The organism is Rhizobium grahamii CCGE 502, from assembly GCF_000298315.2.
In the GTDB taxonomy this organism is placed as follows: Bacteria; Pseudomonadota; Alphaproteobacteria; order Rhizobiales; family Rhizobiaceae; genus Rhizobium; species Rhizobium grahamii.
Map to the genome: position 1 here is coordinate 167,398 of NZ_AEYE02000004.1, position 55,809 is coordinate 223,206.

Below are 55,809 nucleotides of genomic sequence, written 5' to 3' on the forward strand. Positions count from 1 at the left end.
GCCTTCACATTGTCGCTGGATGACCTTGTCATCGCGAGCTTCACCTCCGGCCCCGGAGCGACGACGCTGCCGATGAAGATCTACAGCCAGGTCCGCCTCGGGGTAACGCCCGAGATCAATGCGGTCTGCACCATTCTGATCGGCATCGTGGCGATTGGCGTCATCTGTGCATCGACGATCACGAAGCGTCGCGAACTGCAGCGCGAGCGGGACGAGCGTGCGGCGGCAAACGCGCCGTGACTACTTGGTCGACCCCTGCTGCGTGACCGGGGCAGGGGAGATAACCGGCTCCGGCCACGCACCGCCAACGAAGAACGGCAGAGGCGGCAAGCTCGGCGATACCGTTGGGTCGGTCGCCTCGATCGTTCCCGACAAGGCCAATCCATTCGACCGGTAGGGAATGACGCCGGAGAGGATCAGCGTCTGCTGCGGTCCCTCGATGCGTGCCCCGTGGATTGTCGCCGCGCCATCCGCGAGGTCCGCGGTGATGTCGAAATTGTCGAAAGCGAAGGCGCGATGGGATACCGAATTCAAGGGAAAGAAGTCGGCCCGTGCTGCCTCTTCGCGCACCGCTTCCGCATCAAATCCTGGAAGTGAGCCTGACCGCGCGCGGAAGGCGATTCTTCCCGTCACGTCGCTGGCGCCGGCCTTCCAGAGCGGCATCAATGTCTTCACCGACATGTCCAGAGAACCCGTTGCAAGCGGCAGCGGTCCTTGGAGCTGAAGCCGCTCGATCAGGCCGGCAAAGTCGGCGCCCCGGATCGACAGTTGCAATCTGCCGCCGCCGTCGAAATCCCCACGCATCGCCTCCAAGTGAGCGGATAGTTCGCCGCCCTCGAATTGGCTGTCGCCGATGTCGAACTTCGCCTCGTTGCTGGAAACGATGATGCTGGCCCCGACGTCCGATAGCGTGAAAGGCTCCACCAGCGCCTGCTTGGCGGAAAGCCGCAGGTCGAGGTCCAGCTTTTGCAGAAGTCCGCCATCGGGCGGTCCATCCGCCTCGCCGGCGGCCAAGCGTAGGATAAACGCATCGAACAGCGACCTGAAATTCATTTGGTCGAAAGCGAGCGTGCCACCAAGCTTGGCTCGCTTGCCCGGTGGAAAGGCCACGTCCATCGCACCGCGCGCATTCGATCCATTCATGCTCATGTTGACATTGTCGAAGCGGAAGCCGTTCGGAACCGACGCGACATCCGTCTCGAGCGAGAAGGTCCGAAGGGTCGCGATACCCGGCAGCGATCGGTCGACCCATGTCAGCAGTGCCGGCATGTCGGGGATGCTGAGCGCCATGTTGCCGGAGAGGTCGAAGAGATGCGAGATATTTGCCACCCCTTGGAACCGCGCTGTAAGTAGGCCGGAAGTCAGCGATGCCGTCATCTCCGCGCTCTTGCCACCGAAGATGAGCAACGGGCTGCGGGAGGAAAAATCGAGCTTCAAATCCTGTCCGCTCGTCCGTGCGATCAGCACGGCGGTGATTGGGCTCGAAAGTTTGCGCCAGCTGACATCGGCGGTCACGCCCTCGAAACGGAAAGTCCTGCCGCTGGCGACGTCGGCGACATTCACGGTCCCATCCTCAACGGTGATGGCCCCGATGGCGGCATCCAGCTTTTTGTCGAGGACTTCTTTTCCGCCCTCTTCGCGCGCATTGGCGATCGCTTTTGCCAGAAGCCCCTCGTTGGTCCAGTCGATCACGCCGCTGCTTTCGCGGGTCAGCAGCAGGTTGGGGCGCAGAAGATGGAACTCGTGGAAGCTTGCACGGCCTCTGATCGCGTCAATCACGCTGAATTCGGCGGAAAGGCTTTCGACGGTTCCAAGCAGCTTGGCTCGGTCATCTTTCTGGCGAACGGAGATCTTGCTGAGGATAATCCGAGGCGTCGGCCAGAATTCGATGACCGGCTTGCCGGCGATCTCTGCACGATAGCCTGCCCATTTCGAAAGCGCATCCTCAATCCCGGATCGAACAAGGCCGGTGGAGATCAGATAGGGGGCGGCCACCCGAAGCGCAACGAAGATAGACAAGACAACGAGCAGCGTGACCGTTGCCAGCCTCGCAAAGCTTGGCAGCCAGCGGGTCACAGGCCTGATTTTCTTCCACCATCGCGGCTGTCGTGACGTCCCCATATAATCCGCCAGTCTCTTCGGGTAATTGCCCTTAATGCTCTGAAATGCCGGATATATCAAATGCCGTTTGCTTGCAAATACATGCCGCTGGCCGTGCTCGTCACTGCCTTTATAAGCTGATATTGCATTGTATATAGACGAGCGAACAGAAGGAGTGTCGAATGCGCGACGATAAGCCACTTTGGGTGCCATCTCAGGCATCGATTGAGGCAAGTCCGATGTATGCCTTCATGGAGAAGTGCAACCGCGACTTTGGGCTCTCACTGGCAGGCTATGGCGACCTGCACGCATTTTCCGTCGCTGATCGGGAGCGGTTCTGGACATCCGTCTGGGACTTCTGCGGTGTCAAAGGCGAGCGCGGAATCCCGGCGCTTATCAATGGCGATGTCATGTTGGATGCGCGTTTCTTCCCTGATGCCACCCTGAATTTTGCCGAGAATCTGCTTTGCCAAGAGGGCGCCGACGATGCCCTGATTTTTCGCGGCGAGGACAAGGTCGCCGACCGCTGGAGCTGGGACCGGCTGCGCGCTTTGGTTTCCAGGCTGCAGCAGGCGTTCAAGGCGATGGGCATCGGCTCCGGCGATCGCATTGCGGCGATGATGCCGAACATGCCGGAAACGGTGGCCTGCATGCTGGCCGCCGCCTCGATCGGCGCGATCTGGTCGTCCTGTTCGCCAGACTTCGGGGAGCAGGGCGTGCTCGATCGGTTTGGCCAGATCGAGCCGAAGCTCTTTATCGCCTGCGACGCCTATTGGTATGGCGGCAAGTTGCAGGACGTGAAGACCAAGGTGGAGACCGTGACAAGGCAGCTGGGCGTGCCCTGCCTCGTCGTCCATTATGCCGGCGATGCAGCCGCTGTTGTCAACGAGACACCGGGTAGCAAGACGCTGGAAGACTTCATCTCGTCCTTTGAACCACGTCCGGTCGAGTTCACGCGCCTGCCGTTTTCCCATCCACTCTATATTCTCTTCTCGTCGGGAACGACCGGTGTTCCGAAGTGTATCGTGCACTCCGCCGGCGGCACATTGTTGCAACATCTCAAGGAACACCGGCTGCATTGCGGCATTCAACCCGGCGAAAAGCTCTTCTATTTCACCACCTGCGGCTGGATGATGTGGAACTGGCTGGTGAGCGGACTGGCGGTCGGGGCCACGGTCTGCCTCTTCGATGGCTCGCCGTTCGCGCCCGACGGGAATGTGCTGTTCGACTTTGCCGCAGCCGAGAAGTTCGCCGTGTTTGGAACGTCGGCGAAGTATATCGACGCGGTCCGCAAGAGCGGGCTGACACCAGCAACAAGCCACGACCTTTCCAGTCTGCGGCTGATGACGTCGACCGGGTCACCGCTTTCACCCGAGGGCTTCACCTTCGTCTATGAAGGCATCAAGGAAGACGTCCAGCTCGCTTCCATTTCCGGTGGGACGGACATTGTCTCCTGTTTCGTCCTCGGTAATCCTTTGCAGTCGGTCTGGCGTGGCGAGATCCAAGGCCCCGGCCTTGGTCTCGCGATGGATGTCTGGGATGACGACGGCAAGCCGGTTCGGCAGGAAAAGGGCGAGCTCGTCTGCACCAAGGCCTTCCCGTCGATGCCCGTGATGTTCTGGAACGACCCGGATGGCGCAAAGTACAAGGCAGCCTATTTCGAGCGTTTCGACAACGTCTGGTGCCACGGCGACTTTGCCGAGTGGACAGAGCATAACGGCATCGTCATCCATGGACGATCCGACGCCACGCTCAACCCCGGCGGCGTCCGCATCGGAACGGCCGAGATCTACAACCAGGTGGAGCAGATGGCCGAAGTCGCGGAAGCGCTCTGCATCGGCCAGGAATGGGATGACGATGTCCGCGTCGTTCTTTTCGTTCGCCTCGCGCCCGGTGCAGCCCTCACCGAGGAATTGACTAAGGCGATCAAGAGCCGCATTCGTGCCGGCGCCTCGCCGCGCCACGTACCTGCGAAGATCGTTGCCGTCACTGATATTCCGCGCACCAAGTCGGGCAAGATCGTCGAGCTTGCCGTGCGCGAAATCGTCCACGGCCGGCCGGTCAAGAACAAGGAGGCGCTCGCCAATCCAGAGGCACTGGAGCTGTTTGCGGGGCTCGAGGAATTGCGTATCTGACCGAGAGAAATCACCAGCCGGTTACAAGCTTTCACCTTTGAGAGATTGAGGGCCGCGGCAACCTTTCGTTAAGAAACGTTGGTCAGAAGTAAATTCAACTTGGGGCTGCGCATGAACGAGGCAGCCGGAGCCCTTGGCTCCTAAAACATGATGTTGGACTGACTAAGCCCTTGTTGAACAGCACCCAAACTCTGAGGCAGCCTTTTGGCTGCCCTTTTTTGTTCAGCCTGCAAGGACCCGCTGCGACGGGAAGGCGATCTCGACCAAAGTGCCTTCATTGGGTGCGGAGCTGATCGCGAAAATCGCCCGGTTGGCATCGACCATCGCCTTGGTGAGCGGCAGGCCGAGCCCCGTACCGTCACCGCGGTGTCGCGACTGTGCGGAAACCTGGCGGAATGGCTTCATCGCCTGCTCGAGTTCGCTCCGCGTCATGCCGACACCGGTATCACGCACGCGCAAGACGACGCTGCCGTTTGCCTCGTAGGAGGTTGATACGACGATCTGCCCCCCGGCCGGCGTGAACCGGATCGAGTTGGAGAGGACGTTGAGCGCGATCTGCTTGATCGAGCGAAGATCCGCAACGACATCGGGCACAGCCTGGGAGAGGGCGGTGCGGATGATCACGCGTTGGCTGTTTGCCTGCGGTTGGAGCAACGAAACCGCCTCCGAAATGGCATTGTTCAGGTCGATGGCGCCGAAGTCCAGTTCCATTTCCCCGGCCTCGATCTTCGAGATGTCCAGCAGGTCGTTGACGATGTCGAGGACATGGCGGCCGGAACGACCGATGTCATTGGCGTATTCGACATAGCGCGGATGCCCGATGGGACCGAAGCGCTCGGTTGCCATCATGTCGGAAAAGCCGATGATTGCATTCAGCGGCGTGCGAATCTCGTGGCTGACACGCGCCAAGAAATCCGTCTTGTGTTCGTTGGCGGTCTCCGCAGCGCTCTTGGCGTTTCGAAGTTCGTCTTCCGTGCGTTTCCATTGGGTAATGTCGCGAATGACTGCGCAATAGCCGCTGGAGGAGGTGAGCCGTCCCATCGTCATGAAGAGCGGCACAAACCCGCCGCCGGCCTCGCGTCCGATCACTTCGCGGCCATCGTTGAGCACGCTTGCGACGCCGTGGCCCGACAGGCCGCCGAGGTAGTCGAGCACGGCCTTCTGGCTCTCATGCGCAAACAGCATGACGAACGGCTTCCCGCGGGTCTCGTCCTCGTCGTAGTTGAAAAGCGCGCTGGCGGAGCGATTCATCGAACGGATGTCACCCTCCGCGCCGATCACCACGACCCCGTCTGTTGCCGTTTCGAGGATCGACCGTAGCTCCTCGACCTCTACCTGCAGCTTTGCGACCTTCTCCAGCATCCTTTCGAAGGAGCGGGGCTCCGCAGGCGGCACAGGTCGCACTGGAACCACCGCATCACTTGCTGCCGGCATCAGGGCGAGCATCAAGGCGCTGCTTTCTTCCCAGCGAATGGACTGCAGCCGTGCCGTGACCGGAATGAGGCTATCATCGACCGTTACCAGCATCATCGAGCCGGAGCGGCCGGCACTTTCTTGAAGGTCTGAACGCTGCAGCAGCGCATCGATGCCGCCGACCCCGCTTAATTCCTCAAGCGTCTTGTAGCCGGTCAGTCGCATGAACTCCGGGTTCGCGTGGATCAATTCGTCGCCGGCATGCACGAGGACGGCGACGGGGAGCTGGTCGACGGTCGCGGCGGACAGTCCCCCGATCATTTTGGCGCGCGGCGGAATGAAGCTTGCCAGCATATCCATTTGGCTGACGGTTTCTTCCAGCCCTTCGGTCACATCGTCTTCGCCAGACTCGCTGGTATCGACCGTCTCGCCTTCACCGGCCTCAGCCTTGGCGATGTCTTGATCTTCAAACGAGGCGTCAGTGGCCGCTTCATCAACATGCCCGGTGATTGCCTGCGTTACCGCTGCGGGCGCGTCATGCTCTTCAGTCTCGCTTACCGCAGGCTCTTCGTCGCGCACTTCCGGCTCTCGGACGCCGAAGGCTTCGAGGCGCTTGGCGATCTCGCGGAAATTTGCCTGCTCGGCGGAGGTCAGCCGCGGGCCGACGCCATGCAGTTGGACGATCTTGTCCGTCAGGCGACGGCTTGGGGTTTCGACAATCCGCAAGGCGGGCGGCTCGGCGGCTGGCGACGGATTGACTGTCGGCTCGGTCCTCACTTCGTCGTCAGCGTCGGCGGTAGCAGGTTCGTCTGCGGGCGCTTCGGATGGGAGCGTCGCTGTCTCGTCGCTGGCCGCCACTTCTTCGGCGCGCGCCGGCGCCGCATCATCCTCGGAGGCCTCCGGCTGGTCGGGTATTGCGGCGTCATCGGTCAAGCCGTTCGGACCAAGCGTCAGTCCAAGCGCCAGAGGGTCTTCGGCCGCATCGGACAGGCGCACGACCCCAAATCCTCGAAAGCCGTCGAATTCGCGGCTGCGTGTATAGGTGGGCAGGGCTGCGAGATCGACCGGTACGGCCAGGCTCGTTCCCTCGATTGGCCAATGGATCGTCTTGCCGGACCAGGTGTCGCGGCGCGCCAGAGCTTCGCTGATCTTGCCTTCAGGATCGAGATTGAAGAGCGCCGCAATGTCGCTGAACGGCGTGCCGATGATATCAGCCGCATGCGGTCCCACCGCTTCGGCAAACTCATTTGACACCTCGCTGAACCGCCCTGCCGCGTCGATTTTCCAGACGAAGCGGGTGGCGCGGCTGTTCGGGTAGAAAACGAAGGCGTCAGCCTTGGCAGCCGGCTCAGGTTCCGGCTGCTCTCTCTCGGCAGCGATTTCGACACCATGATCGGTTGCCCCCGGGCTTTCCACAACCCGTGCTTCTGCCGGGATCTCTTCGGCCGCTGTCGGTTCCTCGTTCGAGGCGATGGAAACCGGCTCGTTCCCGGCTCCGTCCGATATCATTTCCAGTGCCGGTACGTCCGCATAGGCTTCGACGGAGTGTTCTTCGACCGGCATGGGTAGCTTACCGGCGTTTTCCGGCACCGGCCTGTCCTCTTGGCTCATCACCTCAGGAGCCGGCTCGGCGTCCATCGCTTCTTCGGCGATTGCAGCAGGTTCCGAGTTCACCGCTTCCGCGGCATCGCCTTCATGGAGGCTCTCGTCGAGAGGCTCTTCCAGGTCTTCGATGCCGGCAATGGCATCGATCGCATCGACGAAGTTTGCTGTCTCTGGCGCCTCGTTATAGTTAACGGCGGCTGTGGATAAGTCGTCTTCAGCGGCCGTCGGGGTGTCGATCGGGTCGAGGTGGCCGATGACGGTTTCGACCGCAAAAAGCAGATTGAGCACCGGCTCGTCGCTGAGTCGTCCGACGGCCGCTGGAAGGTAGCCCTTGCCGGTCGCGACGGGCCGCTTCACCAATCGATCGGCATGATCGCCGGCCATCGTGGTCATGGCCTTGGCGGTCTGCTGTGTGACGCCGAGCGCTGCGAAACCAGGGGAGGCGGCGATGATTTCGCCGCCAGCGCCGATTACAGCCATATGCGTATCCGGGTCGTCGAGCCCTTTGAGCATCTGTTCCGCGGAGGCCTTGATCGACAGTGCACGAGTCGCGACCGGCAGCGACAGAAGAACGGCGCGCTCGCCCGAGGAAAGGCGGATCAGTTCTACCGTTGCCTGGACGGCAACGCGCTGGAAGCCCCTGGCAATCCGGATCAGGAAGTTGCGGCTGTCGCCGACATTGACAAGCTGCCGGGCTGTCACCTGCAACTGGCGAAAGGTGATGTCGGCGCCGTCGATGCCCTGGTCCAGCAGGTCGTAGACTGCCGATTGCCCGAAGAGTTCAGCGCCAGCGCCGTTTGCCCAGAGAGCCCGGCTGAGATCCGCCGAAAGCAGCACCATCGCTTCGCCGCGCGAAAAACGTTCCCGCACGCGTGGATGCACGGCGATGTCGATGAACGGATATTGGACTGCGGGCATGATCGAACCTTCAGCTTCGGTCACTCTGAAATTAATAGTCTATTAATAACGATAGGCCGGAATGGGGTCCAGAACAGCCCTCGGCTTTCGGCCGAAAAGGTTAACGTGTTGTGCGTCGCACAAAGATGTTGCAATGCACAAATACCTGCGCTATATAATGAACATCTAACCTACGAGGCGATATCCATGCCGAGGCAAAAGGAGCACAGACCAATGGCGAGCATAAAGATGGACGACGTTTTTTCAATGTCGTCGTTTGATCCTTCCAAGTTCACTGAATCCTTCCGGGATTTCGCGGAAAAGGGCGCGCAGCAGTCGCGCGAAGCCTACGCGAAGATGAAGACCGCTGGCGAGGATGCGAGCAAGACGCTCGAAGCAACGGTTCAGACGGCCCAGGCCGGCGCCGTTGAAATCGGCCACAAGGCAATCGACGCCCTGCGTACGAACGCCGAAAACTCGCTGACGCACATGGAAGCTCTGCTTGCCGTCAAGTCAGTCGCCGAACTCGTCGAACTGCAGACCACCTTCCTGCGCAAGCAGGTCGAGCTGACCATCGAGCAGGCCAAGTCGATGCAGGAAACCTCCAAGCAGGTTGCCGAAAAGCTTGCCAAGCCTTCCAAGGACGCAGCTGAAAAGGTCATGGCCTCCTTCAAGGCGGCCTGATTTTTCGAGACGACACACGAAGAGGCTGGACCATTTGTCCGGCCTTTTTGTATATTGGGGAGAGATAGGACTTGAATTAATTTCCAAGTCCTCGTATGTGACCCCCGTCGCGTCGGACGCGATTTGTGCGGTTGTAGCTCAGTTGGTTAGAGCGCAGGTTTGTGGCACCTGAGGTCGGAGGTTCGAGACCCCCCAACCGTACCATTCTCCCCCAAGAAAATTAGTTGCAGTACGCGGGTGGTGACTAAGCCATCCCTATACGTCGCTCCGACGAGCGATGTCGCTTTGCCCGCCTTTCCGCGGCAGGTCCTTCACTCCGCACTCTCATTTTTTGCCTTGCACCCGAGCGCGATAAGGCTAGGTTCGCTACGAGCAGCCGCCCGGCTGGTTTCTTGTAAGCATTCGTAGGAGATTCGTGATGGAGTATCGTCGTCTTGGCAAATCAGGCCTGAAAGTCAGCGAATTCTCCTTCGGATCTTGGGTCACCTTTGGCAAGCAGGTGGAGGGCGGCGATGCGGTCAGCCTGATGAAGCTCGCCTATGACAACGGTGTGAACTTCTTCGACAATGCCGAAGGGTACGAGAGTGGAAAATCCGAACTTGTCATGGGCGAAGCGCTCAAGACGCTTGGCTGGAGCCGCGACAGCTTCATCGTCTCCAGCAAGGTATTCTGGGGTGGTGAGAAGCCGACGCAACGCGGCCTGTCGCGCAAGCACGTGACCGATGCCGCCCACGCCGCACTCAAGCGGCTGCAGGTCGAGTACCTGGACCTTTATTTCTGCCACCGGCCGGATATCGATACGCCGATCGAAGAGACGGTTCGGGCGATGCACGATCTCGTGGCACAGGGGAAGATCCTCTACTGGGGAACCTCGGAATGGTCGGCGCAGCAGTTGACTGAAGCCTATGCCGTCGCGCGAGATCTTCGCATCACCCCGCCAACGATGGAGCAACCCCAATACAATATATTCGAGCGCCAGAAGGTGGAAGCAGACTATCGTCCGCTTTACGACCTCTTGGGTCTCGGAACCACGATCTGGTCGCCGCTTGCGTCGGGCGTCCTCACCGGCAAGTACAATAACGGTGTGCCGGCTGACAGCCGAATGAATCTTCCCGGATACGAGTGGCTCAAGGAGAAGCTGTCGAGCGACGCTGGCCGCGCCCAACTCGCGAAAGTCCGCGAGTTGGCGAAGCTTGCAGACGAGATCGGAATATCGATCACGCACTTGGCTCTATTGTGGTGCCTGGCGAACAAGAACGTCTCGACTGTTATTCTTGGCGCGTCGCGCACAAGTCAGTTGGAGGATAATCTTGCCGCCCTTTCGCATAGGGACAAATTGACGCCAGACGTGCTCGACCGCATCGACGCCATCGCCGGAAACAAGCCGGCAGCGCCCCAACGGTTCTAGCTGCGCTAGATCCGCAAGGCCGCACGCGACCCGACCTTCTTGCGGTTGGCCGGAGCGTTTGGCTGGACGCGTCACCACGTGGAGGTACTGTCTGGCGGGCGCAGTCCGCCAGCCACAAAACGGTCAATACTTCGGGGGAACGTAGAGCTCCTGCGGCAGCACCTTGCGCTCGTAGTCGGGATTGAAGACGCGGTCGGGCAGCGTGATTTCCTCGTGTGGAACATCGCCGTAGGGTATTTGCTGCAGCAGGTGGTCGATGCAGTTCAGTCGCGCCCGCTTCTTGTCGTTGCCTTCCACAATATGCCACGGCGCCTCGGGAATATTGGTGCGCGCGAAAGTCTCTTCCTTGGCCTTCGTATAGGCCTCCCAGCGGACGCGCGATTGCAGGTCCATGGGCGACAGCTTCCACTGCTTCAGGGGGTCGTGGATGCGAACGAGGAAGCGCATCTGCTGCTCTTCGTCGGTGATCGAGAACCAGTACTTGACGAGCCGGATGCCGGAACGGACGAGCATGCGCTCGAATTCCGGAACGTCGTTGAAGAATTGATCGACCTGATCCTCGGTCGCAAATCCCATGACGCGCTCAACGCCAGAACGATTGTACCAGGAGCGATCGAAGAGGACGATTTCACCGCCGGCCGGCAAGTGCGGCACGTAGCGCTGGAAGTACCACTGCGTCTTCTCGCGGTCGGAAGGGGCGGGCAAAGCGACGGTGCGGACGACACGCGGATTGAGGCGCTGCGTGATGCGTTTGATCACGCCGCCCTTTCCTGCGGAGTCGCGACCTTCGAAGATCACGACAACCTTCTCTTTGTTATAGACTACCCAATCCTGAAGCTTGATCAGCTCCGCCTGCAGCGACAACAGCGCACGGAAATAGTCGAGCCTCGGGATCGAGACCGGATGGGCATTTCGATAGATCTTGCGGATTGCGTCGGAGAGTGCCGGTTCCGAGAGTTCCAGCTCATAATCCTCATCGAGGGTATCGGCCAGTTCGGCCTCAAGCCAATCTGAATGTTCGTTGTCGGATTTGTTGTTCATGGACGTTCACCCTCAATGCGTTCGTGGCAAGGTTTGAAGTAAGGTTGCCGAGCCGGCGTCAGAACAATTGGCGCAAGACGACAAACAAAAGAAAGGCGATCATGATCGAGGCAGGAAGCGTCAAAATCCACGCCATCAGCATGTTCCTGACCGTCGCCCATTGCAGCCCCGAGCCGTTCGCGGCCACACCGGACGATAGTACATGTGTCGTGGAAACCGGCAATCCCAGGTGATCGGCTGCACCGATCGTTGCCATTGCCACGACTTCGGCAGCGGCACCTTGGCCATAGGTCAGGTGCGTCTTGGCGATTTTCTCGCCGACCGTGACGACGATGCGCTTCCAGCCGACCATTGTGCCGAGCCCGAGAGCGAGGGCAACGGCGATCTTCAGTAGGCAACATAACCAAGTCCTGTAAGGAGCAGGATCAAGAAGACTGGGAGGAACCATCTTCCTGCGCTGCGTCCCTCCAGTGGATGGCTCGCTCGATCGTGACGATGTTCTTCAGCCTGAACTATTGTCATCTTTCGGCTCCTCTTGGGACTGGTCCTTGGTCGGGTCTATTCCCATAGAATGAAGCTCCTGTGACATCAGGCGCCCGGCCTGTGCATTGAGTGCAAAGAATTTCTCATCTTATACGTGCGGCTTTCCTTGAATTAGGCAAAGATACATTGCGATATCTCTATATGGACGCGGTTCAGCCACCTTCTCGCCGCCCTTTGTTCATTCTTTACTAATAAATCCAAAGCTGGGGAACGGGGCACCAAAGAGGGATCACAGACTGTCGGAACGTTAATTCGCTCACTTGTAGATGCCGATTGATATCGGCGCCTGGTGCGATTTCCCGTGTCCTGACACTCAGACCTACCTGCGTTCCAACGCTGTGATCCAAAGAATGAAAGGTGCATAAGTATGGGATTTACTCTCCTTATTCAGACTCTCAGCCAAGATCCTGCAGTATCAATCAAGTCTGCATTGAGAATAGTGCATTTCATTGGGTTGGCACTCGGGCTTGGCGCCGCAACAGTGCTCGATCTTCTTGTGTTGCGGTTTTTGGTCAGAGGCAAGATCACCGAAGATCATTGGAAGGTCTTCAAGTTCGGCTCTAAAGTCGTCAACTGGGGCTTGATCCTGCTCTGGGCCACAGGACTTGGTTTTCTCACTTATTATGGTGCGTTCGATCCGGCGAAGCTGGGCAATGAGAAGATCTGGGCCAAGATGACCATCGTGCTCATCCTGACCGTCAACGGCGGCTTTATCCACTCCGTCATCCTTCCGCGCGTAAAGAAGCAAATCGGTCGTTCGATCATGGAAGGCCTGCCTTCGTCGCATCGTAGTGTGTTTATCGTCTCTGGTGCGATTTCGGCCGTCTCCTGGTACGTGCCGATGATGCTCGGCGCGCTGCCGCAACTCAACTTCGCAGTGCCGATGGGTACAATCCTGGTCGCCTACGCCGCCCTGCTGGGCTCGGCGATCTTGTTTGCCCACGCATTGCTGTTCGTCGTCCCAACCGGAAGCTCTGAGGAGGCTTCTGAAGACGTCGCTTTGTCCGCTAAGTTTGCGTGACAGCCACATCGAGGCGCGTGATCTTCGGGCCACCCGCTCCGTGATCCTTTGACCTAGCGGTATCGTTGGATCCTACCTATATCCGCTCAGCCTGGACTTGCTTCGGAAAATGCCTTGCCCCTTTTCGAAGCAAGTCCGGCGGTGCATCGGTCTTTGCCGAAGCGCCTAACCAAGAGCCTTGGCTCTTGTCTCATTTGCCCGATTTCGATCGCAATGATTCGCCCTCAGGCCGATGTGGGCGCCTAAAAATAGGTGACAAATCGCCGCGTGCCGCCCGCTTTTTTCTTCGATGGCTACATGGGTGAATGGAACGGGACGGTCAGTCAAATGTGCTTTGCTTACAAAGGGCAATAGGGTTTTAGGACCCGGTTCGGCTTCCCGCCGGCGGGCTCTCGCCGATCACGAATTAACCATACCGCATTGCAAATCGTGATCGGGAGTGCCATTTTCCCGCCGGGGGCTAATTCAGAGTGATTTCAGAAGGAGACTTAAATGTCCATTTCGCTCAGCAATCTGGATGCATCCAAGGCTACCGCCGTTTCGGCCGTGAATGTAGCCGGTGCTGTACGTGCCGCTCGTGAGGCGGTCGGCTATAGCGTCGACGACCTCGCAGTAACCTGCGGTCTGGTTGTTAATGAGATTGAGGAAATCGAGAGCGGTGAGGATGCTGATCCCGCCAAGCTCAAGCGGATCGCCTCTGCACTGCAGGTGCCGGTCTCATCGTTTGTTCCGATGTGAACATCATCTCAGGGCCGGGCGGCATCTGCCCGCCTGGCCTTGCCTGCCTTCGGGCACCTTAAACGACCTTCATCCTTCTTTAACTCTCCCCTCCGAACCGGCTGAACGCTTTTACCTGTAAAGGGTAGTTTTACCGTCGCTGATTGTGCGGTGCGTTAGCAACTTCATAGCAAATCTCCCTCGAACGAGCCGAGCGCCAGCGCTGCGGCGGTTTACTGCATCGGGGAGGTAGAATGAGCCGGGTACGTCGCATTGGCGCCACGCGGATTGACTTGAACGAAATCATCAAGCGCGGTGTGCTTGCCGTCTTTTCCATTCTCGCGGTCTTGCTACCGATCCTGAAGGTTAGTTCCCTGGGCGAATCCGACGATGTTGTTCTCGGCGACTTTCAGCTCCTGGGCGGCGCTGCCTATCTGTTACCGGTGACATTTCTCTGCGGCCTTGCCACCGTTGTCATCGATGGCATGCGCGCGCATGCGCGCTTCATCGACATGGCCGGACTGATCGTCGCGTTCGTCGCCGTTCTGCGCGGCGCCTATGCTCTCGGCTCAAGTTCTGCGCCGGGCGCGGCAGCTGGATCCGTGCCGAGGCTGGATCAACTGGCGCAGGTTTCCCTGTCATACGGCAGCATAGCCTTGTTGCTGGTGATGCTCGGTGCCGCCTGGCAATTGCGGAAATCCTGGCGCAGCTGAGCCCGTTGCGGTGGATGGAACCGTCCACACTCCTTCGACGTTCCGTCGAGAGGAGATAATGTGCATGTCGAAAACGCTTCTATATGGTGCCACCAAGGTGGACGAGGACAATAGCGCCTATTCCGCCCTCACAAGTCTCGAGCAGTTTCAATGGCGCAATCGCGTCTTGGTCATCTTCGCGGATAAGAAGAATGCACGGGCCGCGCGCCAGGAAAATCAACTGCTTGCCAACCGGGATTCCTTGCAGGAACGCGACATCGTCCTTCTCAAGATTGTCGGCGGCAGCGTCAGAGTGCTTTTCGGGGCAGGTGAAAATCTCGACGCTGCGGCGATCGCAAGCGAACTCGGCAATCCGACGGTTGGAGAATTTGTCGCCTTTCTCGTCGGCAAGGACGGGACGGTGAAGCTAAAGGTCGGCGAGCCGATCACCAGCGGCGAACTGTTCACGATTGTCGATGGCATGCCAGTGCGAGCAGCGGAGGTTGCTGCAGAGAAGCAGCAGATCAGCGGCGAGCCTGACAAGCGTGATTGACCATCATGCGCTGCGCCGATGTCACAGAAATATGTGGCGCTCGGCAGCGACGAGTTCCTGCAGGAAATCGGAAACCGTGCGTACCCGCACGAGTTCCCGCGCGCTCTCGTGAAACGTCGTCCAATAGGCCCGCCGGATCGAAATATCCGGCAGGATGCGTACGAGTGCCGAGTGCTGGCGCGCGATGTAATCATGCAGGATGCCGATGCCGGCGCCTGAGAGCACCGCTTCTGTCTGCCCCGTCGCCGATGAAATTTCGAAGCGGGCGTTCCAGTTGCGCATCACCTCTCCGGTGAAATTCAGCGACTGCGAGAAGATCAGATCCTCGACGTAGCCGATCCGCCGATGCTGCTTCAACTGCTCTGCATCGGCGGGCAGGCCACTGAGTTCGGCATAGCTCCTCGACGCATAAAGACCGAGCGTGTAGTCGGTCAGTTTGGCCGACACCAGACGGCCCTGCTCAGGCCGTTCAAGCGTGATGGCGATATCGGCCTCGCGCTGCGAGAGCGAGAACGACCGCGGCACTGGCACAAGCTGGATCTTCAGTTCCGGATGGCGCTCGATCAGCCGGCCCATGCGGGGCGCAAGAAACGAAACCCCGAAACCGTCCGGCGCCCCCACGCGCACGCTTCCCGCGATTGCTGTATCCGTTCGACCGAGGTTGGCCTGTACGGAAAGCATTTCGGTTTCCATCCGCTCCGCAGAAGCTAGGAAAACCTCGCCTTCCGCCGTCAATTCGCAGCCGTTTGTGCGGCGGACGAAGAGGCGGCTCTTCAGTGCCTCCTCCAGCGAGGTCAGTCGCCGTGAAAGCGTGGCGTGGTTGAGCCCCAACCTCTTTGATGCCGCCAAGATCTGACCCGTGCGGGCGACAGCAAGGAAGATGCGAACGTCATCCCAGTTCATGGTTTGGCGCGCATTGCGATTGGATCGACGTCGAGCAGCGTCAGGGACGTTACCATGCCTGCGGTCGCGTTCTTGTATTTGAGGAAATGCGGCGTCAGCAGATGCGCTTCATAAGCCGTCCGGTTCGCGTACACTTCCAGGATACGGATACTGTTGGGACTGTCTTTGATGGAGACCGCATTCAGCGACAGAACGCCGGGCTCCAGTGCGACGGACGCCTCGATCTCCTCGGCCAGCAGAGCCTGATAGGGTTCAAGCTGAGCGGGGTCGATCTCGAGTTCCGCAATTCTGACAACCAGTTTCCCGTTCATTGAAGCACTATCTCCTCTCCAGTTTGGGTCGTCCGTGGTAGTCTAATCGCGCCCTTTACAGACATTGGAAGCATCAGCTCGATTTGCCGAGCTTCAATTTCCGCACAACGGTTGCTTATCTCAGCTCATTGATTTGTGCAAATTGTAGTGCGATTGTTCGCCATCCAAAAAACAGGAGGAGCACTCATGCGTGAGATTGGTCATTTCATCGGCGGTAAGCATGTCGCCGGCACCAGCGGCCGCACCAGCAACGTCTACAATCCGGCAACTGGCGAAGTCCAGGCAACGGTAGCGCTTGCAAGCGTCGAGGACATGCGCGTCGCTGTCGAGAACGCCAAGGCCGCTCAGCCCAAGTGGGCCGCCACCAACCCGCAGCGTCGCGCCCGCGTTTTCTTCAAGTTCGTCGAGCTGCTGAACAAACACATGGACGAACTCGCGACCCTTCTCTCCACCGAACACGGCAAGACGGTCGAGGACTCGAAGGGCGATATCGTCCGCGGTCTTGAAGTCTGCGAATTCGTCTGCGGCATCCCGCACCTTCAGAAGGGCGAATTTACCGAGGGCGCGGGTCCGGCGATCGACATGTACTCGATGCGCCAGGCAGTCGGCATCGGTGCGGGTATCACCCCGTTCAACTTCCCGGCGATGATCCCGATGTGGATGTTTGCACCGGCGATCGCCTGCGGCAACGCCTTCATCCTGAAGCCGTCCGAGCGCGATCCGTCCGTTCCGATCCGCCTGGCAGAACTCATGATCGAAGCTGGTCTTCCGGCCGGCATCCTCAACGTCGTCAACGGTGACAAGGCCGCCGTCGATGCGATCCTGACCGACCCGGATATCGGTGCTGTTTCCTTCGTCGGCTCCACACCCATCGCCCGTTACGTCTATGGAACGGCTGCCATGAACGGCAAGCGCGCCCAGTGCTTCGGCGGCGCCAAGAACCACATGATCATCATGCCGGACGCCGACATGGATCAGGCTGTCAACGCTCTGATGGGTGCGGGTTACGGTTCCGCCGGCGAGCGCTGCATGGCGATCTCGGTCGCTGTCCCGGTTGGTGAGGACACCGCCAATCGCCTGGTCGAAAAGCTGGCACCGAAGATCGAGTCGCTGCGCATCGGTCCCTACACCGATGAGAAGGCCGACATGGGCCCGCTCGTCACCAGGGACGCCTATAACAGGGTCAACGGCCTCATCGATCGCGGCGTGGAGCAGGGCGCCAAGCTCGTCGTCGATGGCCGCGGCTTCAAGCTGCAAGGCTACGAAGACGGTTACTTCGTCGGCGGTACGCTGTTCGATCATGTCACGCCCGACATGGACATCTACAAGACCGAGATCTTCGGGCCGGTTCTTTCCGTGGTTCGCGCCAAGAACTACGAGGAAGCGCTCGATCTGCCGATGAAGCACGAATATGGCAATGGCGTCGCGATCTATACCCGTGACGGCGATGCCGCCCGCGACTTCGCCTCGCGCATCAACATCGGCATGATCGGCATCAATGTGCCGATTCCGGTTCCGCTCGCCTACCATTCCTTCGGCGGCTGGAAGGCATCGAGCTTCGGCGACCTCAATCAGCACGGTTCGGACTCGATTAAATTCTGGACCAAGACGAAGACGATCACCGCGCGCTGGCCCTCGGGCATCAAGGACGGTGCCGAATTCGTCATGCCGACGATGAAGTAAACCACGGAACGACCTATCGAATTGGGGGCTTCTGCCCCCAATTTGCATTTCAGGACTTCGGCGGGAGTTTCCCGCCAGTGCTGACGCCGACGAGTTGCCGCTGGACGCATTGTCGCGGCAATCCGCCTCACATAAGGTGAATATGAATTTCATATTTTGGAATTGTTCAAAACTAGCAAAGCCCCTATATAGACGATTGTAGAGGACGATTCTGGAGATCGGCATGCGTTTGACCAAGCAGACCAACTATGCGGTTCGCATGTTGATGTATTGTGCTGCCAATGACGGGCAGTTGAGCCGGATTCCGGAGATCGCCAGGGCATACGGAGTTTCTGAGCTCTTCCTGTTCAAGATCCTGCAGCCGCTCAACAAGGCTGGTCTCGTCGAAACCGTCCGCGGTCGTAACGGTGGTGTGCGGCTCGGCAAGCCGGCGAAGGACATCAGTCTGTTCGACGTCGTTCGCGTTACCGAAGACAGCTTTGCGATGGCAGAGTGCTTCGAAGATGACGGCATGGTTGAATGCCCGCTTGTCGATAGCTGCGGTTTGAACTCTGCCTTGCGCAAGGCCCTCAACGCCTTCTTCGACGTGCTGACGCAATATTCGATCGACGACCTCGTCAAGGCACGACCACAGATCAACTTCCTGCTTGGCCTGACCGGCGAACAGGAACACCGCAAGCCTCGCGTCGCGGCACCCGCCGCCTGATCAGCGATGACAAAGTTTTGATAGGGCCGCGGCTGCGCCAAGCGCCGCGGCCGTTCCGTTTTAGGGGAGTTTTTGTCGGGAAATTCGCGTGACGCGTGTACGGAACTATCGCCGGCGACGCGAAATTATACCAAATGCGACAAGAATCGAGTTTATCCAGTCCGTTTATTTCTAAATGCGGCCCATTTTTGGCGGAAAATTACTAAAGTTGTCCGTCTGGAAAAATTTTCCACTTCGGTCGTTGATTTCAGCAAACAAATGTCGTTCCATCTGCCGTCATTCCGGGGTCCCCGGGGTCTCAAATAAAAGAACAAATCTGGGAAATGATATCATGAAAAAGATGTCTGTCTTGCTGGCCGCGACGGTCCTGGCTTCGGCCATGGCATCCGCAGCCTGGTCCAAAACGCTCGTTTACTGCTCCGAAGGGTCGCCGGAAGGCTTCGATCCGGGCATCTACACTGCAGGTACCACCTTCGACGCTTCCTCGCGTACGGTTTATAGCCGTCTCGTCGAGTTCCAGCACGGCAAGACCGAAATCGAGCCGGGCCTGGCTGAAAGCTGGACGGTTTCCGACGACGGTACGGTCTACACCTTCAAGCTGCGTCCGGGCGTCAAGTTCCAGACCACCGAATTCTTCACGCCGAGCCGCGATCTGAACGCTGACGACGTCGTCTTTTCGTTCGAGCGCCAGCTGAAGGCTGACGGCCCGTGGGCCAAGTACGTCGCCGGCGTTTCCTACGAATATGCCGCTGGCATGGGCTTCCCGGAACTGATCAAGTCGGTCGAAAAAGTCGACGACCTGACCGTCAAGTTCACGCTGAACCATCCGGAAGCACCGTTCCTCGCCGACCTGGCAATGGACTTCGCGTCCGTCCTGTCGAAGGAATATGCCGACAAGCTTCAGGCTGACGGCAAGATGGAACAGATGAACCAGATGCCGCTTGGCACTGGTCCGTACACCTTCGTTGCTTATCAGCCGGATGCCGTCATTCGCTACAAGGCAAACGAAACCTACTTCAAGGGCAAGGAAAAGATCGACGATCTCGTGTTCGCGATCACCCCGGACGCTTCCGTCCGCGCTCAGAAGCTGAAGGCCGGCGAGTGCCACATCATGCCGTACCCGAATGCGGCTGACATCAAGGACCTGCAGACGGACTCGAACCTGAAGGTTCTGGAACAGCCGGGCCTGAACGTTTCCTATCTCGCCTACAACACGCTCCAGGCTCCGTTCGACAAGGCCGAAGTGCGCCAGGCGCTGAACATGGCGATCAACAAGCAGGCGATCGTCCAGGCCGTCTTCCAGGGCGCCGGCCAGGTTGCCAAGAACCCGATCCCGCCGACGATGTGGTCGTATAACGACGACATCAAGGATGACGTCTACAACCCGGACGAAGCAAAGAAGATGCTCGAAAAGGCTGGCGTCAAGGATCTCTCGATGAAGATCTGGGCAATGCCGGTTTCGCGTCCGTACATGCTGAACGCACGTCGCGCCGCTGAACTGATGCAGGCTGACCTCGCAAAGGTCGGCGTCAAGGTCGACATCGTCACCCACGAATGGGCCGAATACCTGAAGCTCTCCAAGGATAAGGCCCGTGACGGTGCTGCGATCCTCGGCTGGACTGGCGACAACGGCGACCCGGACAACTTCCTTGACACTCTGCTCGGCTGCGAAGCCGTTGGCGGCAACAACCGCGCACAGTGGTGCAACAAGGAATTCGACGATCTCGTGAAGAAGGCCAAGAAGACCGCTGACGTCGCGGAGCGCACCAAGCTCTACGAACAGGCGCAGGTCGTCTTCAAGAAGGAAGCTCCGTGGGCGACGATCGATCACTCCACGGAATTCGTACCGATGAGCGCCAAGGTTTCCGGCTACGTGCAGGATCCGGTCGGTGTTCACCGTTTCGACGGCGTTGATATCGCCGAGTAATCAAAATTATGCAAAGATGCCCGGCAATCCCGGGCTTGGCCGGCGGTCAGGTTTGATACCTGACCGCCGGAACACTATGGACACTTGCCAATGTTGCGATTTCTCATCGGACGCCTTGCGATCCTGATCCCAACCTTCATCGGCGTTTCACTCATCGCCTTCTCGTTCATCCGACTGCTGCCCGGTGACCCGGTCATGCTGATGTCGGGCGAGCGCGTGATGGCGCCGGAACGCCATGCCCAGGTCATGCATGATCTCGGCCTCGATCGACCGGTTTACGTTCAATACCTTGATTACCTCGGCAACGTGGTGCAGGGCGATCTGGGCTCATCGATCGTCACCAAACGCCCGGTTTTGCAGGAATTCGGCTCGCTCTTCCCGGCGACGCTCGAGCTTTCACTTTGCGCGATCATTTTTGCCATTGTGCTTGGCATTCCCGCCGGCGTCTTCGCCGCGGTCAAGCGAGGAACCTGGTTCGACCAGAGCGTGATGGGCGTTGCCCTCGTCGGCTATTCGATGCCGATCTTCTGGTGGGGCCTACTGCTCATCGTTCTCTTCTCGAATACGCTGCACTGGACGCCTGTGTCCGGCCGCATTTCGCTGATGTATTTCTTCAAGCCGGTCACCGGCTTCATGCTGATCGACAGTCTGCTCTCCGGTCAGGCCGGCGCATTCAAGTCGGCGTTCGTCTCGCTCATCCTGCCGACGATCGTGCTCGGCACCATTCCGCTTGCGGTCATCGCGCGCCAGACGCGCTCGGCCATGCTTGAGGTACTCGGAGAAGACTATGTTCGGACCGCACGCTCGAAGGGTCTTGCTCCCATCCGCGTCGTCGGCCTGCACGCGCTTCGCAACGCGATGATCCCAGTCGTGACGTCGATCGGTCTGCAGGTCGGCGTGCTGCTCGGCGGTGCGATCCTGACGGAAACGATCTTCTCTTGGCCGGGCATCGGCAAGTGGATGGTCGATGCCGTCTTCAAGCGCGACTACACCGTCGTTCAAGGAGGCCTGCTGCTCATCGCCGGCATCATCATGATCGTCAACCTGATCGTTGACCTCATGTACGGTCTCATCAACCCACGTATTCGTCACTAGGAGCGGCTTATGAGTGCGATAACCACCAAGTCGACCCAGCCGTCAGGGCTCTCTGAGTTCTGGTATTACTTCTCCCGCAACAAGGGCGCCGTCATTGGCCTCGGCGTCTTTCTGTTGGTGCTGTTGATGGCGATCTTCGCGCCATTGATCGCGCCGCATGATCCGAACGTTCCTTTCGACGGCATGCAGCGCGTTCCACCGGTTTGGGCCGAAAAAGGCAATCCGATGTTCCTGCTTGGAACCGATGCCGTCGGTCGCGATATGCTGTCGCGCCTGATTTATGGCACGCGCTTCTCGCTTTTCATCGGTCTTGTCGTCGCCTCGCTTTCGGCTGTCGCCGGCGTGCTGCTCGGTCTTATCGCCGGCTATTTCCGCGGCCGCACTGATACGTTCATCATGCGTGTCATGGATATCATCCTGGCTTTCCCGTCGCTGCTGCTCGCTCTGGTGCTGGTCGCCGTTCTCGGGCCGGGCCTGCTGAACGCCATGATCGCTATCTCGATCGTCAACCAGCCACATTTCGTGCGCTTGACGCGCGCCGCCGTGATCAGCGAGCGCGAGAAGGAATATGTTGTCGCATCGCGCGTGGCCGGCGCAGGCACTTTCCGTCTCATGTTCAAGACGATCCTGCCGAACTGCCTGGCGCCGCTGATCGTTCAGGCGACGCTCGCATTCTCCGCTGCGATCCTCGATGCCGCAGCTCTCGGCTTCCTTGGCATGGGCGCCCAGCCTCCGACATCGGAATGGGGCACGATGCTCGCCGATGCGCGCGAATTCTTCCAGAGCTCGCCGTGGCTCGTCACTTTCCCGGGTCTTTGCATTCTGATCACCGTTCTCGCCATCAATCTGATGGGCGACGGACTGCGTGATGCGCTCGACCCCAAGCTGAAGAGGTCCTGATATGGCACTTCTTGAAATCGAAAATCTCGTCGTCGAGTTCCAGACCTCCACGGGGCCCTTCCGCGCCGTTGATGGCGTGTCGCTGAAGGTTGATGCGGGTGAAGTCCTGGCAATCGTTGGCGAGTCGGGATCCGGTAAGTCTGTCTCCATGTTGGCTGCTATGGGCCTCCTGCCGTGGACCGCAAAGGTGACAGCAGACAAGATGGTTTTTGACGGCCGCAATCTGCTTGGCATGTCGGCAAGCGAGCGGCGCAAGATCATCGGCAAGGACATGTCGATGATCTTCCAGGAGCCGATCGCCAGCCTCAATCCGTGCTTCACCGTAGGCTTCCAGATCGAGGAGGTTCTGCGGATCCATCTCGGGATGGACAAGGCCGCACGGCGCAAGCGTGCCATCGAACTGTTCGAGGCCGTTGGTATTCCCAATCCGGCGGAACGGCTCGGCCACTTCCCGCACCAGATGTCGGGCGGTCAGTGCCAGCGCGTCATGATCGCCATCGCGATCGCCTGCAATCCGAAGCTCTTGATTGCCGACGAGCCGACCACCGCGCTCGACGTCACCATCCAGAAGCAGATCCTCGATCTGCTGATGCGGCTGCAGACGGAGCACCGCATGGGCCTGATCATGATCACGCACAACATGGGCGTGGTCGCCGAGACGGCCGATCGCGTGATCGTGCAGTATAAGGGCCGCAAGATGGAAGAGGCCGACGTCCTGTCGCTGTTCGAGTCTCCGAAGAGCGATTACACGAGAGCGTTGCTTGCCGCCCTGCCGGAAAACGCCACCGGTGACCGACTGCCGACCATCGGTGAAATTTTCAAGGGAGCGGCCCAATGACGCCAGTCCTCGAAGCAAAGAATATTGTCCGCAACTATTATCTGCCAGGCGGCCTCTTCAAGAAGGAGAGAACCGTACACGCCGTCAAGGGTGTGAGCTTCAAGGTGGAGCAGGGCAAGACGCTGGCGATCGTCGGCGAAAGCGGTTGCGGCAAGTCGACGCTCGCCCGCATCGTCACGATGATCGATCCGGCAAGCGGTGGCGACCTCTTCATCGACGGCAAGAAGGTCGATATCGCCGCTGGCGATCTGACACCGGAAATTCGCCGCAAGGTGCAGATCGTCTTCCAGAACCCCTACGGCTCGCTGAACCCGCGCAAGAAGATCGGCGACATCCTGATGGAGCCCCTGATCATCAACACCGATACGCCCGCCGCCGAGCGGCGCGAATTGGCGATGGCGATGCTCAAGAAGGTCGGCCTGCAGGAGATCCATTTCAATCGCTATCCGCACATGTTCTCCGGCGGTCAGCGCCAGCGCATCGCGATCGCCCGCGCTTTGATGCTGAAGCCGCGGCTTCTGGTTCTCGATGAGCCGGTGTCTGCGCTCGACCTTTCGGTGCAGGCTCAGGTTCTTAATCTGCTCGCGGATTTGCAGGACGAGCTGAATCTCACCTATGTCTTCATCAGCCACGACCTTTCCGTCGTCCGCTACATGGCCGACGACGTCATGGTGATGTATTTCGGTGAGGCTGTGGAGCATGGCGCGCGGGATCAGGTTTTCAACGATCCGCAGCACAGCTATACGAAGACCTTGTTCGCTGCCACGCCGCGCGCCGATGTCGACACCATCAAGGCTCGTCTTGCGCGCAAGAGCGCGGCACTCGCTGCATCATAAGGGTTCTCCCTGTTCCGGGAGCGCCGGAATTGTGGGAGAGATAAATAATGCCAGAGACCAACAGGACCCCTCATGCCATCATCGTCATGGGGGTCAGTGGTTGCGGTAAGTCCTCAATCGGCCTGAAGATTTCGGACGCCCTCGGCCTGCAATTTGTCGAGGGTGACCAGCTTCATCCTGCGTCGAATGTCGAGAAGATGTCGAAGGGCATTCCGCTGACGGATGACGACCGCATGCCTTGGCTCGATCTCATCGGTGAAACGATGAAAGAGGCGCTGGATCGCGGGCAGGGCGTCATCGTTTCCTGCTCGGCGTTGAAACGCGTCTACCGCGACCGGCTGCGCAACGCGGTGAATGGAGACCTGTTCTTCGTTTATCTGTCAGGTTCGAAAGAGCTGCTGACGAAGCGGATGGGTGAGCGCAAGGGCCACTTCATGCCTCCATCACTGCTGGAAAGCCAACTCGCGACACTGGAAGTGCCAACCGGCGAGCCCGGCGTGGTGACGGTCGATATCGACGACACCATCGACGGGATTGCAAAGGCGGCACTCCGGGATTTGTCCGGACTCGGTGTCGCCTAGGGGAGTGTTCACGGATTGAAACGCTGCGGCGAATAGGCGGAAATATCGACGAACGGCCTTTCGCCGGTCATGACCTCGGCCAGAGCACGGCCTGTAACCGGCCCCAGCGTCAAGCCGTGGTGGGCGTGGCCGAAGGCAAACCATAGGCCATCATGTCGCGGCGCTTTTCCAATGATAGGCATCATGTCCGGGGTGCACGGGCGAGCGCCCATCCACGGCTCCGGATCAAGCCTTTCGCCGAGCGGAAAGACCGTGCGCGCCACCTTCTCGGCTCGATCGAGCTGCACAGGCGTCTTTGGTGCATCCATGGCGGCGAATTCAGCGCCGGTGGTTAGCCGGATGCCGCGGTTCATCGGGGCAAGGAAGTAGCCGCGCTCCGCATCCAGTGTCCAGTTGTTGAGGGTCGCATTCTCTGCCGCGGCATAGTGCATGTGATAGCCGCGCTTGACGCCGAGCGGAAAGGCATAGCCGAGCCGTCTGGTTGCTACTGCAGCCCAGGGGCCGAGTGCCAGGACCGCATCCTCCGCGTCCAGCGAGCCTTCGCTGGTTACCACCCTCCAATTGCCCCCAGAGCGGCCGAGAGAGTTGGCATCACCGGTCACGTATCTACCGCCTAGGCTTTCGAAATAAGCGCGATAGGCCATCGTCAGCCCGTGCGGATCGAGAACCGACCAAGGATCGCGCCAGCGTAGGCCGCCGACGAAATCGCCGTTGATATGGGGCTCCAGTCGCGCAACGCCAGCAGCATCCAGCTGCTCGTAGCTGATCCCGAATTCGGCCCGCAGCCGTTCGGCCTCGGCAAATTCTGCATCACGCTTGCCGGCCGTGCGGAAAATCTCCATCCAGCCATTCTTGCGGATCAGGTGCTGCGCACTGGACGCCTCGATCAGATCATTGTGCTCCGATATCGAGTGCTGGATCAACGGCGCATAGGCGCGGGAAATCATTTCGTGGCGTTTGGCGTTGGAATTCCACCAATAGCGGGCGAGGAAGGCAAGTTGGCCGGGCAACGCCTTCAGATGATAGTGGGCATCGATCCGGTTGTTGAAAGCGTAGCGGACCAGAACGCCGAGCTGTTGTGGAAAGCCGTAGGGAACCACACCCTCGCGTTGAATGAGTCCGGCATTGCCAAAGGACGTTTCTTTGCCTGGCGCCTTGCGATCGATCAGTGTCACCTGCCGTCCCCGGCGCTGCAGATGAATGGCTGTCGATACGCCGACGATCCCGGCGCCAAGCACAATTGCGTTCTTTGTCATTTCCGTGCATTCCACCTATTTCAGGCAATGAAAATGCCGCTCCGGCAAGCTGCGCGCAAACGAAAAATTGCGTTTCATTTCAAAAACATTGCGGTTCTCAACGCCTCATTTTCCGCTTTGATGCGGACGTAGAGTACCGCCGCGTTCAGCGCCGAAAATATCGCGGCGTAAACGGGCATCCCAAAGGCCAGGGGCAGGACGGCGATCTCGCCGGTGACGACCGCATAATTCGGATGCGTCATGAACCGGTACGGTCCACTGCTGACGAGGGGAGCGCCGGGCAGCACGATGATGCGTGTCGTCCACCGGCCCTTGAGCGTCCCGATGACCCAGAGACGACCCGCCTGCAAAACCACGAAAACGGCCAACCACACTGGGTCGATCGGGCGACCAATTGCCAGCAGCCACAATCCGCCAATCCAGCAGCTGTGCAGCGCCACCATGTAGCGATAGTGCTCCGGCGCGACCTCCTTCGCGCCGCTGTCTAAAAGTGCCCGCGTATTGCGGCGGGCGAGAACGAGTTCCGCGAGGCGCTGGGCCGTCACGAAGGCGAGGAGGGCAATAGAGGGCCACATTACGCGACTCTCTTTAACGTTACGCAGCTCGCCGTAAAGCCTGGCCCCATCGCGACCATGGCGCTACGTGGCGGCAATCCCGCCTTCAAGACGCGCTCCAGCACGAAAAGGATCGTCGGCGAGGACATGTTGCCATATTCGGCAAGTACGGCGCGCTCATGATCCAGTTTTCCTGCGTCGAGTGACAGCGCGCTTTCCAGGGCTGTCAGCACTCTCGCGCCGCCGGGGTGACAGATGAAGCGATCGATATCGCGCCGGGAAAGGCCGTTACGCGCCAGTATTCCGTCGACGGCTGGGCCGAGTTCAGCCTCGGCAAAGGGCGGCAGCGACTGGGCGAGAACCACGCCAAAGCCGGTATCGTCGATCTTCCAGCCCATGATGCCCAGCGTATCGGGGAAGAGGTGCTCGCCCGTCGACTCGACCTCAGCCTTGCCATGCGGCCCCGCCCGGAGAACGCAGGCCGCCGCGCCATCGCCGAAAAGCGCCGTGGCGATGATGTTGGCGCGTGTCAGTTCGTCGAGCCGGAATGCGAGCGTGCAAAGCTCTATTGTCACGAAAAGCACTGTCGATCCGGGCCGCTCGCGGGCAAAGCGCGAAGCAATGGCGAAGCCCGAAACACCCGCAGCGCAGCCGAGCCCGAAAACCGGAACACGTTCGATATCCGAGCGAAAGCCTATTTTTTGCGCGAGCTGTGCATCAAGGCTCGGTGTCGCGATCCCAGTGGATGAGACGGTGACGATGCAGTCGACGTCACGCCCCTGCAGTCCCACCTGCTTCAGCGCGTTGGTGGCGGTTTCGAAGAACAGGCTGCGTGCCACCTCGCCATATGCTTCCATCCGGTCCTGCCAGCCGTGCGGTTCGATGAACCACTCCAGTGGACGCGCGGCATAGCGCTTCTGGATGCCGGAATTTTCGAAGACACTTGCAAGATGAGAGAAATCCTTGAATCGGGACGAAAACAGCCGGGCGGACGTCTCCGCTGCTTCCTTCTGGGTAATGACATGCTCTGGCGTCGCGACGGCAAGACTCAACAGTTTTACGGTATCACTCACGGAATGCTCCTTCTGGCCGGCGCGTGAGCGACTAACACCTCAGCTTCGCATTTATTCGCCGGCGGTGCAGCGCAGCGCTCCAAAAAAGAAGAACAAGCTATCGAATAAACTGCCATTCAACAGTGTTCACTCGCCGCCAACGTCATTTTCCTAGGAGATATCCCATGACGATCGCGACTGTTCGTATTGCTTCCATCCTAGTCGGCGGCTGCATTGCCGCCTTCGCGCTATCCGCTCCCGCCTTTGCAGTGGGCGGCGGTGGCAGCGGCGCTGGTGGCGGCAGCGGTGCCAGTGGCACGGGCGGCAACAGCGGCACCATGCCGACCTGCAAGAAGGGCCAGATGTATGACAAGAAAACAAGGAGATGCGTCAAGCAGAGCAGCGCCAACGTGACGGAGGAAAACCGCACGGATTACGCCTACTCGCTTGCAAAGGCTGGCCGCTACGAAGAAGCGATTGCCATGCTCGATACGCTGAAGGATCCGAACACGGCTGAAGCCCTGAACTATCGCGGCTACGCCACCCGCAAGCTCGGCCGCACGGACGAAGGTATTTCCTACTACCTTAAGTCCGTCGAGATCGATCCGAAATATGCACAGGTTCGCGAATATCTCGGCGAAGCCTACGTGGTTAAGGGTCGCCTCGACCTCGCCAACGAACAGCTCGAGGTGATCAAGACGCTCTGCGGCGGCACCGAGTGCGAGGAATACGAGGACCTCCACGAAGCAATCATGAAGCCCTCCAAGATGTGATTTCCGGCGACTGGACAGGAGCGCGCAATCACGGTTGACAGGAACCCTCCAAATGCCGTTCGCGTACACCACATTTCCTGCCTATAGTCCTGCAACGCCAAAGCCGTCGGTACAACCGGCGGCTTTGGAAGGAAGAATTGTGGCGGAGGCTGACATCGCAAGCGAAGCCGATATCAGAGGCGGCCTGGCGGACAATCTGTTGCGGCTGTGGCGCTATGGCCTTGTGCTTTCGCATCGCCGCGACGTTGCCGACGATCTCGTGCAGCAGACCTGTGTCCGCGCGCTTGAGCGTGTCGGGCAGTTCGAGGCGGGTACCCGGCTGGATCGCTGGTTGTTTTCCATCCTGCATTCCATCTGGCTGAATGAGATCCGGTCGCAACGAGTGCGCCTTGGTCGGGGCTTCGTTGATGCCGACGAGGCCTTGGTCGTCGATGGCGCCCGCGAAACGGAAACACATGTTATGGCGAACCAGGTTCTGCGGCTGGTCAATACGCTGCCGGACGCGCAGCGGGCAGCCGTCTTCCTCGCTTACGTAGAAGGCCTTTCCTACAAGGAGGTAGCAGACGTATTGGACATCCCTATCGGAACGGTGATGAGCCGCCTTGCGGCCGCGCGTGCCAAGATCGCCGCCAGCGTATCGGGGGGAGGCGCCACATGAACGACAAGAACAAAATCCCCTCCGATGAGGAATTGACGGCCTATATCGACGGTGAGCTGTCGAATGCCGAGGTATCGCGCATCGAGGCGGTTCTTGGCTCTGACGAGCATGCGGCCGCAAGGCTGGCGTTCCTGTCGCAGAGCAGCCTGTCATTCCAGCAGGCCTTCGAGCCATTACTGTCCGCGGCACCGAAGGCGAGGCTCGATGCGATGCTGGGCATTCTGCCGGCCGAGGCAAGGCCGGTTCCGGCGCGCTCCAATCGCCGCGGCTTCCTGGCTGCGCTTGCCGCCTGCCTGGTCGCGGGTATTGTGGCCGACCGGGCCGTCATCGGCATTCGCAACCGCGTTCACGCACCCGACGAAAGCAATGAATGGCGGGCCGTGGTCGCCGAATACATCGCTCTCTATACGCCAGACACCCTGGCCGGGCCGTCGCCATCCGGCGAAGCGCAGGTCGCCCAACTCGCGCGCCTCGACGACAAGCTTGGCCTCTCGTTGTCCCCTGAAGCCGTGTCGTTGCCGGGCATCGAGTTCAAGCGTGCGCAGATGCTGCAGTATGACGAAAAGCCGCTCGCGCAGATTGCCTATCTCGATCCCGAGACCGGACCGCTGGCGCTTTGCATCGTTCGCTCCGATGTCGGCATGAAGGAGCCTGACGTCGAAGGCCGAAATGGCATGAACGTCGTTTACTGGTCGAACGCAACTAACGCCTTCATGTTGATCGGCCGCATCCCGATCGATCGGATGCAGGAGTTGGCGGATGGTGTCAGGGCAAGGATATCGGCGTAGTCTCGGTCGGGTGTGGTCGAGTGGGCATCGGTTGGACCTTTTGCCAGGCTCTCCTCGTCTGCGCGAAGCCAGGACACTGTCTTCCAGACAAAGGCAATTCCATTGCCTGCATGCGATCCAGAAGACATATGATGGCTATGCGGTCAGCATATCTTCGATCCGGATCGGCAGAGTCCGCACGCGTTTACCTGTCGCATGGAAGATTGCGTTTGCGATCGCTGGAGCGGTGCCGACGAGTGCTATCTCGCCCAGGCCCTTCACGCCGAGCGGGTTGACGTGAGGGTCGATCTCCTCGACGAAGTGTGCCTCCAGCGCCGGGATGTCGAGGTTCACCGGCATCAGATAGTCGGCCATGTGAGCGTTGACCGGGCGGCCATCGCGCGGATCGAGTGCCGTCTGCTCCATAAGCGCCATCCCCATGCCGCCAATCATCCCGCCGGTGCACTGACTGCGGGCGAGAAGAGGATTGACGACGCGACCGATCCCATAGGCACCAACGATGCGGCGGACGGTGATCGTGCCCACATCCGGATCGATGGCGACCTCCGCAAATACAGCTCCGAAGGAGTGCATCGAATATCGCTCCGCCACGCTCGGATCGCGCTGCGCGGATCCACTGGCTTCGATCGGACCGCGGTTGGCGACAACAATGTCCTGATAAGAAATGCCCAATGACGCTTCGCCGCGGCGTCGAAGCGTGCCTTCGCGCCATTCAAAATCTTCTATCGACGTTCCCGAAACCGGCAAGTTGGCGCTTGTGGTTGCAAGCCGAGCCGCTTCTGCCTGCACCTCGAGACAGGCGGCACGGATTGCCGACCCGACCGATGCCATCGTCCAGGAGCCACCGTGCGAGGGTGTTTGCGGATAGTCCGACCTTCCAAGTTTGAAACGGATTCGCTCCAACGGGAGGCCGAGGAATTCCGCCGCCACCTGGCTCATGGAAGTATAGGTTCCTGGGCCCATGTCGCTTGCGGCTGCCTCTACCTCGGCCGTTCCGTCCGCAAGCAATCGCACTCTCGCGTTCGCTGGTGCATGGAAGGCCGGATAGGTCGCGCTGGCCGTTCCCATGCCGATAAGAAGACGCCCGTCGCGCATGGAGCGCGGTTGGGCGGTTCGTCGCTTCCAGCCAAAACGCTCGGCGCCGAGGTCGTAACATTGGATGAGCGACCTGCTGGAGAACGGCTTGTTTTCACCTTCATCGATATCAGGTTCATTACGACGCCTCAGCTCGATGGGGTCGATGCCGAGTTTGTAGGACAATTCGTCGATGGCGCTTTCGAGCGCAAAGATGCCGCTCGCCTCGCCGGGACCGCGCATATGATTTGGCGTGCTCGTGTCGAGCTGCGCCAAGCGGTAGCGGGTCTGGACGTTGGGGCAGGAATACAAGTAGTCGGTGACCGAGGTCAGCGCCTCCGTGAATTGCTCATAGCGGCTCGTTTCTCCCGTACCCTCATGGATCACAGCGGTAAGCCTGCCCTCTGACGTAGCACCGAGCGCAACCCTCTGAAGGGTGCGTGGCCTGTGACCGGTCGTGAAGAACATCTGCTTGCGGGTGAGCACCAGCTTGACTGGCCGTCGGATCTGGCGCGCCGCAAGTGCTGCCAGCGTAACGTGCGGCCACGTCCTGAGGCTGGTCCCGAAGGCGCCCCCGATAAAGGGACAGACGACTTCTACATTCTCCAGGGGCACGCCGAATACGGCCGCGATTTCGGCTTGCTCATTGACCAGATACTGGCTCTTGCTCCACAGGGTCACACGGTCGCCGCTCCAGGATGCGACCGTTGCATGCGGCTCCATTGGATTGTGGTTTTCACGCGCAATATTGTAGGTCTCGTCGATCACGACAGGCGCTTCGGCGACTGCCTTATCGGCATCCCCTCGTGATCTGTCGACGCTACCCGCTTCCGGAATGATGCGCTCAACCATCTGATCCGTCGGGTCCGTGAGCGGCTGCTGGGCTTCATAGGAAATACGCAGTTCTGCGGCAGCCCGCTCGGCATGATCGATGCTGTCCGCAACGACCACCGCGACGGGCTGGCCGTAGAAGCGCACCTTGTCGTCCTGGAGGACATGAAGGCGCTCTCCCGACGCCGGATCGATGATGGCCCTGTGCGGCAGATAAGGCAGCCGTTCGGCGTTACGATGGCTGATGACGGCGATGACGCCCGGCATCTTCTCGGCGGAAGTGCTGTCGATATCGGTGACCGTACCGAGGCCGATCGTGGAACTGACGATGACGGCGTAGGCTTGGCCCGGTTGATTGAAGTCGGCCGCGTATCGGGCGCCACCCGTCACCTTCTGCGGGCCGTCGACTCGTGTTCTGGCTGTGCCGATGAGATTGGTTGTCATGCGACTTCTCCTGCCATCTCGAGGGCACGGACAATGGTCCGCGGCAGTAGCTCGACCTTGTAGTGGTTATGGCTTAACGGACGGGCACCGTCGGTCGCCAGATGGGCGGCAGCCTCGAAGCTTGCGCGATCTGCGGCCTTGCCGGCAAGGGCCGCCTCGCAGGCTCGCAGACGCCAGGGCTTGGTGCCGACCCCGCCCACAGCGATACGAGCGGCGCGGATCAGCCCGTTGTCGACATCGAGCGCGACTGCCGCCGAAACAAGCGCGAACTCATAGGAAGCCCGGTCGCGTACCTTGAGATAGCGTGCACGTCGGCTGTGAGGTCCACCGGGGACGCGGATCTCCAGGATCAACTCGGCCGGAAGGAGCGTATGCTCCAGATGCGGAGTGTTCCCGGGCAACCGGAAGAGGTCTTCGACGGGGAAACTGCGCTCGCCTTGCGGACCCCTCACCCGCATTGTCGCGCCGAGTGCGACGAGCGCGACCGCGACATCCGAGGGATGTGTCGCGACGCAATGATCGCTGGTGCCAAGGATCGCGTTGCCGGCATTGAGGCCGTCGATCGCGGCACAACCGGAGCCGGGAGCCCGCTTGTTGCAGGCAGAGTCAAGCATCCGGAAATAAGGACAGCGGCATCGCTGCAGCAGATTGCCACCCATCGAAGCCATATTCCGCAATTGTGGGGAAGCGCCTTCGATCAGGCTTTCCGCGATCACCGGCTGCAGGCGCTGCACGTCCGGGTGGGTAGCAACGTCGGACATTCGGGCGAGCGCGCCAATAACCAGATCCTCACCATCCACTCGAATATCGCCCAAGGGGAGGGCGTTGATATCCACGAGTTGATCCGGACGTTCGACCTCCTCGCGCATAAGATCGACGAGTGTCGTTCCGCCGGCGATGTAGCGCGCGCCGGCGGCTGCGGAGGCTATCGCGGCTTCGGTGTTATTTGCCTTTTCCAATACAAAGGGAAGCATCGTTCAGCTCCTTTCGGCCGCGTCGGCGATCGCGGCGACGATGCCTGGATAGGCGCCACAGCGACAGATATTCCCGCTCATCCAGAACCGGATATCCTCCGGCGACGCCGCATGGCCCTCGGCAATGCAGCCTAGTCCCGACATGATCTGGCCAGGCGTGCAGAACCCGCACTGCAGACCTTCATGCTCCACGAACGCCTGTTGCAGTGGATGAAGCTCGCCGTTCTTTTCGAGCCCTTCGATGGTTTGGATTTCGGCTCCGTCATGCATGGACGCCAAGGTCAGACAGGAAACGATACGTCTGCCGTCGACGAGAATAGTGCATGCGCCGCAGGCGCCTTGGTTGCAGCCCTTCTTCGTGCCGGTGAGATCAAGTGTTTCACGCAACACGTCGAGCAGGGATTGCCGGGAATCGACCTGAAGTTCTCTTGCCGTTCCGTTCACGACCAGCCGAACCGGCCCTGTCACGCCGCTGGTTGTCACGGTTGGCGGGGACGACTGCGCTTCAGCATGGGACATGGACGCGAGTGACACGACGCCTCCCGCCATCTGAAGAACCGTGCGGCGTGAAACCGATACCGAAGCTGCGGAAGCGTGTTCCTCCGGTTCAGCCTTATTTGACAATGTCTGGTTTTGATTGGTCATCTTGGCCTCCTGACGCGGACCGCGTGCGAGGCTTGGCCAGTTAGCCAGCCCACCGCACCTTCACTCAACGCTATCTGCCGATCGCTCGCAGACCAGTGCACAGAGTGCTGTTTTTTGTATGCCAGTGCTACCTTGCAATAAACCGCCGTGGCCCGACGGGACCGTGTCGGATGGCGCTTGCCTAGAGGCTGCGAAGGCGCCGCCACGAGCCGGGTGTGACACCAACCACCTTGGAAAAGCTACGCGTGAAGTGGCTCTGATCGGTAAAGCCGCATTGATGGGCGATTAATTCGATCGGCACGGAAGGCTTCAAAAGCAGATTTTTTGCTCGTTCTATCCGCTGCGCCTGCAACCACTGAAGCGGCGGCAGGCCCGTCGTGGCCTTGAATTCGCGTGCGAAATGGCTGCGTGACAGGCCGCACGCGCGAGCGAGTTCCCCAAGACCGATCTTGCCGTCGAGGTTCGCCAGCAGCATCTCCTTCGCCCGACGCTCTTGCCATTGCGCCAGTCCCCCACGGATCGCATGTACGACCACAGGTCGCTCGGCATACGCAGCGCTGATGTGCGTCAAGAGCGCCAGCGCAATGCCGTCAGCAAAAAGCTGAGTGGCAGGCTCCTGCCGCTCGAAAGCGGTTACCAGGCATTCGCCCAGATTTCTGATCACTCCATCATCGAAGGCCACGCCGCTGGCGGTGCGGAGCGGCCCGACCGACCCTAGATCGTGCTCGTCGTGGAACTGCTGCAAGGCCTCATGCGACGCATACATGGACACACAGTCTACAGCTCCACGAGTCACGGAGGCATGTTCCTCGTTGAGGTCAAGGAAAAGAAACTGCCCGGCATTGAGCGGCATCGCGGGCATTGGTCTGTCATTGACCCAATAGGGATACTCGGCGAGATAGCGCCGCTGGAGGCAAATCAAGTAGCCGTTGCTCCGTTCCATGCGGACCGGAGCTTCGTTTTCGGGTTCGTTCCAGCGCAATCGACCGCCGCTAACTTCCGCCAGTTGCAAGAAGCGTGTGGAAAGGGTGCGAGGTTGCTCCAACCCCACAAATCGACCGATGCTCCGTCCAAACTCCTTCGCCATCGTCGCGCCCGGTATGGAAACCAGCCATGTAAATAGCATTGCGCAGGGGAATTCAAAGCGAAATCAAGTGACGATGGGGGTGGTAGGGCTGCCGGGAATAACGTCAGAGGGAATTCAGATCGGCACGCAGCAAAGTGGCGAATTGGCTGGGGAACCTGGATTCGAACCAAGATCGACGGAGTCAGAGTCCGCTGTTCTACCATTGAACTATTCCCCAGCAGCTGCGGCGCTCGAAGCGGCTCCGCTGGTGTGCGGCGCTTATAAACAAAAGCTGGCGGATTGCAAATACCTGTTTCGAAAAAAATGAACAGGGATTTTGCAGCGGGTTTTGATCTCAAAAAGCCGGCCTATTTCGCTACCGCCAAAAAGAATTTGGTGATTTCGCCATGCGCTGGTATCTTCGCGCCAACGCAAAATCGAATGAGCGCCTGCTGCATACCTTCTGGACTTGCGCGGTGTGATGGAAAAAGAACGTGGAAGACCCCGAAGGCGGCCAAGGGCCGCAAGGTAACGGGGCGTTGGCGGCAGGGCGCAAGGACGGCAAGAAGTCCAGGCGCCGCAAGGGTAAGCGTGGCGGGCAATCCCGCAACGCGAACCATTCCGCTCAGCATGTCCTCTCCGGCGAGACCGGAGAGGCGGCACGCCCAATGGAAGCCGGCAACGCGGCGCGCAAGCGAAAGCGTCGCCGTCGTGGTACAGGCGCCTCAGGCGAAGCCGCGCAACAACATCGTCAAAGCAACGAAGTTTCAGCCATCGCGGCGCAAGCCGTTCGCGTTGACGGCGAGTCGGTGCCGAGCCGCCGCAATCGCCGCAAGCATCGCGGTAAGCGCGGTCTGCAGGGACGTCCCCTGGTGCATGAGAAGCCGGTCGGACGTCCAGCTCAGCCGCAGCAGGCGACCCCAGGCAGCGACACCGCTGAATCGCGCATAGGTCAGAACGAGAATCGGGCGCCGCGGCAGGCCGAAAATGGGTACCGCAATAACGGCGAACATCCATGGCCGGATGAGCTTTATGCTGCGCTCGATCTTGGCACCAACAACTGCCGGCTGCTGATTGCGCAGCCGACGCGGCCCGGCCAGTTTCGCGTCGTCGATGCCTTCTCGCGGATCGTGCGCCTCGGCGAAGGATTGGCGGCAAGTGGTCGGCTCTCCGACGATGCGATGGATCGGGCCGTCGATGCGCTGCGCGTCTGCGCTTCCAAGCTGAAAAGCCGTGAAATCCGCCGGATGCGGCTGATCGCCACCGAGGCCTGCCGACAGGCGACCAACGGCGCCCAGTTCCTCGAGCGTGTTGTGGCCGAAACCGGCCTTGAACTCGAGATTATCGATAGGGAAACGGAAGCGCGGCTTGCCGTCTCCGGCTGCTCGTCGCTGGTCGGCCGGGAGACTCGCTCGGTTGTCCTCTTCGATATCGGCGGTGGCTCCTCCGAAATCGCGGTCATCCGCATCGGCGATAGCCGCTTCAATCGCCTCGCCAATCACATCACGCATTGGACCTCGCTTCCCGTCGGCGTCGTGACGCTTTCGGAGCGTCACGGTGGGCGGGATGTCACGCCGGATGTCTTCGAAGGCATGGTCGTGGAGGTGGAGGGCATGCTTGAGCGCTTCGATTGCCCTGCGATCGACATCGGTCATGCCGGTGACTTCCATCTCATCGGCACGTCAGGAACCGTGACGACGTTGGCCGGCGTTCACCTCGATCTGCCGCGCTACGACCGGCGCAAGGTCGATGGCATCTGGCTTTCCGACGACGAAGTCTCGGCGATGCAGGCAAAGCTGCTGTCGTGGGATTTCGCCAGCCGCGCCGCCAATCCCTGCATCGGGCCGGATCGCGCCGATCTGGTGCTGGCCGGTTGCGCCATTCTCGAAGCGATCCGCCGTCGCTGGCCGAGCCCCCGTATGCGTGTTGCCGATCGCGGCTTGAGGGAAGGCCTGCTGACGGACATGATGGCGGATGACGGCGTCTGGCGGCGCCACCGCAACCGCCGCGGTCAGCGCGGCAAATAGGGGACAAGCATGGCGAAGCCAACCATTGCGGGCAACCGCACCGGCCGCAAACTCGGCCAGCGCGTCAAGAACAAGAAGATGAAGGCGTCGTCGCGGCAATGGCTGCAGCGCCACATCAACGATCCCTACGTGCAGCGCGCCCAGCTGGAAGGCTATCGCGCCCGCGCCGCCTTCAAGCTGCTGGAGATCGATGAGAAGCACAGCATTCTGAAGGGCGCCCGCCGCATCATCGATCTCGGTGCCGCACCGGGAAGCTGGTCGCAGATTGCCGCCAAGGTCACCGGCTCCACGGACGAGGACATCCGCGTCGCGGCAATCGACTTCCTGGAGATGGATCAATTGCCGGGCGTGAAGATCCTGCAGCTCGATTTCCTGGATCCGTCGGCGCCGGCGCAGCTGATCGAGGCGGTCGGCGGCACGCCGGATGTGGTGATCTCGGACATGGCGGCGCCGACGACCGGCCACCACCGCACCGACCATTTGCGCACCATGCATCTTTGCGAAGTCGCGGCCCACTTTGCCGTCCAAGTCCTGGGTGAGGGCGGCCACTTCCTGGCGAAGACCTTCCAGGGCGGCACGGAGCGCGATCTTCTCAACATGCTGAAGCGGCATTTCAAGCAGGTAGTTCACGTCAAGCCGCCGTCGTCGCGCGCGGAGTCGGTCGAAATGTTCCTACTGGCGAAGGGCTTCAAGGGGCGGCAACCCGAACCAGATATTTCGGAAGCTTGATCTTTGGGCTGGTCTTGAGTGATGATCGACGCCCCAAGACCTGGAATGCCCCGCTACCATGCTCCTATACGTTACCCTCGGAACCAATGACATCGAACAGGCGAGGCGGTTTTACGACATCGTCCTGCCAGTGCTCGGCTATCGCCGCCAACGCTATTCCGAAGAAGAGATCGGCTACGCCGCAGATGGCGACACCCGCTGCCGGCTCTGGGTCGTCACCCCGTTCAATCGCAGGCGGGCCTCGAACGGCAATGGTTCGATGGTCGCGCTTCATGCCGAACGCAGAGCGGATGTGGATGCGTTCCATGCTGCGGCACTGGCCGCGGGCGGCGTCGACGAAGGCGCGCCGGGATTGCGGCCGTTCCATGCCAATTTCTATGCCGCCTACGTTCGAGATCCGGACGGCAACAAGCTCAGCGCGGTCTGCGAAACTCCGGAATAGCCCTTACTTCACCGCTTGCTGTTCGGCCTCGATTGTTGTTGGAGAGATGCGCTTTACCCGGTGGCCGGAGACGACCGCCCCGGCGCTCTTGTCCATCCGGATGAAAGGGATCGTTGCCACGACCGTCAGGGCCGCGATGACATAGAAGGCGACGTGGAAGTCGGCCACCTGCAGTGGCTCGCCGCGGAAATAGATCGACGTCTCGAGGATTGCCGCCGCAACGGCAACGCCAAGCGCCAGGCTGATCTGCTGCATCACCGAACTCATGGAGGTGGCTTGGCTCGCCTGCGCATCTTCGATGTCGGCAAAGGCCAGCGCATTGACGCCGGTGAAGAAGAACGAGCGCGAGAAGCCGCCGACAAGAAGGACGGCGATGATGACCAGGTGCGGTGTTTGCGGCGTGAAGAAGCCCGTCACCACCGTCACAATCGTCGTGACGCCCGCTGCCGAAAGCAGCGTCGTGCGGAAGCCTGCTGCCGCAAAGACGCGACGCGCCATGAACTTCGTAGTGATCGCACCAATTGCGCCGGCAAAGGTGATGAGGCCGGACTGGAACGGCGTCAGGCCGAAGCCGAGCTGCAGCATCAGCGGTGTCAGGAACGGCATGGCGCCGATGCAGATGCGAAACAGTGTGCCGCCGGTGGTCGATGCCCGGAAGGTCGGGTTTTTGAAGAGGTTCAAATTGAGGATCGGCGCTGGATGCCGTTTGGCATGGCGCACATAGAGAAAACCGCAGATGAGACCGATTGCCGTCGCCGTGATGCCGATCACGGGCGGCAGGGCTGGGAGGCTGACGACCGAGAGGCCGAAGACCACACCGGCCGCCGAAAACGATGTCAGCACAAAACCAATCACATCAAGCTTTGGCGGCGCAGTGGCCTCCACCTCCGGCAGGAAGATTGTCGCGAGCCAGACGCCGATGATGCCGACCGGCACATTGATCAGGAAGATCCAGTGCCAGGTGAAATAGGTGGTGATGAAGCCGCCGAGCGGTGGTCCGGCAAGCGGCCCGACGAGCGCCGGAATGGTCAACAGCGCCATCGCCGAGACGAGCTCGCTTTTCTTCGTCGTCCGCACCAGCACCAGGCGGCCGACCGGCGTCATCATAGCGCCACCCATGCCTTGCAGGAAGCGAGCGACGACGAACTCGATCAGGCCGGACGAGATCGCGCAGAAAATGGAGCCGACGACGAAGACGCAGATGGCGAGGCGAAAGATGCGCTTGGCGCCGAACCTGTCGGCCATCCAACCGCTGATCGGGATGAAGACCGCGAGCGACACCATGTAGGAGGTCAGCGCCAGCTTCAGCGTGATCGGCCCGACATGGAGGTCGTTGGCGATGGCGGGGAGGGCGGTTGATATGACGGTGGAGTCCATCTGCTCCATGAAGAGAGCGACGGCGAGGATCAGCGGAACGATGCGGTTCATACGCGAATGCCTTGAGGGTCTTGCGAAGGCGTCTGGGGGCTTGTGCTCTGTAGTCCTCGGGAAGACCTCTGCCAACCCCTCATTCCGCTTCTGAAACACGTTTGCATCACGTCTGCGTGAGACTGCTTGCTCAGCAATTTCAACGGTCAAGATTGACATATGTTCGTTTCGGCCAGCTGCAAGAAAGACTGCAGCAGGTCGTTACTGGGGGCTGTGCGGCAATACCGCGGCACGCTATTGGAAGGATGGGATATGGCAGTACCGTCGGGGATGAAACGGCGCACCTTGTTTGTCGCGGGCATTAGCCTGCTGGCGGCGCCGATGATTTTGAAAGAATCGGCCGCACTGGCCGCAAGTGGAGACAACACCAATATGGATGCGACACCGCAGCCCCAGTTCAATCAGTTCAAGCTCGGCTCCTTCAAGTTCACCGTCTTCAAGGACGGCGCCACGATTGCCGAAAAGCCCTATGAAACCTTCGGGACCAACCAGAAGCCCGAAACCGTCCAGGAACTGCTCGCGAAGAATTTCCTGCCGGGCGACAAGTTCGTCAACTCTTACGCTCCGACGCTGATCGACACCGGCTCGGATGTGATCCTCGTCGACACCGGCTTTGGCGAAGGCGGCCGCGCCCGGGGCAGCGGCCTGCTTCGCGATGGCCTCAAGGCGGCTGGCTATTCGCCTGACGACATCACGGTGGTCGCGCTTACGCACCTGCATGGCGATCACATCGGCGGCCTGCTGGAAGGCGGGGCCCCAGCCTTCAAGAATGCCCGCTACGTCATCGGCCAGATCGAATACGACTTCTGGACCGACAAGGCCCGCGAAGGTACGCCGGCCGAAGGCGGTCACAAGGCGGTTCTCGCCAACGTGGTGCCCATTGCCGAGAAGGCGACGTTCATTGGCGATGGCGGGACCATCGCAAGCGGCATCACGGCGATGCTGGCACCCGGCCACACACAGGGTCACATGGTTTTCCACGTGGAATCCGAGGGCAAGCGCTTGGTGGCGACGGGCGATACCGCCAACCACTATATCCTGTCATTGCAGAAGCCCGACTGGGAGGTCCGTTTCGATATGGACAAGGCCCAGGCAGCCGCGACCCGTCGCAAGGTGTTCGGCATGATCGCCGCCGAGAAGATTGCCTTTGTCGGCTACCACATGCCGTTCCCTTCGGTCGGCTTCGTCGAGACCTACGAGGACGGCTATCGCTTCGTTCCGAAGACCTATCAGTTCGACCTGTGAGGTCGCTGCATGGCAGCCATACCGGGCCCGGCGGACACGCCGGGCTTTTTGCTATTCCCTTCCTGTCATAGACGTGTTACCAGCCCTCGCCAACTTCCAAAGCAACCCTTGCACACCGCCGGTGCGGACGATTCGTTCCGGGAGGCGTTGCATTTTTCTTAATTGAAGGAAATTGGCCATGGCTCGCATCATAGAAACGCCAACCGGTTTGGACGCACTCACCTTCGATGACGTGCTCCTGCAGCCCGGTCATTCCGAGGTTCTGCCCGGTCAGACGAGCGTCGCAACCCGCATCGCGACCGATTTCGAGCTGAACATTCCAATCATCTCTTCGGCCATGGACACCGTCACGGAAAGCCGCCTCGCGATCGCCATGGCGCAGGCCGGCGGTCTCGGTGTCATCCACAAGAACCTGACGCCTGCCGAGCAGGCCGAGCAGGTCCGACAGGTCAAGAAATTCGAAAGCGGCATGGTCGTCAACCCGGTCACGATCGGCCCCGATGCGACGCTCGCTGATGCGCTTGCACTGATGAAGATCCACAGCATCTCCGGCATTCCCGTCGTTGAGAAGACCGGCCGTCTCGTCGGCATCCTGACGAACCGCGACGTTCGCTTCGCATCCGATCCGAAGCAGAAGATCTACGAACTGATGACGCGCGAGAACCTCGTCACCGTCAAGGAAAGCGTCGACCAGCAGGAAGCCAAGCGCCTGCTGCATGCGCATCGCATCGAGAAGCTGCTTGTGGTTGATGGCGAAGGCCGTTGCGTCGGTCTCATCACCGTCAAGGATATCGAGAAGTCGCAGCTGAACCCGAATGCATCCAAGGATGCACAAGGCCGGCTCCGCGCCGCCGCAGCTGTCGGCGTCGGTGACGATGGTTTCGATCGCGCTGAGCGCCTGATCGAAGCGGGCGTCGACCTTCTCGTTGTCGATACCGCGCATGGCCATTCGCAAGGCGTTCTCAATGCCGTGGCGCGCGTGAAGAAGCTGTCTAACTCCGTGCGCGTCATGGCCGGCAACGTCGCCACATCTGATGGCACCAAGGCGTTGATCGATGCCGGTGCGGATGCCGTCAAGGTCGGTATTGGGCCGGGCTCGATCTGCACCACGCGCATCGTTGCCGGTGTCGGCGTCCCGCAGCTCGCCGCCATCATGTCGGCCGTCGAGGCTGCGCGGGCTCAGGATATCCCCGTCATCGCTGACGGCGGTATCAAGTTCTCCGGCGACGTCGCCAAGGCGATCGCATCCGGTGCCTCCGCCGTGATGATCGGCTCGCTGCTCGCAGGCACCGACGAAAGCCCGGGCGAAGTCTATCTCTACCAGGGCCGTTCCTTCAAAGCCTATCGCGGCATGGGTTCTGTCGGCGCCATGGCGCGCGGCTCGGCAGACCGCTACTTCCAGGCGGAAGTGCGCGACACGCTGAAGCTCGTGCCTGAGGGCATTGAGGGCCAGGTTCCCTACAAGGGGCCTGTATCCGGCGTTCTTCACCAGCTCGCAGGCGGCCTCAAGGCTGCCATGGGTTATGTCGGTGGCAAGGACATCAAGGATTTCCAGGAGCGCGCGACCTTCGTCCGCATCTCCGGTGCCGGCCTTCGCGAAAGCCATCCGCACGATGTGACGATCACCCGCGAAAGCCCCAACTATCCGAGCGCTGGCGGCTGAGAATGAACGCGGGCAGCCGTATTCCGCTCTGGATTATCGCGCTGCTCGCGGCCATCTGCCTTGGCGTGCTTGCGTGGACGACATTCGGCTTTGTCGTCCCCTTCAAGCACGAGACCGGTCAAGCCGTTCTCGATGTCTATTTCGCCGGCTATGACGGGTTGACTGTCGGCCGCATGCAGCGGCTCCTAGGCGAGAACGAGATTGCAAATAGTCTTCTGCAGGCCATGTACGCCGGTCCCGAGCTGATCTTTCCGGCACTTCTGACCGCACTCCTCTTGCTGGTCTTGATGAAGTTGCGGGCGGGCGGGTCCTACTTTGCGCGTCCGATCAGTCCCGCCCTCATCAAGCTCATCTATGTGCTTCCCTTTGTTTACGGTCTTGCAGACTACGGCGAGAACATCGCCAGCTTGATTGCCTTTGGCGGCAGTGCCTGGGCGGACCCGGCCGCCGAGTTATTGCCATGGATGACACGGCTGAAATTCGCGAGCCTCGCCATCTGCCTTATCATCATCGCCCGTTTTGCTATAGTTCAGGCCATGCACCGCGGCGACGGCGAACGGTAGCCTCATCGCGGCCACCTCCAGGGCGGATTGGTAAGGCGGGCTGCCATGAATTCCGCCAATACCTCGACCTTTGCCGGTCTTGCGCGCGCAGATGGCGTGACAAAATAGAGTGCACCGCTCGGCAGGCTCCAATCAGTCAAAATCGCCTTCAAGCGCCCGTCAGCCAGGTATTCGCTGGCCATGAACTCCGGCAGTTCGCAGATCCCGAGGCCGCGCAGCGCCATCGGGATCAATGCCTCCGAGTTGGTCGCCCGGAGCGGACCGGTTGGTGTGACGAATTCCTCATCGCCAGCCTTGTTCGTCAGGCGCCAAATGTCCTGTCGGGGGCGGTAGGCATAGCCGAGGCAGTGGTGGGCGGCCAGCTCTCGTGGATGCTGCGGGCATCCGTATTTCTCGATATAGGCGGGCGACGCCAGAATGAACGGGGCAACGGGTGCAAGTCGTCGGGCGATCAGCGATGAGTCGGGCAGGACCGCGATGCGCAGCGCTGCATCAAAGCCTTCCGCCACAAGATCGACGCTCGCATCGCTCATGTGAAGGTCGATTGTGATGTCCGGGTAAAGCTCGAAGAAGTCAGGCAGGATCGGCGCAATCCAATGGACACCGAACGTCATCGGCGCCGCCAGCCGGATCAAGCCGCGCGGACGGCTCGACAGTTCGAGCGCCGCGTTCTCGATCTCCTCGGCATCCGTATAGATCCGCGACGCCCGTTCTGCGAGACGGAGGCCGAACTCGGTCAGCGATAGCTGGCGCGATGTGCGGTTGAACAGCCGGGCACCAAGCCTTTCTTCCAGGCGCGCGACGCCGCGCGAAACGGTCGCCACGGAGATGCCGAGTGTCTTCGCGGCGCGGGCAAACGACTGCTCTTCCGCCACTTTGGCAAACATTGCGAGGCCTTCGAAATCCGGCAGCTTCATCGTTTCATTTCTGCAATAATGGTTTTCATTTCTTTCTATTTCGAAACGATCGGCTCGTCCATATCTCCTGCTCAGTCGAACAAAAGGAGACGACGACATGACTCAGAGATTGAATGGGAAGATTGCCGTGATCACCGGCGCCACGTCCGGCATCGGCCTCGCCACCGCCAAACGCTTCGCTGCCGAAGGCGCCCGCCTCTTCATCACCGGGCGGCGCAGCGACGTGCTCGATGCCGCTGTTGCCGAGATCGGTGGCAACGTCACCGGCATCCAGGCCGATTCCGCCAAGCAGGCTGATCTCGATCGCCTTTTTAGCCGCGTCAAGGAGGAGGCTGGTCGCATCGACGTTCTCTTCGTCAATGCAGGCGGCGGCTCATTCGCGCCGATTGGCCAGATCACCGAAGAGCAGTTCGACGACACATTCAATCGCAATGTGAAGGGCGTGCTTTTCACGGTGCAAACGGCGCTGCCGCTGCTGGGCAACGGCTCGTCTGTCATTCTCACGGGCTCGACCGCGGGCGCGACTGGTACGCCAGCCTTCAGCGTCTACGCCGCCTCCAAGGCAGCGATCCGCAACTTCGCGCGCAACTGGATTCTCGATCTGAAGGATCGCGGCATCCGCATCAATACCCTCAGCCCCGGCCCAACCGAAACGACCGGTCTGGTCGAGCTCGCAGGCAAGGACAAGGCACAACAGCAGGGTCTTCTCGACTATCTCGGCTCGCAAGTTCCGATGGGCCGCGTCGGTCGCGCCGAAGAAATCGCGGCTGCCGCCCTTTTCCTTGCTTCGGATGAATCGAGCTTCGTTACGGGCGCAGAACTCTTCGCCGATGGCGGTATCGCTCAGGTCTGATATCAGCCGTGCCCGCCGCAGAACTGCGGCGGGCATTTGCGGCGTTGGCGGTTTTCCTCTACAGCACGGAAATAAAACGGAAAACTGCAAGGGAAGACAGCATGACCGGCTACGAGATGTTTTGGCCCATTATCGCCCACGTAGCCTTGGTCTATTTGCTCTACATGCTGCTCGGCTATCGCCGTCGTCAGCTCGTTCAGGCAGGCAAGGTCCGCCGTTCGAACTATCGCGAAAACCGCGATGAACCGCCGGAAGGCCTCGTCGTCAAGAATTGCCTTGCCAATCAGTTCGAACTCCCCGTTCTGTTTTATGCCTGCTGCGTCCTTCTCTACATGACCGAAGCCGACAATCTGGTTGCCGTCGTCCTGGCCTGGATCTTTGTCGCGCTTCGCTATCTGCACGCCTTCGTGCACGTTACCAGCAATGACCTTCGATACCGCAGTCCGCTCTTTGCTGCCGGCTACGTCGCGCTTGGGGCCATGTGGGTGTGGCTCGCCGTCTGGATGGTTTTTCCCAACGGCTGATCGGCGTAGCAGCCTGAAGTAACGCAGTTTTGTTCCTGCGTTACTGGTCGCTGACCTATCTTCCCCGACAGGCGAAAGCCAACAGGTAGGGAACGGGAGACCTCACATGGACAAGCCGGAAATCACGCAGGCGATGATCAACGCCTACGACGAATACACGCATCTGACACTCGACCGTCGCAACTTCATGGACAAGCTGGCGAAACTGGCCGGTTCTGCCGGTGCAGCGGCTGTGATCGCGCCGATGCTTGCTGCCAACAAGGCGAGCGCGGAGATGATCTCGGCCGATGACAAGAGGCTGGTGGCCAAGGACGTCACGTATCCCGGCGGCACCGGCGAAATGAAAGGCTACCTCGTCGAACCCAAGGATGCCTCGGGAAAACTTGGCGCCGTGATCGTCGTCCACGAGAACCGCGGCCTCAACCCGCATATCCGCGACGTTGCGCGCCGCATGGCGCTGGAGGGCTTCATCGCGCTGGCCCCGGACTTCCTTTCCCCTCAGGGCGGTACGCCTGACAACGAGGACAAGGCTCGCGACATGTTCGGTAAGCTCGATCGGCCCGCCACTGTGGCGAACGCCGAGGCGACGCTTACCTATTTGACCAAGCTCGGCAATTCCAACGGCAAGGTCGGTGTGATCGGCTTTTGCTGGGGTGGCGGGCTCGTCAACGACTTCGCCACCAAATCACCGGAACTCAACGCGGGCGTGGCTTATTACGGCGCCCAGCCGCAGGCTGCCGACGTCCCTGGTATCAAGGCGGCGCTGATGCTGCATTATGCCGGCCTCGACGACCGCATCAACGCCGGCATCGACGCCTACAAAAAGGCATTGCAGGAAAACGGCAAGGACTTCCAGATCTTCGTCTACGACGGCGTCAACCACGCCTTCAACAACGATACGTCGTCGGCGCGATACGACAAGAAAGCCGCCGACCTTGCCTGGACGAGGACGGTCGAATTTTTGAAGAAGAACCTCGGCTGATCAGGCGGCCAGCTCGCGCGGGGTAGGGGCGACGGCAATGATCGCCTCCGCCAGCGCCTCCATCTCCTTGCCGCGATGGTTGCTGCGACGCCAGGCAAGGCCGATTTCGCGCGATGGCTGCGGATCGGTGAACGGAACGATGCGGATCGAATTGCGGCTGGTCTCGGTCGGAATGGCCATCTCGGGGATAAGCGTCATCCCCATGTCGTGCGACACCATCTGCAAGAGCGTCGCCATCGACGTCGCGCCGAAATTGACCAGGCTGCGCTTGCCGGCACTGCAGACGGCAAGGGCCTGGTCGCGCAGGCAATGTCCCTCCTCGAGCAGGAGCAGGCGATCGACATTCACCTCGTGCTCGGTCAGCGGTGATGTCAGCACGGCCTCACCGTTATCCGCCACCGCCATGAAGAAGCGGTCGGTGAAGAGTGGCCGCGTCTGGATGCCTTCAATATCGAGCGGCAGGGCCGCGATGACTGCGTCGAGCTTTCCAGTCAAAAGATCCGCCATCAAACGATCTGTGACCGCTTCCCGCAATTCCACCTCAACGCTGGGATAGGCCTTGCGCAAGTGCGGAACGAACTGTGGAACGAGGTAGGGGGCAATGGTCGGAATGATCCCGATGCGGATCAGGCCTTCGAGCGTGCCGCCGCCCTTTCTAGCGGTCTGTTCGAGCAGATCGACCTGATGCAGAATGGCGCGGACGTAGTGCAGCACTTCCTCGCCCTTGGGAGTCAAGATGGTGCTCTGCCGGGTTCGTTCGACCAGCTTGGCGCCGAGGTACTCTTCCATCTCCATGATCTGTGTCGATAGAGCAGGCTGGCTGATGTGGACCATTTCAGCCGCCCGGCCGAAATGGCGTGTCGTTGCCAGCGCATCGAAATAGCGCATCTGTCTCAGGGTCAGCATGATAAGTTCTTTCAATCGAATGTCTCAGTAAATACGATTGGAAGTTATCGAAGGTCAATCGAATTGCGACTGGGGCCGCTGGGTAGTCGACATTGTAGCAGCCGATGGTGGGATGGGTGCTGCGACGCCGGCTACTGCGAATCGGTAGTGCCCAAACAAGCGGCACGAGCGCGCATCGACCGACCGCGATTGCGTTCGCTTGCGGTCGAAACTCGACCAAATCCGGGTGTATCACCCCGATTTTGCTATGCTTTTCTGGATCCGTGCAATCCGATCTATCTCGTTTACGAGTCGTGAAGACCTGCATGTCATATCGGCAAAAAGGCGCCGGCATGAATGTCCTCCGTCGCTCCACATAGAACAAATGGGAACGACATGAAGGTCGGAAGTTTGGATCGCATTGGCCTCCGCCGGAAGCCAAAGCAGGAACGCAGTATTCAAAGGCTCGACCTGATCTTGTCGGCCGCAGCAGCAATTATTGCCGAAAAGGGCGTAAGCGCCATGCGAATGACGGAACTGGCCGTCGCCGCCAAGGTGCCGATCGGTTCCGTCTATCAGTATTTTCCGGAGAAGGCCGCTATCGTCAAAGCGCTCTTCGACCGCCACGCTTCGGCAATTCAGGCGCGCATCGCTGAGGCCTTTGCTTCAGTGCACTCGGTCGATCACGCGCTTGAGGTGCTCGTAGCGACGATCGACTGGCACTATAACGACTATCGCAACGATGCCGCCTACCTTGGTATCTGGATGGGCACCGAGACCGATCTCGATCTGTTGCGCCTCAACATCGAGCACAGCAAGCGGATTGCCGACATTTTCCAGGATGCCGTCCGTCGCGTTGCGCCCGAACTCTCTGCCGCCGACATGCAGGCCAGAACCTACCTCTTCAGCCATTTGCTCGGCGCCTCGATCCGCCTTGCGGTCGTCAGCGAGGACTCGCTCGCCAAGCGCATTCTCGACGAATGGAAACGCGTGATCCGCACGGCCTTCCTCTCGCCGGTTGCTGCGTGACGCCTACCAGCTCGGAACGACGTTGGCGACCTTGAGGCGGGGCTGGACCCGCCCATAGGCGTTCTTCACATCAGGCTCCAGATTGTCGTCGACGACAGCGGGCGTGATGTTGTCGAGGCAAGCGGTGATATGGGCGGTGATCGCGTTCATCAGCGACAGGGATACGCCCGGCCGTTTCATGATGCCGATCTGGACCGGGGGGAGTGCCGGGAAGCCGTCCGCCTGGCTCAGCACTTTCATCCCGGTACGCAGTGCCGATTCCGGCATGACGGAAACGGCCATGCCAGCGAGCACCGCGGCCGCAACGACCGTGCACGACCAGCTGGTGAACAGAATTTGATGTTCGCGACCGACAGCATCGAGTGCCGAGCAGGCAAGCTGGCGCCACTGGCAGTCGCGACGCCCGACAGCAAGCGGCACCGGCGCATCGTCACGGATAGGATGGTTCGCCGAACCGACCCAGCAGAGGGGTTCGGTTCGCACGACGTCCGACATGCGCTCGCGCGGATTATGGGTCACCAGCGCGATATCGAGCTCGCCGCGATGCATGCGCTCGGCGAGGTCCACCGAAGGCTCGCACACAATATAGAGTTCGACGTTCGGATGCGTCTTGGCGAAGCGGCCAATGATCTCCGGCATGTAGCGGTCGGCATAGTCATCGGGCGTGCCGATGCGCAGCGTGCCCTCGAGACGGTTGTCGTCGAAGGCGGCGATCGCCTCGTTGTTGAGGCGGATCATGCGTCGCGCATAGTTCAAGAGCTTTTCGCCCTCGGCGGTCAGGCGGTTGCCGCGGCCGTCCTTGATGAAGAGCTGCTTGCCGATGCGCTCTTCAAGCCGCCGCATCTGCATGGAAACGGCCGATTGCGTCTTGTAGACCCTGTCGGCAGCCTTGGTGAAGCTGCCGGAATCCACGATTGCGATGAAAGTCTGCAACTGATCGATATCAAGAGGCGCTGACATGATCTCACCCATAAAGTTCTCTGATGGTAATCATTAGAAACATTCGTTGGACTGATCAATAGGTGTTTGGCATCTTCGGGATGCAAATCAAACAAAGTGAAGGACAGACATCCTGCCTGTCCGAACCGATTTCAACCGATGCCTTCCCGCTAGACCTCGCGGGAGGGGTGGGTTGTTGCGCGCCTATGAAAGGATCGTCCCATGCGCACGACAGACCGGATACTCGAACTCGACTGCAGCCCGACCTCGCTGACGTTTGGTCAGCGCGTCGCACATGGCTTTGCAACGCTGTCATCCGTACTGCGCGTGTTCCGCAATCGTATGGAGATCAACCGGCTGCACGAGCTCGATGACAATCAATTGAAGGATATCGGCCTTTCAAGGACCGATCTCACTTCCGCGTTCCTGGCGTCCACCTTCTTTGAAGATCCGTCGGAACACCTGACCCGCTCCGCGAGCGTTCGCGGACGTAAGTCGCTCTTCCGGTCCCGAAAGGATTAAGGCCGGCCCAGTTTTTCCCCGCAGGGTGATAGCCAATAGCCCTGCCTCTTGCCCGGTGCCGGCCTCCCAGCCGTCTCCGGGTTTTTTTATTCCTTGGGGGGAGTGGGGGGCGCCTTGGGCATATAGGTCTCGAAGATCGCTTCCATGCTTTTCTGGTAGTTCTTCTGGACCTCGAGCCCGCTATCGAACATGTTGTTCAGCATGTCCATGTAGTTTTCGGTTTCAGCCTTTGCCTGCTCCTTCGGCGCTTCGGCTGGTTTCGGTTCGACCGGCTTTCCGAGCGAGCCCATCATTTCCTGAAACGCCTTTGCGAAAGGATTGTCGAAAAACGGGTTGGTGACGGCCTTTTGGGCCTCCGGCTTCTGCATGCCGAACATCAGCTGCATCGCCTGCGTGAAAGGGTTGTCGAAGATGCTAGGCTCGGGTGCCGGCGCCTGCTTCGGCGCAAAGCCGGTGCTTTCAAGCCATTTCTGAATGCTTTCACCCATCGCGGTGTTGACGAACGGATTGACCGGCGCCGTCATCTGTCCCATCGACTGCTTGAAGAGGCCCCCCATCAGCGTGTCGGCCATCACAGGCAACATCTGCTTGTAGATCTCCTGTCCGATGCCGGTCATCTGGGCCGCCTGCGCCGCGACGGCCCGCGAGACTTCCTTGGAACCGAATAGCTGTGCGAGGATGTTGTTGCCGTCCGAGATACCTTGCGGCGTAAAGGCCTTGCTCATGTCCTCGAAATATTTTGCGTAGTTTCCGGAGGCGACCGCCTGCATCAGTCCCATGAAGTCGTAAGGGTTGCTGGTGCTTCGCTTCAGGCCGGCGGAAAACGCCGGCATCAGCGCCGCCATCGCCTTGGCGGTCTGCTCCTGAGCCAGATTGAACTGCTTGGAGACCGCATCCATCGCCGCGCCGTTCTGGGCCTGCATCATCATGTCGAAGAGTGGCAGCATGGTAATCCCCTTCCCGGTTTCGCAACGCGTAATTGCGTCACTATAGCCGGAAAAAGGAATGCGCAAACCCCTTTTTGTAGAAGGGCTTAGTATTGATATTCTTCGAAGACCGGCTCAACCGAACCGTTCCAGCGGCCGTGATAGAGCGCCAGCAGGTCCTCGGCCAACGTTGCCTTCTTGGCCATAACTTCGTCGAGCGGTGCAAGGAAGATGGTTTCGTCCTGGCCTTCCTTGTTGAGCTTGTTGCGCGCCCTCAGACCCGCCTTCGAAACGGCGATCACTTCGCGCGCGGTTTCATAGAGCTCATGCCCGCGGAACTTTGCCTTTAGGCCCTGGGAGGGGACGGCGTCACGAAGGGCGTTGACCTCATCGAATGTCCAGTCCTTGGTCAGCATATCCGCGTCTTCGAGCGCCGCGTCATCGTAGAGCAGGCCGACCCAGAAGGCCGGCAACCCACAGATGCGCCGCCAGGGTCCGCCATCCGCACCGCGCATCTCCAGAAAGCGCTTCAGGCGCACGTCGGGGAAAAGCGTCGAAAGATGGTTCGTCCAGTCCCCCATCGTCGGCTCCCATGCGGCCACTTCGCCCTTCAGCGCGCCGTTCATGAACTGCCGGAAGGTGACGTGGGTACAGTCGTGATAGCGCCCGTTGCGCACGATGAAATACATCGGCACGTCGAGGGCCCATTCGACATAGTCGTGAAAGCCGAAATCGTCGCGGAACGTGAAGTCGAGAAGACCGGAGCGATTGTTGTCGGTGTCGCGCCAGATGTCGCCACGCCAGGAGAGCAAGCCGTTGCGCTTGCCTTCGGTAAAGGGCGATGAGGCAAAGAGGGCGGTTGCCAGAGACTGCAGCTTCATCGAAACGCGCATCTTCTTGCGCATGTCGGCTTCCGAAGAGAAGTCGAGGTTCACCTGGATCGTGCAGGTGCGATACATCATGTCGAGACCCTTGGATCCGACCTTCGGCATGTAGCGGGTCATGATCTCGTAGCGGGATTTCGGCATGACCGGCGTCTCGGCCAGCGTCCACTTGGGGCTGCCGCCGATACCGAGGAAGCGGATGCCCATCGGTTCTGCGATCTCGCGCAACGTCGCCAGGTGGGTGTTCGATTCCTTGCAGGTCTCGTGGATCGTCTCCAGCGGCGCGCCGGACAGTTCGAACTGGCCGCCTGGCTCGATCGAGATGGCGCCCATTCCCTTCGGCTCGCCAAGGCCGATGATGTTGTCACCATCCATGATCGGATCCCAGCCGGATTTTTGCTGCAGTCCTTTCAAGAGCGCCGAAATGCTGGCCTCGCCGACGTACGGCACGGGGCTGTTGTCGGCACGAAAGAAGGCGAACTTCTCATGCTCGGTGCCGATGCGGAATTTTTCTTCAGGCTTGCTTCCCGCAGCAAGATAATCGGTCAGTTCCTGAACCGAAGAGAGTGGCGTCTGGTCGGTGGTATCGCGAGCCATTCAAGTCTACCTGCAATGGGAGAGCGCCTGGAAAAACCCGGGCAATTGGAAGGGTGATTAGGACCGCTCCCACGTATGTTGCAAGTGAAATTGTTTCAACGGTCCATCAAAAAAATAGCAGCATATTTCGGCCGCGACCGATCCTAAGGTTAATTCCAGTCGCCAATCGACGCCTGAATGACTGCCATGGCAGCCACCGCCGCCGTATCCGCCCTGAGGATCCGCGGCCCGAGCGGGATCGCGGTGACGAAATCGAGACTGCGCAGCCGCGCGCGTTCCTCCTCGGAAAAGCCGCCCTCCGGGCCGACGAGGAGCGCCAGCTGTCGCTCGCCGATTTTGGACAGGAGTGGCAGCGGGTTCTGTCCCGCATCGCCCTCGTCGCAATAGATGATGCGGCGGTCGCTCGGCCAAGCATCCAAGAGGTCGAACAACCTCACCGGCTCGGCAACTTCAGGGACGGCAAGAATACCGCATTGCTCCGCCGCCTCGATGACGTTTGCCCTGAGCTTGTCGAGATTGGTGATCTTGCCTTGCACATGTTGGGTCATCACCGGTCGCAGTGTGCTGGCACCCATCTCCACGGCCTTCTGCACCAGATAATCCAACCGCCCGACTTTCAGGGGCGCGAAGAGATAGTGCAGGTCGGAAGGGGCCGGTTGTGGTCGCGTCTGCTCCTCGGGGATCACAACAATTCGCTTCCGCGACGGGAAGGTCAGGCGTGCTTTCCACTCGCCGTCGCGACCGTTGAAAACGAGCAACTCGGCGCCTTCGGCCATCCGCAGCACGTTGGCGAGGTAGTTGAATTGATCTGCCGTCGCCTCCACTGCCGCTCCGGCAGCAAGAGGGGCATCCACGAACAGCCGTTGCATCCGGAAATTGGCGCGCATCGAAAGGTCCTGCTCAAACAAAGAGCGCGAACATAACCCAATAGATCATGGCTGCAAGCGCTGCGGAGGCCGGAACGGTGATGATCCAGGCAGCGATGATCGTCATGAAATGCGAACGGCGAACGAGATAGCGACGGCGAACCTCATGCGTGTTCGGATCTTCGGGTTCGTCGGTCGCGAAGCTTTCGGCCTTCCGGCGCATGTATGCGATGCGGCGCTTCGAATGCCGGGTGTACCACTCGCGGAAGAAGCCGACGCCGAAGACGGAGCCGACCGCGATATGCGTCGTGCTGACGGGCATACCGAGCCATGAGGCGACGATAACGGTGAAGGCCGTCGACAGCGCCACGCAATAAGCCCGCATGGGGTTGAGCTTGGTAATCTGCTCACCGACCAGCCGAATCAGGCGGGGTCCGAACAGCAGCAGGCCGACGGAGATGCCAAGAGCGCCGATCAGCAGCACCCAGATTGGCGGGTGCCCCTGCGCATCTTCAGCGGACGCCCCGACCGCCCTGACGATTGCCGACAACGGTCCGACGGCATTGGATACGTCGTTGGCCCCGTGCGCGAAGGAAAGCAGTGCTGCCGAACCGATCAGAGGGATTTGGAAGAGCACCCGCAGCGAGCTGTTGCGGTTTTCGAGCCCCACGGCCTTCCTTCGCACGAACAATCGCGCCGCAATCCAGCCGACGCAGCCCGCTCCCACTCCGAAAAGGACGATCGCGAGTGACGAAAACACGGCGGCTTCGAGTTGCAGCACCATATACGAGGTGAAGCCGCCGATCATCATGGCGATCAGTACGGGAACCCAACGCTGCGCCGCAGCAATCTTGTCGTCACGATAGATGATGAGGGTTTTGACCATAAAGAGCAGGCCGGCTGCGATCACCCCTCCAAGCAGAGGGGACGTCATCCAGGCAGAGGTTATCTCGATCATCACCCGCCAGTTCACTGGCTCCGGACCGACAGCACCGACGCCGGCTCCAATCACCGCGCCGACGATCGCATGCGTGGTCGAGACCGGCGCATTCATCCAGGTCGCAAGGTTGATCCACAAGGCGGCGGCCATTAGTGCCGCCATCATGATCCAGCCAAGCGTCCCCGGAGGCACCTGCACAGTATCGACGATGCTTGAGGAGATGGTCTTGACGACCTCGCCGCCGGCAATTGTCGCTCCAAGAATCTCGAAGATGGCGGCGATGACAAGTGCTTGCGCCATCGTCATCGCACGCGCGCCCACTGCTGCGCCGACGTTGTTGGTCACGTCGTTAGCGCCGATGTTCATGGCCATGTAGGCTGCGAGCGCCGCGGCGGCGACTACGAGGACGGCGCCCGGCCGGTCAAAGACATAGACGCCGGCAAAAAGCATCGCCAGCCCGAGAAAGACCAGACCGACACCGGGCGCCACCAGCTTTCGCGAAACGAACTTCGTCGCGTCCTCGACATGCGTAAGCTTGTCGAGATCCTTGTCGAGCGTTCGTTTCGTGAGAACGGCTGGTCGTTCGGGCATGCTATTCCTTGGCGTTCATTCCTGCTTTAACGTCGCCAAGTTTAGCAGTGCAAGATGGCATTATTCACTCAGCCGGAATTTGTTTTGGAATGCCTGCCGCGAATTGCTCCTGCATGCGGCGCTTGAAAAGCACAAAGATCTCCCGAAGCTCTGGTTCGTGGACGCGCGTCGCGCCTTCGTCGCAGGAAACCCACTCGGTCTTGCGCTCGCCCTTCTCTTTGAAGTTCTTGGCGATACTGGCGACTTCGAGTGCGTAGACCTGAACCCTGCAGGTTACGCTGAGGCCGTTCTTCAAGACCTTGGGATAGGAATAGGTGCCGAGGATTTCACTCTCGACCGTTCCGCGCACGCCGGCTTCCTCATAGGCCTCGCGGGCCGCGACCTCGTAGGCGGTACGTCCGTCCATCGGCCAGCCCTTGGGGATGACCCAGCGGCCAGTGTCGCGGCTCGTTAGCAGCAGCACCTCGATCTCGCCTGTCTTCTTCTTCACCCGATAGCAAAGCGCAGCATATTGTTGACGCGGCGGGCGCCTGAACATCAGCTGTACGTCAGAAGCGAGACGGGCGAGGAGAGTCAACGGTCGGGTCACCTTTTATTTTAGTTCCTTCGATCAGCTATATTAGTATTCACTGGAAAGCTTGCGCGATCCATACGTCTTTCAAGTTTTCCAGCGGGATTTGATACTTATCAATAGGCAGCTTCCGTTTCGCCACGGTTCGGAAAGTCCGCCAAATACTATCCTGATTCCGCCATTGCACAGGTGTTCAATGTGCACCCGTCTTGCATTCGGATCAACGACGGCGTCATGTCATACACTGTTATGTCAATACTATGGTCACCATGCGTCTTCCTCCTCTGAAAGCAGTCCGCGCGTTTGAAGCTGTTTGCCGTCACGGAAGTATTCTCGGCGCTGCCGCCGAGCTTGGGGTGGTCCGGGGCGCGGTGCGCCAGCAGATCTCAATTCTGGAAAGCTACTTCGGCGAGAAACTATTCGAACGCGACGGGAGGAAATTGGCTGCAACCACGAAAGCCGCGCAGTTCGCGGAGGCCTCCAACGCCGCACTTGCGACGCTGGAACGCGCCGCCGCAGATTTTGTCGGTGGGGGGCATCGCCGCATCCGCCTGGGCGTACCTTCCGCCTTTGCCATATGGTGGCTGATGCCACGGCTTGCAAACATGCAGGCTGCGCTTGGCGTCGTCGATGTCGATATCGTGCCGATGACGGTCGTCGAGCCGTTGGCCCTGCATCCTGAACTCGATGCGGTCATTATGGGCGCCGAATACCGGCCGGCGATAGAAGTGACGGCGGTCAAATTCATGGAGGACGAATTTGGGCCTGTCGCGACGCCCGATCTTGCAGACAGGATCGCGAGAGATCCTCGGCTGATGGCGGAGGTCACCACTCTTTTCAGCCGCACTGCGCCAACCCTTTGGCAGGAGTGGTTTGCCGAGAGCGGTACACAGGCAGTGATGTTTCGGCGCAAGCAGGAGTTTGAAGACCTGCTTCTGGCAATCGGGGCGGCCCGATCAGGAATCGGTGTCGTTCTCGCGCC

General features: G+C 60.1%; 52 protein-coding genes, 2 tRNA genes and 1 pseudogene (2 of these 55 cut by a window edge). 32 read left to right on the top strand and 23 right to left on the bottom strand.

Annotated elements, in window-relative coordinates; translation table 11 throughout:
* Positions 1–240: the 3' portion of an ABC transporter permease gene (locus tag RGCCGE502_RS03660; protein WP_016552816.1), read on the top strand. Its footprint begins 579 nt before the window's first position; 240 of the gene's 819 nt are visible here — the last part of the coding sequence; its start codon lies off the left edge, out of view; its stop codon occupies positions 238–240.
* On the opposite strand, the gene RGCCGE502_RS03665 is transcribed toward RGCCGE502_RS03660, so the two are convergent.
* Positions 241–2,121, bottom strand: a complete 1,881-nt coding sequence (locus tag RGCCGE502_RS03665; RefSeq protein ID WP_040673913.1) for an AsmA family protein — start codon at positions 2,119–2,121, stop codon at positions 241–243. It lies immediately after the preceding gene.
* A gap of 161 nt (positions 2,122–2,282) precedes the next feature.
* On the opposite strand from RGCCGE502_RS03665, the gene RGCCGE502_RS03670 reads away from it, so the two are divergent.
* Entirely contained in the window at positions 2,283–4,235 is a 1,953-nt protein-coding gene (locus RGCCGE502_RS03670; protein WP_016552818.1) for an acetoacetate--CoA ligase, read from the top strand.
* Between the two features lie 222 nt (positions 4,236–4,457).
* Here the strand turns inward: RGCCGE502_RS03670 and RGCCGE502_RS03675 are convergent, their stop codons facing one another.
* Positions 4,458–8,171: a PAS domain S-box protein gene (locus tag RGCCGE502_RS03675; protein ID WP_016552819.1), complete on the bottom strand. Its 3,714-nt coding sequence runs from the start codon at positions 8,169–8,171 to the stop codon at positions 4,458–4,460.
* A gap of 213 nt (positions 8,172–8,384) precedes the next feature.
* Here RGCCGE502_RS03675 and RGCCGE502_RS03680 point away from each other — a divergent pair, with 213 nt between their 5' ends.
* The 3 genes from RGCCGE502_RS03680 to RGCCGE502_RS03690 all read left to right on the top strand — a co-directional run bounded on the left by RGCCGE502_RS03680 (position 8,385) and on the right by RGCCGE502_RS03690 (position 10,242).
* The gene (locus RGCCGE502_RS03680; RefSeq protein WP_016552820.1) at positions 8,385–8,834 is read left to right on the top strand and encodes a phasin; all 450 of its coding nucleotides are present in this window, start codon (positions 8,385–8,387) and stop codon (positions 8,832–8,834) included.
* Positions 8,835–8,961: 127 nt separating this feature from the next.
* A tRNA-His gene (locus tag RGCCGE502_RS03685) sits at positions 8,962–9,038 on the top strand.
* Positions 9,039–9,252: 214 nt separating this feature from the next.
* Positions 9,253–10,242 (top strand): potassium channel beta subunit family protein, encoded by a 990-nt coding sequence (locus tag RGCCGE502_RS03690; RefSeq protein ID WP_016552821.1) that lies wholly within the window; start codon positions 9,253–9,255, stop codon positions 10,240–10,242.
* A 123-nt stretch (positions 10,243–10,365) separates the two neighbouring features.
* On the opposite strand, the gene ppk2 is transcribed toward RGCCGE502_RS03690, so the two are convergent.
* Both ppk2 and RGCCGE502_RS03700 read right to left on the bottom strand, forming a co-directional pair.
* Positions 10,366–11,283, bottom strand: coding sequence for a polyphosphate kinase 2 (gene ppk2, locus RGCCGE502_RS03695; RefSeq protein WP_016552822.1), 918 nt, complete (start codon positions 11,281–11,283; stop codon positions 10,366–10,368).
* Between the two features lie 58 nt (positions 11,284–11,341).
* Positions 11,342–11,674, bottom strand: a pseudogene (locus tag RGCCGE502_RS03700) (inorganic phosphate transporter); the annotation flags it as partial.
* Between the two features lie 519 nt (positions 11,675–12,193).
* Between RGCCGE502_RS03700 and RGCCGE502_RS03705 the strand changes: the two are divergent.
* The 4 genes from RGCCGE502_RS03705 to RGCCGE502_RS03720 all read left to right on the top strand — a co-directional run bounded on the left by RGCCGE502_RS03705 (position 12,194) and on the right by RGCCGE502_RS03720 (position 14,809).
* Entirely contained in the window at positions 12,194–12,847 is a 654-nt protein-coding gene (locus tag RGCCGE502_RS03705; protein ID WP_040673914.1) for a hypothetical protein, read from the top strand.
* Positions 12,848–13,339: 492 nt separating this feature from the next.
* Positions 13,340–13,585, top strand: coding sequence for a helix-turn-helix domain-containing protein (locus tag RGCCGE502_RS03710; protein WP_016552825.1), 246 nt, complete (start codon positions 13,340–13,342; stop codon positions 13,583–13,585).
* 233 nt (positions 13,586–13,818) lie between these two features.
* The gene (locus RGCCGE502_RS03715; protein WP_016552826.1) at positions 13,819–14,277 is read left to right on the top strand and encodes a hypothetical protein; all 459 of its coding nucleotides are present in this window, start codon (positions 13,819–13,821) and stop codon (positions 14,275–14,277) included.
* A 64-nt stretch (positions 14,278–14,341) separates the two neighbouring features.
* Positions 14,342–14,809, top strand: coding sequence for a DUF4174 domain-containing protein (locus tag RGCCGE502_RS03720; protein WP_016552827.1), 468 nt, complete (start codon positions 14,342–14,344; stop codon positions 14,807–14,809).
* Between the two features lie 21 nt (positions 14,810–14,830).
* On the opposite strand, the gene RGCCGE502_RS03725 is transcribed toward RGCCGE502_RS03720, so the two are convergent.
* Positions 14,831–15,712, bottom strand: coding sequence for a LysR family transcriptional regulator (locus tag RGCCGE502_RS03725; protein ID WP_016552828.1), 882 nt, complete (start codon positions 15,710–15,712; stop codon positions 14,831–14,833).
* Positions 15,709–16,023 carry a putative quinol monooxygenase gene (locus RGCCGE502_RS03730; protein WP_016552829.1) on the bottom strand — a complete coding sequence of 105 codons (315 nt, stop codon included), beginning with the start codon at positions 16,021–16,023 and terminating at the stop codon, positions 15,709–15,711. The genes RGCCGE502_RS03725 and RGCCGE502_RS03730 overlap by 4 nt, the downstream gene beginning before the upstream one ends.
* A 186-nt stretch (positions 16,024–16,209) precedes the next feature.
* On the opposite strand from RGCCGE502_RS03730, the gene RGCCGE502_RS03735 reads away from it, so the two are divergent.
* The 8 genes from RGCCGE502_RS03735 to RGCCGE502_RS03770 all read left to right on the top strand — a co-directional run bounded on the left by RGCCGE502_RS03735 (position 16,210) and on the right by RGCCGE502_RS03770 (position 24,589).
* Positions 16,210–17,706 (top strand): CoA-acylating methylmalonate-semialdehyde dehydrogenase, encoded by a 1,497-nt coding sequence (locus RGCCGE502_RS03735; RefSeq protein ID WP_016552830.1) that lies wholly within the window; start codon positions 16,210–16,212, stop codon positions 17,704–17,706.
* 223 nt (positions 17,707–17,929) lie between these two features.
* Positions 17,930–18,412 (top strand): iron-responsive transcriptional regulator RirA, encoded by a 483-nt coding sequence (gene rirA, locus RGCCGE502_RS03740; protein WP_016552831.1) that lies wholly within the window; start codon positions 17,930–17,932, stop codon positions 18,410–18,412.
* A gap of 331 nt (positions 18,413–18,743) precedes the next feature.
* The gene (locus tag RGCCGE502_RS03745; RefSeq protein ID WP_016552832.1) at positions 18,744–20,339 is read left to right on the top strand and encodes an ABC transporter substrate-binding protein; all 1,596 of its coding nucleotides are present in this window, start codon (positions 18,744–18,746) and stop codon (positions 20,337–20,339) included.
* A 90-nt stretch (positions 20,340–20,429) separates the two neighbouring features.
* A complete protein-coding gene (locus tag RGCCGE502_RS03750) occupies positions 20,430–21,434 on the top strand; it encodes an ABC transporter permease subunit (RefSeq protein WP_016552833.1) in 1,005 nt (334 codons plus the stop codon).
* Between the two features lie 9 nt (positions 21,435–21,443).
* Positions 21,444–22,334: an ABC transporter permease subunit gene (locus RGCCGE502_RS03755; protein WP_016552834.1), complete on the top strand. Its 891-nt coding sequence runs from the start codon at positions 21,444–21,446 to the stop codon at positions 22,332–22,334.
* A gap of 1 nt (position 22,335) precedes the next feature.
* Positions 22,336–23,172 carry an ABC transporter ATP-binding protein gene (locus tag RGCCGE502_RS03760; RefSeq protein ID WP_016552835.1) on the top strand — a complete coding sequence of 279 codons (837 nt, stop codon included), beginning with the start codon at positions 22,336–22,338 and terminating at the stop codon, positions 23,170–23,172.
* Positions 23,169–24,008, top strand: coding sequence for a dipeptide ABC transporter ATP-binding protein (locus tag RGCCGE502_RS03765; RefSeq protein ID WP_016552836.1), 840 nt, complete (start codon positions 23,169–23,171; stop codon positions 24,006–24,008). Before RGCCGE502_RS03760 ends, RGCCGE502_RS03765 begins: the two co-directional genes overlap by 4 nt.
* A gap of 47 nt (positions 24,009–24,055) precedes the next feature.
* A complete protein-coding gene (locus RGCCGE502_RS03770; protein ID WP_016552837.1) occupies positions 24,056–24,589 on the top strand; it encodes a gluconokinase in 534 nt (177 codons plus the stop codon).
* Between the two features lie 8 nt (positions 24,590–24,597).
* Here RGCCGE502_RS03770 and RGCCGE502_RS03775 read toward each other — a convergent pair whose 3' ends face one another.
* The 3 genes from RGCCGE502_RS03775 to RGCCGE502_RS03785 all read right to left on the bottom strand — a co-directional run bounded on the left by RGCCGE502_RS03775 (position 24,598) and on the right by RGCCGE502_RS03785 (position 27,472).
* Entirely contained in the window at positions 24,598–25,845 is a 1,248-nt protein-coding gene (locus tag RGCCGE502_RS03775; protein WP_016552838.1) for an NAD(P)/FAD-dependent oxidoreductase, read from the bottom strand.
* Positions 25,846–25,919: 74 nt separating this feature from the next.
* Positions 25,920–26,420: an isoprenylcysteine carboxyl methyltransferase family protein gene (locus tag RGCCGE502_RS03780; RefSeq protein WP_016552839.1), complete on the bottom strand. Its 501-nt coding sequence runs from the start codon at positions 26,418–26,420 to the stop codon at positions 25,920–25,922.
* Positions 26,420–27,472, bottom strand: coding sequence for a type III polyketide synthase (locus RGCCGE502_RS03785; RefSeq protein WP_016552840.1), 1,053 nt, complete (start codon positions 27,470–27,472; stop codon positions 26,420–26,422). Before RGCCGE502_RS03785 ends, RGCCGE502_RS03780 begins: the two co-directional genes overlap by 1 nt.
* 164 nt (positions 27,473–27,636) lie before the next feature.
* On the opposite strand from RGCCGE502_RS03785, the gene RGCCGE502_RS03790 reads away from it, so the two are divergent.
* Genes RGCCGE502_RS03790 through RGCCGE502_RS03800 form a run of 3 tightly spaced genes read left to right on the top strand, consistent with a single transcriptional unit; the run spans position 27,637 to position 29,670 of the window.
* On the top strand, positions 27,637–28,224 hold the full coding sequence (locus RGCCGE502_RS03790; RefSeq protein ID WP_016552841.1) for a tetratricopeptide repeat protein: 588 nt from the start codon (positions 27,637–27,639) through the stop codon (positions 28,222–28,224).
* A 52-nt stretch (positions 28,225–28,276) separates the two neighbouring features.
* Positions 28,277–28,882: an RNA polymerase sigma factor gene (locus tag RGCCGE502_RS03795; protein ID WP_016552842.1), complete on the top strand. Its 606-nt coding sequence runs from the start codon at positions 28,277–28,279 to the stop codon at positions 28,880–28,882.
* A complete protein-coding gene (locus RGCCGE502_RS03800; protein ID WP_016552843.1) occupies positions 28,879–29,670 on the top strand; it encodes an anti-sigma factor family protein in 792 nt (263 codons plus the stop codon). Before RGCCGE502_RS03795 ends, RGCCGE502_RS03800 begins: the two co-directional genes overlap by 4 nt.
* Positions 29,671–29,805: 135 nt before the next feature.
* Here the strand turns inward: RGCCGE502_RS03800 and RGCCGE502_RS03805 are convergent, their stop codons facing one another.
* From RGCCGE502_RS03805 to RGCCGE502_RS03825, 5 genes are all read right to left on the bottom strand, one after another.
* Positions 29,806–32,019, bottom strand: coding sequence for a xanthine dehydrogenase family protein molybdopterin-binding subunit (locus RGCCGE502_RS03805; protein ID WP_016552844.1), 2,214 nt, complete (start codon positions 32,017–32,019; stop codon positions 29,806–29,808).
* Positions 32,016–32,993, bottom strand: a complete 978-nt coding sequence (locus RGCCGE502_RS03810) for an FAD binding domain-containing protein (RefSeq protein WP_016552845.1) — start codon at positions 32,991–32,993, stop codon at positions 32,016–32,018. Before RGCCGE502_RS03810 ends, RGCCGE502_RS03805 begins: the two co-directional genes overlap by 4 nt.
* A gap of 3 nt (positions 32,994–32,996) precedes the next feature.
* On the bottom strand, positions 32,997–33,638 hold the full coding sequence (locus RGCCGE502_RS03815; protein ID WP_016552846.1) for a (2Fe-2S)-binding protein: 642 nt from the start codon (positions 33,636–33,638) through the stop codon (positions 32,997–32,999).
* Between the two features lie 181 nt (positions 33,639–33,819).
* Entirely contained in the window at positions 33,820–34,581 is a 762-nt protein-coding gene (locus RGCCGE502_RS03820; protein WP_244441667.1) for an AraC family transcriptional regulator, read from the bottom strand.
* Positions 34,582–34,868: 287 nt separating this feature from the next.
* Positions 34,869–34,942 (bottom strand) — tRNA-Gln (locus tag RGCCGE502_RS03825).
* Between the two features lie 256 nt (positions 34,943–35,198).
* Here RGCCGE502_RS03825 and RGCCGE502_RS03830 point away from each other — a divergent pair.
* The 3 genes from RGCCGE502_RS03830 to RGCCGE502_RS03840 are packed head-to-tail and all read left to right on the top strand — an operon-like array spanning position 35,199 to position 37,902.
* On the top strand, positions 35,199–36,731 hold the full coding sequence (locus tag RGCCGE502_RS03830) for a Ppx/GppA phosphatase family protein (protein ID WP_040673919.1): 1,533 nt from the start codon (positions 35,199–35,201) through the stop codon (positions 36,729–36,731).
* A gap of 9 nt (positions 36,732–36,740) precedes the next feature.
* Positions 36,741–37,460 carry an RlmE family RNA methyltransferase gene (locus RGCCGE502_RS03835; RefSeq protein WP_016552850.1) on the top strand — a complete coding sequence of 240 codons (720 nt, stop codon included), beginning with the start codon at positions 36,741–36,743 and terminating at the stop codon, positions 37,458–37,460.
* Between the two features lie 58 nt (positions 37,461–37,518).
* Entirely contained in the window at positions 37,519–37,902 is a 384-nt protein-coding gene (locus RGCCGE502_RS03840; protein ID WP_016552851.1) for a VOC family protein, read from the top strand.
* Positions 37,903–37,905: 3 nt separating this feature from the next.
* Here the strand turns inward: RGCCGE502_RS03840 and RGCCGE502_RS03845 are convergent, their stop codons facing one another.
* Positions 37,906–39,330, bottom strand: coding sequence for a DHA2 family efflux MFS transporter permease subunit (locus RGCCGE502_RS03845; RefSeq protein ID WP_016552852.1), 1,425 nt, complete (start codon positions 39,328–39,330; stop codon positions 37,906–37,908).
* Between the two features lie 252 nt (positions 39,331–39,582).
* Here RGCCGE502_RS03845 and RGCCGE502_RS03850 point away from each other — a divergent pair, with 252 nt between their 5' ends.
* The 3 genes from RGCCGE502_RS03850 (at position 39,583) to RGCCGE502_RS03860 (ending at position 42,801) form a co-directional block, all read left to right on the top strand.
* Positions 39,583–40,575, top strand: coding sequence for an MBL fold metallo-hydrolase (locus tag RGCCGE502_RS03850; protein ID WP_016552853.1), 993 nt, complete (start codon positions 39,583–39,585; stop codon positions 40,573–40,575).
* 178 nt (positions 40,576–40,753) lie between these two features.
* On the top strand, positions 40,754–42,238 hold the full coding sequence (gene guaB / locus RGCCGE502_RS03855; RefSeq protein WP_016552854.1) for an IMP dehydrogenase: 1,485 nt from the start codon (positions 40,754–40,756) through the stop codon (positions 42,236–42,238).
* Between the two features lie 2 nt (positions 42,239–42,240).
* On the top strand, positions 42,241–42,801 hold the full coding sequence (locus RGCCGE502_RS03860) for a hypothetical protein (RefSeq protein WP_016552855.1): 561 nt from the start codon (positions 42,241–42,243) through the stop codon (positions 42,799–42,801).
* A 2-nt stretch (positions 42,802–42,803) separates the two neighbouring features.
* Here the strand turns inward: RGCCGE502_RS03860 and RGCCGE502_RS03865 are convergent, their stop codons facing one another.
* Positions 42,804–43,718 carry a LysR family transcriptional regulator gene (locus tag RGCCGE502_RS03865; protein WP_016552856.1) on the bottom strand — a complete coding sequence of 305 codons (915 nt, stop codon included), beginning with the start codon at positions 43,716–43,718 and terminating at the stop codon, positions 42,804–42,806.
* A gap of 97 nt (positions 43,719–43,815) precedes the next feature.
* Here RGCCGE502_RS03865 and RGCCGE502_RS03870 point away from each other — a divergent pair, with 97 nt between their 5' ends.
* From RGCCGE502_RS03870 to RGCCGE502_RS03880, 3 genes are all read left to right on the top strand, one after another.
* Positions 43,816–44,571: an SDR family oxidoreductase gene (locus RGCCGE502_RS03870; RefSeq protein WP_016552857.1), complete on the top strand. Its 756-nt coding sequence runs from the start codon at positions 43,816–43,818 to the stop codon at positions 44,569–44,571.
* A gap of 101 nt (positions 44,572–44,672) precedes the next feature.
* Positions 44,673–45,095, top strand: coding sequence for an MAPEG family protein (locus RGCCGE502_RS03875; protein ID WP_016552858.1), 423 nt, complete (start codon positions 44,673–44,675; stop codon positions 45,093–45,095).
* Between the two features lie 106 nt (positions 45,096–45,201).
* On the top strand, positions 45,202–46,077 hold the full coding sequence (locus RGCCGE502_RS03880; protein WP_016552859.1) for a dienelactone hydrolase family protein: 876 nt from the start codon (positions 45,202–45,204) through the stop codon (positions 46,075–46,077).
* On the opposite strand, the gene RGCCGE502_RS03885 is transcribed toward RGCCGE502_RS03880, so the two are convergent.
* Positions 46,078–46,983, bottom strand: coding sequence for a hydrogen peroxide-inducible genes activator (locus tag RGCCGE502_RS03885; protein WP_019279663.1), 906 nt, complete (start codon positions 46,981–46,983; stop codon positions 46,078–46,080).
* Positions 46,984–47,358: 375 nt separating this feature from the next.
* On the opposite strand from RGCCGE502_RS03885, the gene RGCCGE502_RS03890 reads away from it, so the two are divergent.
* Positions 47,359–47,991 carry a TetR/AcrR family transcriptional regulator gene (locus tag RGCCGE502_RS03890; RefSeq protein ID WP_016552861.1) on the top strand — a complete coding sequence of 211 codons (633 nt, stop codon included), beginning with the start codon at positions 47,359–47,361 and terminating at the stop codon, positions 47,989–47,991.
* A 3-nt stretch (positions 47,992–47,994) separates the two neighbouring features.
* Here the strand turns inward: RGCCGE502_RS03890 and RGCCGE502_RS03895 are convergent, their stop codons facing one another.
* Positions 47,995–48,951 carry a LysR substrate-binding domain-containing protein gene (locus tag RGCCGE502_RS03895; protein WP_016552862.1) on the bottom strand — a complete coding sequence of 319 codons (957 nt, stop codon included), beginning with the start codon at positions 48,949–48,951 and terminating at the stop codon, positions 47,995–47,997.
* Positions 48,952–49,152: 201 nt separating this feature from the next.
* On the opposite strand from RGCCGE502_RS03895, the gene RGCCGE502_RS03900 reads away from it, so the two are divergent.
* The gene (locus RGCCGE502_RS03900; RefSeq protein ID WP_016552863.1) at positions 49,153–49,452 is read left to right on the top strand and encodes a YjiS-like domain-containing protein; all 300 of its coding nucleotides are present in this window, start codon (positions 49,153–49,155) and stop codon (positions 49,450–49,452) included.
* Between the two features lie 86 nt (positions 49,453–49,538).
* On the opposite strand, the gene RGCCGE502_RS03905 is transcribed toward RGCCGE502_RS03900, so the two are convergent.
* The 5 genes from RGCCGE502_RS03905 to RGCCGE502_RS03925 all read right to left on the bottom strand — a co-directional run bounded on the left by RGCCGE502_RS03905 (position 49,539) and on the right by RGCCGE502_RS03925 (position 54,833).
* Positions 49,539–50,399, bottom strand: a complete 861-nt coding sequence (locus RGCCGE502_RS03905) for a DUF937 domain-containing protein (protein WP_016552864.1) — start codon at positions 50,397–50,399, stop codon at positions 49,539–49,541.
* 86 nt (positions 50,400–50,485) lie between these two features.
* Positions 50,486–51,859 (bottom strand): glutamate--cysteine ligase, encoded by a 1,374-nt coding sequence (locus RGCCGE502_RS03910; RefSeq protein ID WP_016552865.1) that lies wholly within the window; start codon positions 51,857–51,859, stop codon positions 50,486–50,488.
* A 149-nt stretch (positions 51,860–52,008) separates the two neighbouring features.
* Positions 52,009–52,746: a 16S rRNA (uracil(1498)-N(3))-methyltransferase gene (locus RGCCGE502_RS03915; protein WP_016552866.1), complete on the bottom strand. Its 738-nt coding sequence runs from the start codon at positions 52,744–52,746 to the stop codon at positions 52,009–52,011.
* Between the two features lie 13 nt (positions 52,747–52,759).
* On the bottom strand, positions 52,760–54,256 hold the full coding sequence (locus tag RGCCGE502_RS03920; RefSeq protein WP_016552867.1) for an inorganic phosphate transporter: 1,497 nt from the start codon (positions 54,254–54,256) through the stop codon (positions 52,760–52,762).
* A gap of 64 nt (positions 54,257–54,320) precedes the next feature.
* Entirely contained in the window at positions 54,321–54,833 is a 513-nt protein-coding gene (locus tag RGCCGE502_RS03925; RefSeq protein WP_016552868.1) for an NUDIX hydrolase, read from the bottom strand.
* A 254-nt stretch (positions 54,834–55,087) separates the two neighbouring features.
* On the opposite strand from RGCCGE502_RS03925, the gene RGCCGE502_RS03930 reads away from it, so the two are divergent.
* Positions 55,088–55,809, top strand: partial view of a LysR substrate-binding domain-containing protein gene (locus RGCCGE502_RS03930; RefSeq protein ID WP_016552869.1) — the 5' portion only. The gene runs 169 nt beyond the window's last position; the window shows 722 of its 891 coding nt (coding positions 1–722); the start codon lies at positions 55,088–55,090; the stop codon falls past the right edge of the window.

Bases quoted from the DNA above. Each gene is read 5' to 3' on its own strand.
- RGCCGE502_RS03665 (WP_040673913.1), bottom strand. From the start codon at position 2,121: ATGGGGACGTCACGACAGCCGCGATGGTGGAAGAAAATCAGGCCTGTG.
- RGCCGE502_RS03670 (WP_016552818.1), top strand. From the start codon at position 2,283: ATGCGCGACGATAAGCCACTTTGGGTGCCATCTCAGGCATCGATTGAG.
- RGCCGE502_RS03675 (WP_016552819.1), bottom strand. From the start codon at position 8,171: ATGCCCGCAGTCCAATATCCGTTCATCGACATCGCCGTGCATCCACGC.
- RGCCGE502_RS03680 (WP_016552820.1), top strand. From the start codon at position 8,385: ATGGCGAGCATAAAGATGGACGACGTTTTTTCAATGTCGTCGTTTGAT.
- RGCCGE502_RS03690 (WP_016552821.1), top strand. From the start codon at position 9,253: ATGGAGTATCGTCGTCTTGGCAAATCAGGCCTGAAAGTCAGCGAATTC.
- ppk2 (WP_016552822.1), bottom strand. From the start codon at position 11,283: ATGAACAACAAATCCGACAACGAACATTCAGATTGGCTTGAGGCCGAA.
- RGCCGE502_RS03705 (WP_040673914.1), top strand. From the start codon at position 12,194: ATGGGATTTACTCTCCTTATTCAGACTCTCAGCCAAGATCCTGCAGTA.
- RGCCGE502_RS03710 (WP_016552825.1), top strand. From the start codon at position 13,340: ATGTCCATTTCGCTCAGCAATCTGGATGCATCCAAGGCTACCGCCGTT.
- RGCCGE502_RS03715 (WP_016552826.1), top strand. From the start codon at position 13,819: ATGAGCCGGGTACGTCGCATTGGCGCCACGCGGATTGACTTGAACGAA.
- RGCCGE502_RS03720 (WP_016552827.1), top strand. From the start codon at position 14,342: ATGTCGAAAACGCTTCTATATGGTGCCACCAAGGTGGACGAGGACAAT.
- RGCCGE502_RS03725 (WP_016552828.1), bottom strand. From the start codon at position 15,712: ATGAACTGGGATGACGTTCGCATCTTCCTTGCTGTCGCCCGCACGGGT.
- RGCCGE502_RS03730 (WP_016552829.1), bottom strand. From the start codon at position 16,023: ATGAACGGGAAACTGGTTGTCAGAATTGCGGAACTCGAGATCGACCCC.
- RGCCGE502_RS03735 (WP_016552830.1), top strand. From the start codon at position 16,210: ATGCGTGAGATTGGTCATTTCATCGGCGGTAAGCATGTCGCCGGCACC.
- rirA (WP_016552831.1), top strand. From the start codon at position 17,930: ATGCGTTTGACCAAGCAGACCAACTATGCGGTTCGCATGTTGATGTAT.
- RGCCGE502_RS03745 (WP_016552832.1), top strand. From the start codon at position 18,744: ATGAAAAAGATGTCTGTCTTGCTGGCCGCGACGGTCCTGGCTTCGGCC.
- RGCCGE502_RS03750 (WP_016552833.1), top strand. From the start codon at position 20,430: ATGTTGCGATTTCTCATCGGACGCCTTGCGATCCTGATCCCAACCTTC.
- RGCCGE502_RS03755 (WP_016552834.1), top strand. From the start codon at position 21,444: ATGAGTGCGATAACCACCAAGTCGACCCAGCCGTCAGGGCTCTCTGAG.
- RGCCGE502_RS03760 (WP_016552835.1), top strand. From the start codon at position 22,336: ATGGCACTTCTTGAAATCGAAAATCTCGTCGTCGAGTTCCAGACCTCC.
- RGCCGE502_RS03765 (WP_016552836.1), top strand. From the start codon at position 23,169: ATGACGCCAGTCCTCGAAGCAAAGAATATTGTCCGCAACTATTATCTG.
- RGCCGE502_RS03770 (WP_016552837.1), top strand. From the start codon at position 24,056: ATGCCAGAGACCAACAGGACCCCTCATGCCATCATCGTCATGGGGGTC.
- RGCCGE502_RS03775 (WP_016552838.1), bottom strand. From the start codon at position 25,845: ATGACAAAGAACGCAATTGTGCTTGGCGCCGGGATCGTCGGCGTATCG.
- RGCCGE502_RS03780 (WP_016552839.1), bottom strand. From the start codon at position 26,420: ATGTGGCCCTCTATTGCCCTCCTCGCCTTCGTGACGGCCCAGCGCCTC.
- RGCCGE502_RS03790 (WP_016552841.1), top strand. From the start codon at position 27,637: ATGACGATCGCGACTGTTCGTATTGCTTCCATCCTAGTCGGCGGCTGC.
- RGCCGE502_RS03795 (WP_016552842.1), top strand. From the start codon at position 28,277: ATGCCGTTCGCGTACACCACATTTCCTGCCTATAGTCCTGCAACGCCA.
- RGCCGE502_RS03800 (WP_016552843.1), top strand. From the start codon at position 28,879: ATGAACGACAAGAACAAAATCCCCTCCGATGAGGAATTGACGGCCTAT.
- RGCCGE502_RS03805 (WP_016552844.1), bottom strand. From the start codon at position 32,019: ATGACAACCAATCTCATCGGCACAGCCAGAACACGAGTCGACGGCCCG.
- RGCCGE502_RS03810 (WP_016552845.1), bottom strand. From the start codon at position 32,993: ATGCTTCCCTTTGTATTGGAAAAGGCAAATAACACCGAAGCCGCGATA.
- RGCCGE502_RS03815 (WP_016552846.1), bottom strand. From the start codon at position 33,638: ATGACCAATCAAAACCAGACATTGTCAAATAAGGCTGAACCGGAGGAA.
- RGCCGE502_RS03820 (WP_244441667.1), bottom strand. From the start codon at position 34,581: ATGGAACGGAGCAACGGCTACTTGATTTGCCTCCAGCGGCGCTATCTC.
- RGCCGE502_RS03835 (WP_016552850.1), top strand. From the start codon at position 36,741: ATGGCGAAGCCAACCATTGCGGGCAACCGCACCGGCCGCAAACTCGGC.
- RGCCGE502_RS03840 (WP_016552851.1), top strand. From the start codon at position 37,519: ATGCTCCTATACGTTACCCTCGGAACCAATGACATCGAACAGGCGAGG.
- RGCCGE502_RS03845 (WP_016552852.1), bottom strand. From the start codon at position 39,330: ATGAACCGCATCGTTCCGCTGATCCTCGCCGTCGCTCTCTTCATGGAG.
- RGCCGE502_RS03850 (WP_016552853.1), top strand. From the start codon at position 39,583: ATGGCAGTACCGTCGGGGATGAAACGGCGCACCTTGTTTGTCGCGGGC.
- guaB (WP_016552854.1), top strand. From the start codon at position 40,754: ATGGCTCGCATCATAGAAACGCCAACCGGTTTGGACGCACTCACCTTC.
- RGCCGE502_RS03860 (WP_016552855.1), top strand. From the start codon at position 42,241: ATGAACGCGGGCAGCCGTATTCCGCTCTGGATTATCGCGCTGCTCGCG.
- RGCCGE502_RS03865 (WP_016552856.1), bottom strand. From the start codon at position 43,718: ATGAAGCTGCCGGATTTCGAAGGCCTCGCAATGTTTGCCAAAGTGGCG.
- RGCCGE502_RS03870 (WP_016552857.1), top strand. From the start codon at position 43,816: ATGACTCAGAGATTGAATGGGAAGATTGCCGTGATCACCGGCGCCACG.
- RGCCGE502_RS03875 (WP_016552858.1), top strand. From the start codon at position 44,673: ATGACCGGCTACGAGATGTTTTGGCCCATTATCGCCCACGTAGCCTTG.
- RGCCGE502_RS03880 (WP_016552859.1), top strand. From the start codon at position 45,202: ATGGACAAGCCGGAAATCACGCAGGCGATGATCAACGCCTACGACGAA.
- RGCCGE502_RS03885 (WP_019279663.1), bottom strand. From the start codon at position 46,983: ATGCTGACCCTGAGACAGATGCGCTATTTCGATGCGCTGGCAACGACA.
- RGCCGE502_RS03890 (WP_016552861.1), top strand. From the start codon at position 47,359: ATGAAGGTCGGAAGTTTGGATCGCATTGGCCTCCGCCGGAAGCCAAAG.
- RGCCGE502_RS03895 (WP_016552862.1), bottom strand. From the start codon at position 48,951: ATGTCAGCGCCTCTTGATATCGATCAGTTGCAGACTTTCATCGCAATC.
- RGCCGE502_RS03900 (WP_016552863.1), top strand. From the start codon at position 49,153: ATGCGCACGACAGACCGGATACTCGAACTCGACTGCAGCCCGACCTCG.
- RGCCGE502_RS03905 (WP_016552864.1), bottom strand. From the start codon at position 50,399: ATGCTGCCACTCTTCGACATGATGATGCAGGCCCAGAACGGCGCGGCG.
- RGCCGE502_RS03910 (WP_016552865.1), bottom strand. From the start codon at position 51,859: ATGGCTCGCGATACCACCGACCAGACGCCACTCTCTTCGGTTCAGGAA.
- RGCCGE502_RS03915 (WP_016552866.1), bottom strand. From the start codon at position 52,746: ATGCGCGCCAATTTCCGGATGCAACGGCTGTTCGTGGATGCCCCTCTT.
- RGCCGE502_RS03920 (WP_016552867.1), bottom strand. From the start codon at position 54,256: ATGCCCGAACGACCAGCCGTTCTCACGAAACGAACGCTCGACAAGGAT.